This is a genomic window from Streptomyces sp. Wb2n-11, assembly GCF_001049855.1.
Taxonomy (GTDB): Bacteria; Actinomycetota; Actinomycetes; order Streptomycetales; family Streptomycetaceae; genus Streptomyces; species Streptomyces altiplanensis.
In genome coordinates, this window is record NZ_CVPB01000001.1 from 6332225 (window position 1) to 6388419 (window position 56195).

54 protein-coding genes and 4 pseudogenes (2 of these 58 running past the window's edge) are annotated in these 56195 nt (G+C 69.6%); 21 read left to right on the forward strand and 37 right to left on the reverse strand.

What is annotated here, in order from left to right; translation table 11 throughout:
* From BN1555_RS28965 to BN1555_RS40700, 5 genes are all read right to left on the reverse strand, one after another.
* Window positions 1-269: the 5' end (the start) of a Scr1 family TA system antitoxin-like transcriptional regulator gene (locus tag BN1555_RS28965; protein WP_176710155.1), read on the reverse strand. 655 nt of this gene lie to the left of the window's left edge; the window shows 269 of its 924 coding nt (coding positions 1-269); it begins with the start codon at window positions 267-269; the stop codon falls past the left edge of the window.
* Between the two features lie 183 nt (window positions 270-452).
* A complete protein-coding gene (locus tag BN1555_RS28970; RefSeq protein WP_093802112.1) occupies window positions 453-908 on the reverse strand; it encodes a hypothetical protein in 456 nt (151 codons plus the stop codon).
* A 178-nt stretch (window positions 909-1086) separates the two neighbouring features.
* Window positions 1087-1251: a hypothetical protein gene (locus tag BN1555_RS39170; RefSeq protein ID WP_176710156.1), complete on the reverse strand. Its 165-nt coding sequence runs from the start codon at window positions 1249-1251 to the stop codon at window positions 1087-1089.
* A gap of 82 nt (window positions 1252-1333) precedes the next feature.
* Window positions 1334-1549, reverse strand: coding sequence for a DUF5999 family protein (locus BN1555_RS28975; protein WP_093802113.1), 216 nt, complete (start codon window positions 1547-1549; stop codon window positions 1334-1336).
* 1170 nt (window positions 1550-2719) lie between these two features.
* On the reverse strand, window positions 2720-2857 hold the full coding sequence (locus tag BN1555_RS40700; RefSeq protein WP_255306488.1) for a hypothetical protein: 138 nt from the start codon (window positions 2855-2857) through the stop codon (window positions 2720-2722).
* Here BN1555_RS40700 and BN1555_RS28980 point away from each other — a divergent pair.
* Entirely contained in the window at window positions 2813-3100 is a 288-nt protein-coding gene (locus BN1555_RS28980) for an ATP-binding protein (protein ID WP_255306462.1), read from the forward strand. The genes BN1555_RS40700 and BN1555_RS28980 overlap by 45 nt on opposite strands.
* Complete coding sequence (locus BN1555_RS28985) at window positions 3100-4164, forward strand: aldo/keto reductase (RefSeq protein ID WP_093802114.1); 1065 nt, start codon at window positions 3100-3102, stop codon at window positions 4162-4164. The genes BN1555_RS28980 and BN1555_RS28985 overlap by 1 nt, the downstream gene beginning before the upstream one ends.
* On the opposite strand, the gene BN1555_RS28990 is transcribed toward BN1555_RS28985, so the two are convergent.
* From BN1555_RS28990 to BN1555_RS29010, 5 genes are read right to left on the reverse strand one after another with little or no spacing between them, the layout of a single operon-like run.
* Window positions 4137-4649: an NUDIX domain-containing protein gene (locus BN1555_RS28990; RefSeq protein ID WP_093802115.1), complete on the reverse strand. Its 513-nt coding sequence runs from the start codon at window positions 4647-4649 to the stop codon at window positions 4137-4139. The genes BN1555_RS28985 and BN1555_RS28990 overlap by 28 nt on opposite strands.
* Window positions 4646-5914, reverse strand: a complete 1269-nt coding sequence (locus BN1555_RS28995) for an NsdA family TPR-like regulatory protein (protein WP_093802116.1) — start codon at window positions 5912-5914, stop codon at window positions 4646-4648. Before BN1555_RS28995 ends, BN1555_RS28990 begins: the two co-directional genes overlap by 4 nt.
* Window positions 5915-5931: 17 nt before the next feature.
* On the reverse strand, window positions 5932-6411 hold the full coding sequence (locus tag BN1555_RS29000) for a PPC domain-containing DNA-binding protein (RefSeq protein ID WP_093802117.1): 480 nt from the start codon (window positions 6409-6411) through the stop codon (window positions 5932-5934).
* A gap of 35 nt (window positions 6412-6446) precedes the next feature.
* Window positions 6447-7448, reverse strand: coding sequence for an asparaginase (locus BN1555_RS29005; RefSeq protein ID WP_255306224.1), 1002 nt, complete (start codon window positions 7446-7448; stop codon window positions 6447-6449).
* Between the two features lie 38 nt (window positions 7449-7486).
* Window positions 7487-8983, reverse strand: a complete 1497-nt coding sequence (locus BN1555_RS29010) for a hypothetical protein (protein WP_093803715.1) — start codon at window positions 8981-8983, stop codon at window positions 7487-7489.
* Window positions 8984-9175: 192 nt separating this feature from the next.
* Between BN1555_RS29010 and BN1555_RS29015 the strand changes: the two genes are divergently transcribed.
* The 4 genes from BN1555_RS29015 to BN1555_RS29035 all read left to right on the forward strand — a co-directional run bounded on the left by BN1555_RS29015 (window position 9176) and on the right by BN1555_RS29035 (window position 13253).
* Complete coding sequence (locus tag BN1555_RS29015) at window positions 9176-10081, forward strand: helix-turn-helix domain-containing protein (protein ID WP_093802119.1); 906 nt, start codon at window positions 9176-9178, stop codon at window positions 10079-10081.
* Entirely contained in the window at window positions 10078-10311 is a 234-nt protein-coding gene (locus BN1555_RS29020; RefSeq protein ID WP_093802120.1) for a DUF397 domain-containing protein, read from the forward strand. Before BN1555_RS29015 ends, BN1555_RS29020 begins: the two co-directional genes overlap by 4 nt.
* A gap of 594 nt (window positions 10312-10905) precedes the next feature.
* The gene (locus BN1555_RS29030) at window positions 10906-12522 is read left to right on the forward strand and encodes an IS4 family transposase (protein WP_255306225.1); all 1617 of its coding nucleotides are present in this window, start codon (window positions 10906-10908) and stop codon (window positions 12520-12522) included.
* 14 nt (window positions 12523-12536) lie between these two features.
* Window positions 12537-13253, forward strand: a complete 717-nt coding sequence (locus BN1555_RS29035; RefSeq protein ID WP_093802122.1) for an IS5 family transposase — start codon at window positions 12537-12539, stop codon at window positions 13251-13253.
* Here the strand turns inward: BN1555_RS29035 and BN1555_RS29040 are convergent.
* The 6 genes and pseudogenes from BN1555_RS29040 to BN1555_RS29065 form a co-directional block, all read right to left on the reverse strand.
* Window positions 13225-13683: a hypothetical protein gene (locus tag BN1555_RS29040; protein ID WP_093802123.1), complete on the reverse strand. Its 459-nt coding sequence runs from the start codon at window positions 13681-13683 to the stop codon at window positions 13225-13227. The two genes, BN1555_RS29035 and BN1555_RS29040, sit on opposite strands and share 29 nt — an antisense overlap.
* Window positions 13684-13876: 193 nt before the next feature.
* Window positions 13877-14710, reverse strand: coding sequence for a glycosyltransferase family 2 protein (locus BN1555_RS29045; protein ID WP_093802124.1), 834 nt, complete (start codon window positions 14708-14710; stop codon window positions 13877-13879).
* Window positions 14695-15756 (reverse strand): glycosyltransferase, encoded by a 1062-nt coding sequence (locus BN1555_RS29050; protein WP_093802125.1) that lies wholly within the window; start codon window positions 15754-15756, stop codon window positions 14695-14697. Before BN1555_RS29050 ends, BN1555_RS29045 begins: the two co-directional genes overlap by 16 nt.
* Window positions 15753-16823: a glycosyltransferase gene (locus BN1555_RS29055; protein WP_255306226.1), complete on the reverse strand. Its 1071-nt coding sequence runs from the start codon at window positions 16821-16823 to the stop codon at window positions 15753-15755. Before BN1555_RS29055 ends, BN1555_RS29050 begins: the two co-directional genes overlap by 4 nt.
* Entirely contained in the window at window positions 16820-17929 is a 1110-nt protein-coding gene (locus tag BN1555_RS39680; protein WP_093802127.1) for a glycosyltransferase family protein, read from the reverse strand. Before BN1555_RS39680 ends, BN1555_RS29055 begins: the two co-directional genes overlap by 4 nt.
* Before the next feature lie 104 nt (window positions 17930-18033).
* Window positions 18034-18312, reverse strand: a pseudogene (locus tag BN1555_RS29065) (SpoIIE family protein phosphatase); the annotation flags it as partial.
* Between the two features lie 390 nt (window positions 18313-18702).
* Here BN1555_RS29065 and BN1555_RS29070 point away from each other — a divergent pair.
* Window positions 18703-19782: a cytochrome P450 gene (locus tag BN1555_RS29070; RefSeq protein ID WP_093802128.1), complete on the forward strand. Its 1080-nt coding sequence runs from the start codon at window positions 18703-18705 to the stop codon at window positions 19780-19782.
* Here BN1555_RS29070 and BN1555_RS29075 read toward each other — a convergent pair.
* The gene (locus BN1555_RS29075) at window positions 19734-20186 is read right to left on the reverse strand and encodes a DUF6098 family protein (protein ID WP_093802129.1); all 453 of its coding nucleotides are present in this window, start codon (window positions 20184-20186) and stop codon (window positions 19734-19736) included. The genes BN1555_RS29070 and BN1555_RS29075 overlap by 49 nt on opposite strands.
* Before the next feature lie 117 nt (window positions 20187-20303).
* Window positions 20304-20720 carry a CBS domain-containing protein gene (locus BN1555_RS29080; RefSeq protein ID WP_093802130.1) on the reverse strand — a complete coding sequence of 139 codons (417 nt, stop codon included), beginning with the start codon at window positions 20718-20720 and terminating at the stop codon, window positions 20304-20306.
* Window positions 20721-20957: 237 nt separating this feature from the next.
* Between BN1555_RS29080 and BN1555_RS29085 the strand changes: the two genes are divergently transcribed.
* Complete coding sequence (locus tag BN1555_RS29085) at window positions 20958-21317, forward strand: hypothetical protein (protein ID WP_093802131.1); 360 nt, start codon at window positions 20958-20960, stop codon at window positions 21315-21317.
* Window positions 21318-21373: 56 nt separating this feature from the next.
* Here BN1555_RS29085 and BN1555_RS29090 read toward each other — a convergent pair whose 3' ends face one another.
* Entirely contained in the window at window positions 21374-22588 is a 1215-nt protein-coding gene (locus BN1555_RS29090) for a PP2C family protein-serine/threonine phosphatase (protein WP_255306227.1), read from the reverse strand.
* Between the two features lie 200 nt (window positions 22589-22788).
* Window positions 22789-23013, reverse strand: coding sequence for a hypothetical protein (locus BN1555_RS29095; RefSeq protein ID WP_093802133.1), 225 nt, complete (start codon window positions 23011-23013; stop codon window positions 22789-22791).
* Between the two features lie 266 nt (window positions 23014-23279).
* Between BN1555_RS29095 and BN1555_RS39175 the strand changes: the two genes are divergently transcribed.
* Both BN1555_RS39175 and BN1555_RS29100 read left to right on the forward strand, forming a co-directional pair.
* A complete protein-coding gene (locus BN1555_RS39175; protein WP_176710157.1) occupies window positions 23280-23441 on the forward strand; it encodes a hypothetical protein in 162 nt (53 codons plus the stop codon).
* 311 nt (window positions 23442-23752) lie between these two features.
* Entirely contained in the window at window positions 23753-24469 is a 717-nt protein-coding gene (locus BN1555_RS29100; RefSeq protein WP_093802134.1) for a GAF and ANTAR domain-containing protein, read from the forward strand.
* Window positions 24470-24536: 67 nt separating this feature from the next.
* Here BN1555_RS29100 and BN1555_RS29105 read toward each other — a convergent pair whose 3' ends face one another.
* The 8 genes and pseudogenes from BN1555_RS29105 to BN1555_RS29140 all read right to left on the reverse strand — a co-directional run bounded on the left by BN1555_RS29105 (window position 24537) and on the right by BN1555_RS29140 (window position 31103).
* A complete protein-coding gene (locus BN1555_RS29105) occupies window positions 24537-24932 on the reverse strand; it encodes a class F sortase (RefSeq protein WP_176710158.1) in 396 nt (131 codons plus the stop codon).
* A gap of 216 nt (window positions 24933-25148) precedes the next feature.
* Complete coding sequence (locus tag BN1555_RS29110) at window positions 25149-25829, reverse strand: DUF4142 domain-containing protein (protein ID WP_255306228.1); 681 nt, start codon at window positions 25827-25829, stop codon at window positions 25149-25151.
* Window positions 25830-26428: 599 nt separating this feature from the next.
* Window positions 26429-26641 carry a cold-shock protein gene (locus tag BN1555_RS29115; protein ID WP_093802136.1) on the reverse strand — a complete coding sequence of 71 codons (213 nt, stop codon included), beginning with the start codon at window positions 26639-26641 and terminating at the stop codon, window positions 26429-26431.
* 316 nt (window positions 26642-26957) lie between these two features.
* Complete coding sequence (locus BN1555_RS29120) at window positions 26958-28238, reverse strand: cytochrome P450 (protein ID WP_093802137.1); 1281 nt, start codon at window positions 28236-28238, stop codon at window positions 26958-26960.
* Between the two features lie 155 nt (window positions 28239-28393).
* On the reverse strand, window positions 28394-29203 hold the full coding sequence (locus BN1555_RS29125) for an SDR family NAD(P)-dependent oxidoreductase (protein ID WP_093802138.1): 810 nt from the start codon (window positions 29201-29203) through the stop codon (window positions 28394-28396).
* Window positions 29204-29293: 90 nt separating this feature from the next.
* Window positions 29294-29619, reverse strand: a pseudogene (locus BN1555_RS40705) (plasmid stabilization protein).
* A gap of 265 nt (window positions 29620-29884) precedes the next feature.
* Window positions 29885-30559: a DUF6766 family protein gene (locus BN1555_RS29135; protein ID WP_093803719.1), complete on the reverse strand. Its 675-nt coding sequence runs from the start codon at window positions 30557-30559 to the stop codon at window positions 29885-29887.
* Window positions 30560-30719: 160 nt separating this feature from the next.
* The gene (locus tag BN1555_RS29140; RefSeq protein ID WP_255306229.1) at window positions 30720-31103 is read right to left on the reverse strand and encodes a hypothetical protein; all 384 of its coding nucleotides are present in this window, start codon (window positions 31101-31103) and stop codon (window positions 30720-30722) included.
* Between the two features lie 346 nt (window positions 31104-31449).
* Here BN1555_RS29140 and BN1555_RS29145 point away from each other — a divergent pair, with 346 nt between their 5' ends.
* Window positions 31450-32367 (forward strand): SDR family oxidoreductase, encoded by a 918-nt coding sequence (locus BN1555_RS29145; RefSeq protein ID WP_093802139.1) that lies wholly within the window; start codon window positions 31450-31452, stop codon window positions 32365-32367.
* Window positions 32368-32483: 116 nt separating this feature from the next.
* On the opposite strand, the pseudogene BN1555_RS29150 reads toward BN1555_RS29145, so the two are convergent.
* Both BN1555_RS29150 and BN1555_RS41695 read right to left on the reverse strand, forming a co-directional pair.
* Window positions 32484-32834, reverse strand: a pseudogene (locus tag BN1555_RS29150) (transposase); the annotation flags it as partial.
* A gap of 111 nt (window positions 32835-32945) precedes the next feature.
* Window positions 32946-33293 (reverse strand): group II intron maturase-specific domain-containing protein, encoded by a 348-nt coding sequence (locus tag BN1555_RS41695; protein ID WP_093802140.1) that lies wholly within the window; start codon window positions 33291-33293, stop codon window positions 32946-32948.
* Between the two features lie 95 nt (window positions 33294-33388).
* On the opposite strand from BN1555_RS41695, the pseudogene BN1555_RS29160 reads away from it, so the two are divergent.
* Window positions 33389-33547 (forward strand): annotated as a pseudogene (locus BN1555_RS29160) (IS5/IS1182 family transposase); the annotation flags it as partial.
* A gap of 28 nt (window positions 33548-33575) precedes the next feature.
* Here the strand turns inward: BN1555_RS29160 and BN1555_RS29165 are convergent.
* Together BN1555_RS29165 and BN1555_RS29170 are read right to left on the reverse strand one after the other, a co-directional pair.
* A protein-coding gene (locus tag BN1555_RS29165; protein WP_093802141.1) for an IS3 family transposase occupies window positions 33576-34789 on the reverse strand; the annotation gives its coding sequence in 2 pieces (ribosomal slippage) (window positions 33576-34540 and window positions 34540-34789; 1215 coding nt in all).
* A 35-nt stretch (window positions 34790-34824) separates the two neighbouring features.
* Complete coding sequence (locus BN1555_RS29170; RefSeq protein ID WP_093802142.1) at window positions 34825-35826, reverse strand: IS481 family transposase; 1002 nt, start codon at window positions 35824-35826, stop codon at window positions 34825-34827.
* Window positions 35827-36368: 542 nt separating this feature from the next.
* Here BN1555_RS29170 and BN1555_RS29175 point away from each other — a divergent pair.
* The 5 genes from BN1555_RS29175 (at window position 36369) to BN1555_RS29200 (ending at window position 40714) form a co-directional block, all read left to right on the forward strand.
* Window positions 36369-36953 carry an ATP-binding protein gene (locus BN1555_RS29175; protein ID WP_255306230.1) on the forward strand — a complete coding sequence of 195 codons (585 nt, stop codon included), beginning with the start codon at window positions 36369-36371 and terminating at the stop codon, window positions 36951-36953.
* Window positions 36954-37049: 96 nt separating this feature from the next.
* On the forward strand, window positions 37050-37322 hold the full coding sequence (locus tag BN1555_RS29180; RefSeq protein WP_141662897.1) for a hypothetical protein: 273 nt from the start codon (window positions 37050-37052) through the stop codon (window positions 37320-37322).
* A gap of 82 nt (window positions 37323-37404) precedes the next feature.
* On the forward strand, window positions 37405-37629 hold the full coding sequence (locus tag BN1555_RS29185) for a hypothetical protein (RefSeq protein WP_093802144.1): 225 nt from the start codon (window positions 37405-37407) through the stop codon (window positions 37627-37629).
* Window positions 37630-38368: 739 nt separating this feature from the next.
* Window positions 38369-39955: a molybdopterin-dependent oxidoreductase gene (locus BN1555_RS29195; protein ID WP_093803723.1), complete on the forward strand. Its 1587-nt coding sequence runs from the start codon at window positions 38369-38371 to the stop codon at window positions 39953-39955.
* Window positions 39956-40051: 96 nt separating this feature from the next.
* Window positions 40052-40714, forward strand: a complete 663-nt coding sequence (locus tag BN1555_RS29200) for a fasciclin domain-containing protein (RefSeq protein ID WP_093802145.1) — start codon at window positions 40052-40054, stop codon at window positions 40712-40714.
* 695 nt (window positions 40715-41409) lie between these two features.
* Here BN1555_RS29200 and BN1555_RS29205 read toward each other — a convergent pair.
* The 4 genes from BN1555_RS29205 to BN1555_RS29220 form a co-directional block, all read right to left on the reverse strand.
* Window positions 41410-42174: an anti-sigma factor gene (locus tag BN1555_RS29205; RefSeq protein WP_093802146.1), complete on the reverse strand. Its 765-nt coding sequence runs from the start codon at window positions 42172-42174 to the stop codon at window positions 41410-41412.
* Window positions 42171-42698 carry a sigma-70 family RNA polymerase sigma factor gene (locus tag BN1555_RS29210; protein WP_093803724.1) on the reverse strand — a complete coding sequence of 176 codons (528 nt, stop codon included), beginning with the start codon at window positions 42696-42698 and terminating at the stop codon, window positions 42171-42173. Before BN1555_RS29210 ends, BN1555_RS29205 begins: the two co-directional genes overlap by 4 nt.
* Window positions 42699-43633: 935 nt before the next feature.
* Complete coding sequence (locus BN1555_RS29215) at window positions 43634-44191, reverse strand: sortase domain-containing protein (protein ID WP_093802147.1); 558 nt, start codon at window positions 44189-44191, stop codon at window positions 43634-43636.
* Between the two features lie 9 nt (window positions 44192-44200).
* Window positions 44201-44974: a CHRD domain-containing protein gene (locus BN1555_RS29220; RefSeq protein WP_093802148.1), complete on the reverse strand. Its 774-nt coding sequence runs from the start codon at window positions 44972-44974 to the stop codon at window positions 44201-44203.
* Window positions 44975-45672: 698 nt separating this feature from the next.
* Here BN1555_RS29220 and BN1555_RS29225 point away from each other — a divergent pair.
* The 3 genes from BN1555_RS29225 to BN1555_RS29235 all read left to right on the forward strand — a co-directional run bounded on the left by BN1555_RS29225 (window position 45673) and on the right by BN1555_RS29235 (window position 47360).
* Complete coding sequence (locus tag BN1555_RS29225; protein ID WP_093802149.1) at window positions 45673-45957, forward strand: hypothetical protein; 285 nt, start codon at window positions 45673-45675, stop codon at window positions 45955-45957.
* Between the two features lie 308 nt (window positions 45958-46265).
* The gene (locus BN1555_RS29230; protein ID WP_093802150.1) at window positions 46266-46871 is read left to right on the forward strand and encodes a flavodoxin family protein; all 606 of its coding nucleotides are present in this window, start codon (window positions 46266-46268) and stop codon (window positions 46869-46871) included.
* A 42-nt stretch (window positions 46872-46913) separates the two neighbouring features.
* Window positions 46914-47360 (forward strand): hypothetical protein, encoded by a 447-nt coding sequence (locus tag BN1555_RS29235; protein ID WP_093802151.1) that lies wholly within the window; start codon window positions 46914-46916, stop codon window positions 47358-47360.
* Between the two features lie 507 nt (window positions 47361-47867).
* Here BN1555_RS29235 and BN1555_RS29240 read toward each other — a convergent pair.
* Window positions 47868-48185, reverse strand: coding sequence for a hypothetical protein (locus tag BN1555_RS29240; protein WP_093802152.1), 318 nt, complete (start codon window positions 48183-48185; stop codon window positions 47868-47870).
* 330 nt (window positions 48186-48515) lie between these two features.
* Between BN1555_RS29240 and BN1555_RS29245 the strand changes: the two genes are divergently transcribed.
* Window positions 48516-56195, forward strand: the 5' portion of a protein-coding gene (locus BN1555_RS29245; protein WP_093802153.1) for a non-ribosomal peptide synthetase. Its footprint extends 2748 nt past the window's final position; 7680 of the gene's 10428 nt are visible here — the first part of the coding sequence; its start codon is at window positions 48516-48518; the stop codon falls past the right edge of the window.

Here is a 56195-nt window from a genome sequence, read left to right on the forward strand (position 1 = left end):
TGCGGCGGCAGGCTCCGGACGAGGTAGTCGACGTGCTGCTTTGCTACGCCGTAGTGGAGCAGCAGCCTCTGCACCGCGGCCGGGGAAATCGGGGACTCGGCGCGCTCCCACCGGCTGACGGCCGAGGCCGACTGGCCGGCGGCGCGGGCCGCCGCCTCCAGTGTTTCGCCTTTCGCCTGGCGCAGGCCACGCAGGTAGACGCCCAGCACGATCCGGGCAGGCGCCTGCGGCAGTTCCGTAGGCGGTGGTGGCGAGACGGCATGGAGCACGGTGGGGTTCCCATCAAGGGGCGGGGGCGGGGCGGGTTCACGACGGTTTCCGCGTCTCAGGCGGACTGGAGCGGTGGGGCCCGGTGGGCAGGAAAACGGCGGTGACCGCGGGAGGAAGGCGCAAGCTGTCGCCGGTGTGAGCGGCGACGGCGCCCGGTGCGGACAGCGGCCGGGACGAAGAAGTCAGGCATGACACACCTCCCGGGCAGGGGTGCCGGACGGCGGGCGCACTGCGGGCTGTCGCATCCGCGCCCGCATCAGGCTGAGGGCGTCGTAAAGCCCTGTCGGCGCGGTGATCGAGGCAGCCAGCGGCTCCGGTGGAGCGACCCACAAACGCGGTGGACAGGACCGCTGGTAGCCCTGCGTCACACACATCAGTCTCGAACCCGTGGTGCACGCGGAATGCGCGGCTCTCCACAGGTCGGCGGTTCCGGACTCGACCGGAACGAGCAGCATCCGATGAGTTGTGCAGCACAGCAGCGGCCCGACCGCCTGCTTCGTGTCGAGCATGGTGGTGAGCGCGGACATTCCAAGCCCCATGCCGACGTGGACGACGTCGAAGGCCCGCGGCAGCGCGGGCGGGAGGGGACTCTCGCTGAAGTGCAACTGCCAGGGGTGGGTGCTCAGGAGGGGAGTCATCAGCTCTCCGGTCAGGGCGAGGGGTCCGTCGGGCGGATTCGGTCAGTGCGGCAGGGTGATCATGGTCAGGGCAAAAGCGAAGGTGGCGATCCACAGAAGGGGCTCCGAGGCCACCGCCGGATGTCCGCAGATCGGCACAGCGGACCAGCAGGAGGCAGACAGCTCAGTGGCCGGCGGGTCACACGGGTCGCATCTCACCAGCGATGATCAAAATGGCCACGGCCACGGCGAATACGCCGATGCGGACCGCGTTGCGGGACGGTCGCCAGCCCCGCAAGCAGGACGGCTGAGCGGCCTGCGGCTCGCCAGCTGTGCCTGCTGGAATCGTCGGTTCGGTGCTCATGGCTCCTCGGAAGGACGGCTGCCGGTCGGAAGGAGCCGGATAGCCAAGGTTTTGGGCGCCGACAGGAGAGGCGTCCGCGTGATCACGCGCCGACCACCTTCGGAACGTCCCTGACCAGCGGAAGGGGACGGCGAGGCTCGACGGCCTCCCCGTTCGGCTTCAGGCATCCGGTGTCCTCGAAGGCGATGACGCCGTTGCACAGCATGCTGTAGCCAGGTTGCGAGCAGTGCGTCATGACGACCGAGGCTTCGCGGTCCGGGGCGTCGGCGGAAGGGCAGGCAGGCATGTGGGTGCACATGGCGATTCCTTGGGGGAAGCTGCGCGGATCGACAGGGGCAGGGGGACCGGCTGCCGCGGGGGAATTCCTCACCGCGGCAGCCGGGAGGCATGGGCGCCATGGCCGTATGCCTCACTCCGTCCTCGCGGGGGCAATAGTGCCGCAGTGGCACCAAGCACCTTCCGGTTGAGACCCGGAGCCCGAGGGCAGGGCACCTGCACACGGCGTGCACGGGGGTCCAGTGCCGTGCGCTGGTACCTGCCCCGTTCTTGGGGTGGTCGACAATCGCCTCCGTCGCGGCCAAGACCTTGATCGTGCGGCGTCTGGCGGGGCGTTCCATCAACTACTCCCTTCTGGGGGTGTAAGGCGGAGCGAGCCAGTGGCCTGCGCTGCGCCGTGCGAACAGTGCGCCACTGACCGCGGCGCACTCCCGGCGGCGGGGTTCACCGCTGTGAACTCGCCCGTCGGCCGGGGGCTGCGCAGTCGCATGCACGTTCCTGGTATCGCGTGAAGCTGTGAATAGCGTTGCCCCTTGGGGGCTGTGCCGGTAGCAAAAAGCCACCCCCACTTCTCCCCACTTCGATACCGGGAAGGGGCCTTGATTGCTGACTCTCCTTTGCCGACTCCGTCGACAAAGGAGGTTAATTCGGTCATTCGTCAGGGTGTCGAGACGTGCGTGGCGGGTCCGGCACCCGTCACCACCCGCGCCACCCCACTTCACCCCACTTCATCTGAGGCGCTTGACCAGGATTTTCTGATCGTGATAGGGCGCTCGCGTATCGGGGGCATGGGCAAGGGAATGACGCCATCCGCGTTCTGCCAGGTAGAGCCTGGTTTCAACGCCGCTTGTCGAGCGGTACGTGCGGCTGGGGCAGGTCTCCGGAGACGTCGCGCTGGTAATCCTCGTGCCGGTTCAACCACGCAAATCCCGATCCTCAGTGCGAATTCAGCCCTCCGTGGTCCGTGCCGGTACCGGGTAGTTCTCCTGCACCACGGTGAAGTGGGGAGAAGTGGGGTCTGCTTTCCCTGTTGCTAGCGCAGCGTCATGAGCGACCGTATTCACCAGGACTTGCCAGTCCGTCCCCCCGGGCACCGTGAATGCAGCGAGGAGTGACCCCCGTGCTTGGTCCCAGTACCGCCTTGCAAGACGACCAGGAATGCTGCGTCGGCCACCCCTTGATGCATGCCGCGCTAGACCTCCGTGGGCTTGACGCACCGCAAAGCGCTGCTCGCGGCATAGTCCGTCGTGCGCTCACGCAGGCCCCGGCGGAGTACATAGATGACGTGGTCCTGGTGGTCGACGAGCTGGTAGGCAACGCGGTAACGCATGCCGGAGAGGCCGTCGACGTCTCCCTCGACCTGTACCCATGGGGAACTGTGGTCCAGGTCCGCGACCGAGATGGGGACACGGCCGCGGTGCCCCGGAAGCTGGCACCCGCTGACGATGAGGACGTGAACGGGAGGGGCCTATTTCTGGTGAACGAATTGGCCAGTGCCTGGCGTGTTCAGAGTGACGAGGCGGGGAAACGAGTCGTCGCGGTCTTCCTCTGCCGAGCGGGTGGCACGCACTGATGCTGCCTCACGATCTTCCCCGCCGTCCCGTGGCTCCGGGCTTGCTCCTGAATCCCCTGTGTGTCGGAACCGGCACCTCCCGGTGGTCCGCGAGCACCAACCGGCCCGACGACGAGAAGTTGCTCGACGGCCTGCGTTGCGCCGTGGAGTCAGGCGTGGAACTCGTCGACACGGCGGACAGCCACCTCTACGGTCACGCCGAGCGGCTCGTCGGCAAGGTCCTCAAGGAGAACCGGGGCCACAGGGTGCAGGTGTCCAGCACCGTCGGCCGTGTCCTGGGTTCGGCTCCGCACCCGTACGCCGGCCCGCGTGTGCGCCATCAGCTCGAACAGACGCTGGAGAACCTCTACCTCGCCGAACTCGCGGTTTACACACTGGAGTCGTACGACTTCGGCAACGGTGATCGCTACCTCGCCCCCGTTGTCGAGCAGATGCGGACGCTTCGGGATCTCGGCCAGATACGCGCTATCGGCCTGCGAGGTCCGGACGGCTGCTCCTCCCCCCGCTACGTCCGCCGCTTTCTGCAACTCTTCGACGAGATCCGCCCCGATGTCGTCTGGACGCGGGCGAGCGGCTTGCTCCCCCTGCCAGACGTCGGCGGCGGCGAGAACCTTGACACCTTCACAGACCGCCACGGCGTGGGGCTGATGATCGCCTCTCCGTTGGCCAACGGCATCCTCGCTGGCAGGCGCCTGCGCATGGGGGCCGGGACGGCGGACCAGACGGAGAAGCAGACCGTGGCAATCGACCGCGGTCTGACCGTCCTGGCCAACCGGTTCGGCTCGGCCGATGCCCTGCTGCGAGTCGCCCTACGGTCCATCCTCCAACAGGCGCAGAACGCAGTGGTGGCCGTCGGCGTGGGCGACCGGGCAGAGGTCAGCCGGTACTTCGGCTGTCTCGGCGGGCCGCTGTGCGCCACGGACCTGGCGGTGATCGAGGAGGTCTTCCAGCTCATCCGGAACGCGGTGCGCCTTCCCCATGCTCGCACGATGATCGTAGAGGCGGCCGATCTGGGTGGACGCGAAGCGGTTCCAGCTCAGCCGGGCACGCCGTTGCGGAGGTAGCGCGGGATCCCGTCGTTCAGCGCCTGCAGGGCCTGTTTCACCCGGGCTCGCTGCCGGGCTGGCAGTAGTTGCAGCGCCTTGGGCACGTCGAAGAAGCCGTGCTCGGAGATCTCATCGTCGCAGGGCTGCAGCTCGGCGGCCTGTGAGGGCGCCAGTACCCCGGCATCGAAGACGAAGCCAAGGTAGTCGTCCCACGGGCCATGAGGTTCGACCCAGTCGACGCACAGGAACTGCAGGCTGGTGGTGCTGAGGCCGAGCTCTTCACGGAGCTCGCGGCGAAGTGCTGCATCTGGGGGTTCGTTCGCCTCAGCCATGCCCCCGGGAAGGTCCCAGCCGTCCTTATAGGTCGGGTTTACCAAGAGCAGCCGACCGTCCTCGTCGCGCACCAGGGCATCGGCGGCCGCCCGCTTCCGGGCCTGCTTGGCGTTTCCTTCGGCCAGGTAGGCGTCGCGGCCCGGGTCTCCTGGCCTGGGTACATCGTTCACTGCGGACCTTCCGGGAGCGCGAGACTGCCGAGCAGTAATCTACGGTGCCGAGCAGCTGCGGCCATGCGCAAGAGCAGGTCGCGGACTTCCGGTACCTGGCGATGGCGGTCGAATTCGCCTTGCAGAAGCACGAGTTGGTTATTCAGTCGCAGCGACGTCACGGCTTGGCCGGCGGTCAGCAACTCCCCGCCGACCTGGCAAGCCGCGTCGACGTGCTCTTGCGCCAGCAAAACTCGTGCCAGCGTGACCTGCCCGAACGCCCGGCTCCGTACCCGGCTTGCGTCACGCAGGGTCAGTGCCCGTGCCGCCTCCTCAGTTGCGGAGTCAAGCGCGCCGAGATCCAGCAATGCGGAGGCCGCCTCACTGGCCAGGGCCGCTTCGTCGAACGGGGCCACCCACGGCGACATCGGAACGGAGGCCGCGAGGGTTAAGGCGTCGCGTGCGGAGTCGAGAGCCTGACGAGCCTCGCGTCCTTCGTTGCGCAGGGCGAGAGCACGGGCCTCCATGGCGTGGAGGCGTGCCGAGAGGGCCGGGACCCGTGGGCCAGCGGCAAGCCGCGCCAAGCCGCTGCGGGCCAGTTCGACGGCGACGTCCACCTGCTGGGTCTGCAAGGCTAGGTGGCTCATACCTGCCAGTACGTTCGCGCCCGCGGTCACGTCGGTCAGGCTGTGAGCTAGCCGGAGTGCGCGGTCGAAGTGCCGGGAGGCCAAGTCGTCCCGACCCGCATCGTGAGCCATCCACGCCGCCATCTCCGTGAGCACGACCGCGGCCCCGAAGACTGCCTCGCCGTCCTCGCCAGATTCCGTCGCGCCGAAGAGGCCCGGGGCGACGACGGTGGTGAGGTAGTGCACCACGGACCGGTAGACGTGGCCTCCACCGAGCTGACGGTCCGCAAGCCGGAACGACTGCAGAGCGGCGACGTGCGGCGTCCCTTCGAGACTTCCCTCTGGGCGTTCGCCGCTAGCGGCCGATTCGGGTCTGGTCTGACCGCTGGCGTTCGGTTCGGCCGGCCCGAACAGCCGCTCGGCCGTTTCGTTGAGCAGGTGCTCCAGGACCCGGCAGGTTGGGTGGCGAGGCAGTCCTTTGATGTCCCCGACCATCCACCGGTCCCAGGTGGACCGGGATACGTACACCGAGGCGAGAGAAGGGTCGCCGTCCAGCTGAGCCACCTCCTTGGCAGCCCGCTGGAAGTGCACCGTGAACGTTTCGTAGACGCGCATGCGCTGCGCCGCGACCGCCTTCGGGAAGAGGATCGCCCTGCGCATCGCCGTCTCCTCGCTCTCTAGAGGACTGGGCCGAAGCCGAGGAGCGGGACGTCGTACAAGGACGGGTTCCGGCGCCGTGTCAGGGCCGGGCCTGCCGCATCGCTGACCACTTCGATGATGGGGATCTCGGAGATGAACTGCACGGTCGCGCCGAGCAGGTGAGATACCCGGCCGTCGGCCCCCGCGCCCTTGATGCCGGCCGCGACGTGAATGTGGGGCGCCAAGCAGTCCTGCTCCGGGTCCCAGGCGAGCGTCCCGCCGCCGAGCGCCTCGAGCGTCTCGACCGTGATCTCCTCCCACAGGGGGGCCTCGGGGTCGGCGAGGGGCTCGCAGGAACCCACGAGCCGCGCCGAGCGGAACCCGCCGACGAAGATGGGGATGTATCCGGACCGAATGCCCTGGTCCTCGCAGAATCTCGTGAGCTCGTCGAGGAAGTCCTCTCCGTGGTCGAGGGCGAGTACGAACTGCCGGCCGGAACGGACCTGGGCGAAGCGCATGGGCAGGGGCGTCCTTCGTGATCGTTGCTGTGGGATCAGGCGTAGTCGAGGAAGGCCTTCGCGATCGCCTCGCGGGGTGTGCCCGCGGCCAGGTGAGCGGCCAGGACCAGGCGGGCCTTGTACGGGTCGAGTGGGCCTGCGGCGATAAGGCCGCGGGCCAGCAAGTCGCTTTCGGAGCCGGGGAAGGCGTAGGTCGAGGTGAGTACGGGCCCCGTACCGATGCGCGATGCGAGGACGACGGGCATGACCTCGGCCAGGGAAGCCAGCCGGGTAACCCACGTCTGGGGTACGTGGCCGACACCGAAGGCGGCCACGACCAAGCCGGAAACCCTGCCCTCCAGCCCCTCCAGCAGGAGCCCGCTGCTGCCCAAGGACGCGGTGACCACCTCCACCTCGGCCGGGACGGGCGCGGTGGTGAGGGGCAGCGTCACGGGTGCGGTGCGCTTCAGCGGGTGCCGGAGCCGGACCGTTCCCTCCACCAGGTGACCGACAGGGCCCGTTGCGGGCGAGGCGAAGGCAGCCGGGCTAGTTGTGTGCATCTTCCGGACGTACCGGGTGGCATGGATCTCATCGCCCATGACGACGAAGACGCCGGCTTCACGCATCTCAGCCCTGGTGGCGGTCTGCACAGCGGCAAGGATGTTCGCCGGCCCGTCAGCGCCCGCTGCCGTGGCGCTTCGCATGGCCCCGGTGAAGACCACCGGTGCGCTGCCCCGGTAGTAGAGGTCGGTCAAGAACGCGGTCTCTTCCAGGGTGTCGGTGCCCTGGGTGACCACAATCCCGTCAATGCCTTCACGATCGGCCTGCTCCAGCCTGCTCACCAGGTCGACGATGTCGCTGGTCGACAGGGACGCACCGGGCAGTTTGCGGAAGTCCTCCGTGCTGACCGCGGTGCCCTGGAGACTGGGTACGGCGGCCACCAGGTCCGAACCGGTCAGCGTGGGCGCGACGCCCGATGCCGAGTTGGTGGGGGTCATGGCGATGGTGCCGCCGAGGGCCAGTACGAGAACGGAGCGGTGCTGCTCAGCGGGGGACACAAAGGGCCTTTCATCTCTGGGGACAGCGTGGACAGGTCTCATTGGTCGGACGTGAGCTTGCCGAGGAAGAGCAGGGTCTCATCCAGGGCGTGCACTGTCAGCAGGCGACTGCGCGGGCGGACGAGGCCTGCGACACCGTACTCACCGAGCGAGCGGCATCGGGAGGTCAACCAGCCCCAGTCCAGGCCCAGGTAGCCGGAGAGGATCCGCAGCCGGCCCGCCGGGTCCGAGGCGCGCGCGAGGACATCGTTGCTCTGAGCGTCGGCGAATGCCGAGGCGTATGTACGCAGGTCACCCCGGGCCGATGTGCTGCCGGCGGCCCAGAGCGCACCGCCGGGAGCCCGCACCCAGTTCGCCACGACGGCTCGGTGACCGGGGACGAGGGCCACGCCGTCCACCTCCGCATACTCCGGCTTCGGTATCACCCGTACCCGGATGCCGAGGCGCTCCATGAGAGCGACCGCCAACACCAGAAGGACCCTCTCGTACCGTTCTGATCGGGCAATTTCGGTCTCAGGCAGGCAGAAGACTCGCACGGTCTGCGTTGAGCTGCTGTGGAAGCGCGTGAGTGTCTGGAGATAGTCGATCTTGTGCTTGAAGAACAGCCAAGGGGCCGCTTCCTCTCCGCTCTGCTCGCGCGTCCAGAACGTCGGCACCTCTGAAGCGTCGGCCAGTTCCTGCTCGATGTGCTGGGCGCAGAACGCAGACCCCATCCAACTGCTGCCCGCTGCGCTCAGGTCGACGAGAAGTTGGCTGGGGGCCGATCTCGGCAAGGAGAGGTAGGTGCTGATGATGTGACGCTCGCTGTCGAGGACCTGGTCGTCGGCCAGCAGACCGTCGTCGAGTTGAGCGAGCGCCCAGAGGATGCCGTACGTGAGGTCGTCCAGGAGGTAGGCCGAGGGAATCGACAGGGGTCCGATTGACTGCGACCCTGGGCGGCTCGCCCGGCGGGCGGATGCAGCCTCGCGGACGTACAGATCCAAGTCGCCGAGACGCTCCTCCACACCTACGAGGAACCCGCGTCGCGCCGGACGTAAGAACCCCTCGAGGTCGCGCTGGGCATCCTGGTCCAGTTGCTCAGGGTTCACTTCTTCGCCCTGCTTGGTGACGGGGAGAAGGTGCACTGCGGCACTCGTCCCGTCCAAACGATGGCGCCCTGTGATCTCCCAGGTCCCGGCCGGGCCGCCGGCAGGGATCAGCAGGCTGGAAGTGGGCCAGCGAGAGCCGATCTGTGTCGCCACTGAACCCATGGCCACCGGAGGCTCGTTCGCGTCGACCGCAGGGGCAAACAGCACGTCAACAGGACGCCCGAACATCCGCTCCAGGATCTGTGCCGCCTCATCGCGGGGCCGGCCGAACCAGGTGCCGGAGGACCACCGGTCGAAGGTGGTGCGCCCAAGGCCAACCGTGGCGAGACGACGGTTGTTGGTCTCCTGGGCGAGCTTGCGCCCGGTTGCGGTGTAGGGCACGCAGAATACTTCCCAGGTGGTGAGGTTCTGTTCCTTCAGCAGGAGGCTGAACAGCGTCGGACTCATCGCGACAGCCCTTCCCCTGGGCGTGTACGGGCAGCAGAGCAGCGACCCGATCTCCACGCATGGCGACAGGGGCTGCACACTTCGTGACCCTGGCAAGGATGGACCCAAAGGCAAGCCGTTAGCAATATGGCTGAGCAAATTGCTCGGCCATATTGCTTGTAGGCGGCGTGGCGAGCCGTCAGACTGACCACCATGCCAGAAGCGAAGACGCCGTGGTCGCTGACCCTCAGTGAAGTCGGCCTGCGGCTCGAAGAGTTGCGTGAACGCCGCGGCCTCACGCAAGGCGACGTCGCCCGCCACGAGGTGCTGCGCCAACGCGGCGTCAAGATCGACACGAGCGGCATCAGCCGTCTTGAGCGCGGCCAGCGTCGACGCGTGGCCCGCGATCTCGTCGCGGCGCTACTCGAGGTCTACAGGGCCAGCGAGTCCGAGAGCTCAGAAATCCTGGCACTGCTGGGGGCCGACACCACTCCGGCCGGCCGCCCGCGTCCCGCCCTGTGGCGGCGCAACGCGTACCTGCTCGGACCCATGCAGTTCGAGGGCTTCCTGTTGATGGAGCGCCGGGCCGCCGGGCTGCGGAACTACGAAGGCGAGCTCTGGCCAGGTCTCTGTCAGACCGAGGACTACGCCTACATCGTCATCGCCCGGATGCGGCCCGATCTGCGGCACTCCGAGGTCAAAGCACTCGTCGACGTTCGCATGGACCGCCAGCAGCAGGTACGAGCGGGCGCGCTCACCGATTTTCGCGCCCTCGTGGACGAGCGCGCGCTCCGCGTCGTCGGCGACGACCCGGCCGTGTCGAGGCGACAGCTGGAGCGAGTCCTGGAGGAGTCCGAGGACCCTCGCAACACCATCCGCATCCTGCCGGACACCGTTGGACTGCACCCTGGGTCTGCGGGCCCGTTCGTCCTCATGGCCTTCCCCGAGGCCGCACGCCAAGTCGTGTGGGTCGAGACGATGGTCAGCTCGTTGTACTTCGACGGGAACGATGACGTGCAGCGCTATACCGCGACTTTCACCAATCTGTGGGAGCGAGCGCTGGACCCCGACGAGACGCGCTTGCGTCTCAAGAAGAGAATCAAGGAGCTAGAACAGTGACAGCGAAGCCGGACCCGTCCTCGTTCGACCTAACGTCGGTCGACTGGAAGGTGTCCAAGTACAGCGGTGGTGGCGGCAACTGTGTTCGGGTCGCCGCACAGGATGGCTATGTCCTGATCGGTGACTCGCAGAATCCCGATCGGCCGCCCCATGTGTACACGCCGGGTGAGGCCAAGGCGTGGCTGCTGGGCGTCAAGGACGGCGAGTTCGACTTCCTGCTGGACTTGTAGCCCTGCTCAACTGCGTGGGTGCTCGGATCAACCGGTAATACGGCAGCGTCTCTCCTCGTTCATGCCGAGGGGAGACGCTTCGTCGTTCAATCTCCTGGCCTGGCCTGAGACGCCATCCGCTTATCGATCACGGAGCTGGCCTGCTCGAACAGGGTTCCTGATCGGGTGATCGCGCGAGAGTCGGCGCATGACAGCAGGGCCTCTTGGTAGCTCGGGGGTGCGAACCAAACCAAGCACCAGGAGGCCCTGTTGCCGCAGTCTTTCGCGCTCGCGTGCGTGGAGTCCAACTCGCCTTCCCTGTCGTGTGACTGCCTCGCGCACACGTTCGGCAACGCGGCAGACCGGCCGGACCGCACGGCGTGTTACGCCTCCGACATGACGGAGGCGGAGTGGCAGGTCATCCGGGCAGTGCTGCCGGTTCCGGCCTGGCTGGAGGGCCGGGGCGGGCGGCCGGAGGGCTTCTGCCACCGGCAGATGATCGACCAATGCCGCGAAGTTAAGGCCCAGTTGACGTTGTCAAGCGCGAGTGCGTACGAGACGGGCCTCTGCTATCCAGGGGATCGACCAAGATCTTCCTGAGAAAGCAGAGGCCCGGTGGCTCAGTTTGTCATGCGTGCAACCGACGTGTTCGCGCCTGGTCACATCGGTGAGTTGACGCAGGTCATCCCACCCGAGTTAGTGGATGCGGTGCTGGACGAGACCGGGACTCGCGAACGGCGGCTGCGAAGCCTCCCCTCGCGCGTCGGGGTGTACTTCGTGCTCGCACTCGGGTTGTTCGAGCATCTGGGCGCCAGGTTGGTGTGGGGCAAGCTCGTGGCCGGACTGACCGCTGTGGTGCCGCAGACGTCGGAGAAGGCCCTTCGCGATCTGCGACGGAGGATCGGTGTTGCCCCGTTCCAGCGGCTGTTCGAGGTGCTGGCGGGCCCGTTGGCCCAACCGTCCACCCCTGGCGTGAGCTATCGCCTCTGGCGGACGGTCGCCTTCGACGGCTGTGGGAGCCTGAACGTCCCCGACCACGAGCGCAACCGGTCCTGGCTCGGCCGTACGGAGCGTCGCCACGGCCCTTCCGGTTACCCCCGGCTGATGCTGATGACCTTGTGCGAAACCGGCACCCGCGGCCTGATCGCCGCCGTCTTCGGAACCGCCTCGAAGGGCGAAACCGATTACGCACACGACTTGGTCAAGCATCTGACCTCGGACATGCTCCTCCTGGCGGACCGCGCCTTCGACAGCAACAGACTGCTCGCAGACATCGCGGCTCAGGGGGCACAGTTCCTGATCCGTGCCACCAGCACTCGGCGTCCGCCGGTGTTGACGCTGCTGCCCGACGGGTCCTACCTCACCCGGATCGGCAGCGTTCGGCTGCGGGTGATCGAGGCCGAGGTCCGCTCCCGCACGGCCCGTGGCGACGACTTCGGCGGTACCTACCGCCTGCTCACGACGCTGAGCGACCACCGCACCGACCCAGCAGACCGCCTGGTCGGTCTGTACCACGAGCGCTGGGAGATCGAGACCGCGTACCTGGCGCTACGTCATACCCTGCTCAAAGGCCGCGTTCTACGGTCGAAGGACCCGGCGGGTCTCACCCAGGAAATGTGGGGAATCCTCGTCATCTACCAGGCCCTGCGCTCGATGATGGTGACCGCGGTGGAGACAGTGCCCGGCTGCGATCCCGACCGGGCCGGCTTCACCGTCGCTCTGGAGGCCGCGCGCGACACGGTCGTCAGCGTCGCCGGAACGTCCGAAGCCGCAGGTGCGAGCGGACGCCTCGACCTGGTCGGACCTATCGGCACCCGTGTCCTGCGGGCGTTGCTGCCCAAGCGCCGGATGCGGCTGTCCGCTCGCATCGTCAAGTGCGGAACGTCCCGCTATGCCATCTGGAACCGCGACGAACGACCTCGAGACAGCACACCAATCACAGCCGTTGTGATCACCGTGCATCCACCGGCTCTTCCCACCGCGCATGCCCCAGACCGGGCCGCCACCGGCCGCTGGGGGCAGGTCTGCCGGATCCTGGCGGAGAACTCCAACCAGGCCATGCATGCCCGTGACATCGCAGGAAACCTCGGCCTCACCGTCACCGGACGCGTGCTCAGCGGCTTCAACGCGCAGCTCTGCTACTGGGCACGCAACGGCCGACTCATCCGCACGGCGCCGAGTACGTACAAGATCCCTCTTCCGGAAACCTTGACAACGTCAACTGGGCCTTAACTTCGCGGCATTGGATGATCGACGCGGTCCGCTATGTGGCCGACAACGGCGTCAAGTGGGTCAACCTGCCTGCGGACTTCCCGCCGTATCGGCGGGTGCATGCTTTCGCCCGCCGCTGGCAGATCACGGGTCTGCTCGCCGAGCTCCACGACCGGCTGCGCGACAAGGTCCGCCAGAAGGAAGGCCGCACGGTGGATCCGACTGCTGCCATCGTGGACTCACAGTCGGTGCGGGCAGCGGCGAACATCCCGCGCTCCACCTCCGGCTGGGACGGCGGGAAGAAGGTGGGCGGCCGCAAGCGGCACCTGGTGGTGGACTGCCTCGGCATGGTCCTGGCCGTGGCTGTGACCGCGGCGAGCGTGCAGGACCGCGACGCCGCCGTCCCCCTGCTCGAGCGGCTTCGGAAAATGTACTTCTCCATCCGCCTGGTGTGGGCGGACGGCGGCTATGCCGGGCGCCTGGTCGACTGGGCAGCCGAGAAACTCCAGCTCACCCTCGACATCGTCAAACGCACCGACGACACCACCGGGTTCGTGGTGCTGCCCCGCAGGTGGGTGGTGGAAAGAACGCTGAGCTGGCTGATGCGCTCACGTCGTCTGGCGCGTGACTACGAGACGCTGCCCGTCATGCACGAGGCCATGGTGCTGTGGTCGATGACCATGCTTATGAGCGGCCGCCTGGCCGGACGCCGCCCAGGTGCTTTCAGCCGGCCGGCCCTTCGAGCGCGGTGAACACCCCCGGCCGCACCTGGAGGGCCCACCCTCGCTCCACCAGGCGTTTCGCCTTCGACCGCACCCCCTCGACCTTCGCCGGGACCGCCTGAAGGCCCAGGGCCGCGGCCAGCTGCTGGCACCGCATTCCTTCCCGGGCCGCATCCGACTCCAGCACGGACATGATCCGCTGGTAGTCGGCAGGCAGGACCGTCGCTGTCATCCCCTCGGCCCGTCTGGGCACCACCGCCCCCGCCACCGGCTCCACGACCGCACACGGCGGCTCGGCCAGCACCTCGGCCACCATCGCACGGGCATCTGCAAGGCGCTGAAGTGCACGTTCTGCCTCGCCGAGGGCGGCCTGCACCCGCTCGGCCTCCTCCCGCAACCGTGCCACCTCTTCCCGGACCTTCTTCTCCCGGGCCTCCAGCAGACCGAGCACCGACGGCACCAGCCACCTCCACAAGCGAGACGAACGGACAAACCATGCCCATCTCTCCCGCTGCCAGCCGGAGTTCATGCCCACCCAGCCCGAACCAAACGATCACGTTCGGAAAGCGGATGGCGTCTAAGAACACCCCCCAGAACACCACCACTGACTCTCCCTGCTGCCGACACCAAACCGAGAGATCACACGCTGCGGGTCACCGACCCGCTGCGGGCGTTTTCAGCCAGGAGCCGGTCCGGCGTTCGTACGCCACGAGACCCCGCTCCTCGAACTCGCGCAACCAGCCCTGCATCGGCCATGTCCCCCAGCGCCTCTTGAAGACGGCGCCGTTGCGCAGGATGTCGTCCAGATGCTCGACGGGCGGCCTGCTCACCGGATGGTGCTGGTGGTAGGCGGGGGCGCCGCCGACCCACCACAGGTCCACGCCCCGCGCGGCCGCCGTGAAGGCGAAGTCGGTGTCCTCGCCGCCGTATCCCGCGTACTCCTCGCAGAACCCTCCGACGTCGTGCCAGGTGCGGGCGGTCAGCGCGAACGACAGGGACCAGAAGAGCCGGTGGTCGCCTCCCCGGACGATCTCCGTGTCTTCGGGATTCGGCCGCCCCGGATGGGGTGGCGCGAGGGTGGGGAGAGTGGCGAGGCGGTACCCCTCGGGCGGTGGGGGCGGCAGGTAGGCGACCGTGCCGCACAGGAGCGCGCCGTCCGTGGCCGTGGCGGCGTACCGTGCCAGCAGGTTCTCACCGGGCACGCAGTCGACGTCGAGGAACACCAGCAGGTCGGCTCCGTCGGCCAGGGCCCGGTTCGCCCCGGCGTTGCGGGCGGCCGCGAGAGGCAGCCGTCCTTCGGCGCCGAGGGGAACGGCGACCGTCTGTGCGAGGGGCCGCCTGCCCCCGATCGCGTCGCGGGCAGCGCTGTCGGCCATGGTGACGGCCACGTAGCGGTCGGGCTGCCGTGTGCCCGCGGCCAGTGCGTCCTGCTGGAGCAGGAGGTGTCGGTGGCGGCCCGAGACCAGGGTGATCACCGCGAGGCGCATGCTGCCTCCCGTTTCCCCGGCGCCGTCGCCGTCAGCCGGTCGAGCAGACGGGCCGCTCGCCGGGCGCCGTCACCCGGAGCCCAGGTGGCCCAGCGGTCCCCGGGGCGGCTCGCCGTACGGTGCAGCAGTTCGTCCCATTCATGGGGTGCGGGCCAGCCGCGTCGTACGGTCGCCAGCCCGGCGGCCCGCAGTGCCCGGGCCGTGGCCAGTTGCTCGCCGTGGGGCCGGTCCTGCGGGATGACGACGGCGGGTGTACGGGCGGCGGCGCATTCGGCGACGGCGTTCTGACCGGCGTGGGTGACGACGACGTCGGCCCGGCAGAGCAGTGGCCACGGGTCGTTCACCCATCGGTCGCCGCGCGGGGCGCCCAGGAAGGTCCACGACCAGCCGGGTGTGGCTTCGGACGCGGTGGTGAGGTCGTCCGTCGTGATGTCGGCGCCGCCGGCGCCGAGCATGACGACGACCTCCCGGGAGCGCGAGCTCGGGCCCGGGGAAGGAGGCGCCTGGTCACGTGGCCGGTCGTCATAGCGCGAGAAGGCACCGGTGTACATCGTCTTGTCCAGCCAGTGGTGCGGCCAGTCCGGCTCCGGCGACGTCTGCGGCCAGGGCGCGAGCAGTGCGTCGGCCATGTCGTATGCCATGCGGTGGGCAGGGTCGAAGCGGTCGCCGCGCATCGCGGCGACGACCACGGGGATGCCCATGAGCCGTGCCAGCGTCGCCACTTCGACGGATACGTCGCTGACGAACAGGCGGGGTCCGGTGCGGGCTATCCAGTCGGCGACGATCCCCATGCGGTCCCTCAGGCCGGTGTGGTGCCGGGGAGCCCAGTGGAGCCTTCCGCCCGCCGTCGGGTCCAGGATCTCGGCCGGCCGGCTGCCCGGCCCGGCGCGGTCGGTGTCCATCGGCAGTCGGAACCACTCCCCCTGCCAGGCGGTGGGCCGGGGAAGGGAGGAGAAGCCGACGACGGGAGTGCGGAGGTGCCGGGCGACGCACATGGCGCGGTGCAGGTGGCCCCGTCCCTGGTGGTGCACGTAGTAGCCGATCATGCCGCGAGCTCCTGGTAGAGGGACGCGTAGCGGTCGGCCATGGCATCGAGTGAGCAGAACCGTCGCGCGCGCTCCCGCGCCGCGCGACGGTCGAGCCGCGTCGTGGCGTCGATGAGCTCGGCGAGGGCCCCGGCGTCCTCCGGCGGGGCGAGCAGGCCGCACTCGTCGGTGAGGATCTCACCGAGGGCGCCGCGGTCGAAGCCGCACACCGGTGTGCCGCAGGACAGGGCCTCGGCGACGACCAGCCCGTACGGTTCGTCCCAGCGCGGCGTCACGAGGGCGGCCGCCGCCCCGCCCACCAGACGGGCCAGGTCCCGGCGCGCGAGGTGACCGACGTAGGTGATGTCGTCGTCAAGCAGCGGGGCCACGTGGGTCGCGAAGTAGTCGGCGTCGCCGATGGGACCGGCCAGACGGAGGGGGCGCCCGGCTTTGCGGGCGGCTTCGGCCGCCAGGTGCGGTCCCTTCTCCGGCACGATCCGGCCGGACCACACGAGGTATCCGCCGCCCTCCCCCTCGGGCCACAGAGCGGTGTCGATGCCGTTGCGTATGACCCGGGAGGCGGCGACGAGGGGGCGCCAGGCCGACGCGGTGCGCTCGCTGACGGCGGTGAACGTCACGGAGCGGTCCCGGTGTGTCTGAATCGCGGACTCCAGCCATGGCGTCGGCGGCGTGTGCAAGGTCGTCACCACCGGAGCCGGTACGGCCGGAGCCATCGCGAGGGGCAGGTAGTGGAGGCTGTTGTTGTGGACGACGTCGAAGCGGCGCCCGCCGTCCTGCGCAAGGTCCAGCATGAGCCGCAGGTACGCGTGGTGCTCCTCCATCCAGGTGTCGTCCGGCATGCTGACGTCCGACCGGGCGGCCGTGCTCAGCTTCGGCCGGTGTACCGGCAGTTCCGTTACGTCGAGGTCCGGATCGGATCCGGGGGCGGCGAAGAGTTCGACCCGGTGTCCGCGCACGGTCAGGGCGCGGGCGAGCGACCAGGTGTGCGCTTCCAGTCCTCCGGCGAACGGCTCCCTGATGGGAAACCGGGCGGACGCGACGAGCGCGATGCGCAGCGGGCCGCTCACAGGAGCTCCCGGTAGATCGCGCGGTGGGCCGCGGCCACGGCGGCGCGCTCGGCGGCCCGCTGTGACGCGGGGGCGCGCCAGCGGGGGCGCGAGTGGTACGCCTCGCGCACGGCGGCGTGCAGGGACTGCTCGTCCAGGCCGTCTCGCACGGTGTGGCCGTAGGTCAGGCAGGGGCGCTGTTCGGCGTAGTAGCCGCAGGAGGGCGCGGCCACCGGGGTGCCGAGGTCGTGGCACGCCTCCAGCCATCCGGAATGGGTGCCGAACGTGTAGGGCAGTACGGACAGGTCCAGCCCGGTGAGGTAGTCCCACAGCTCGTCGTCGTCGAAGTAGTCGTGGACGTGGAGGCGCAGCCGCCCCGCGTCGGAGAGCGTCCGCAGTTCCGCGAGCACGGCGGGGTCGTGGGCGTGCGCGTGCGGGTCGGCGACTTCGCGGTGGATGTTCACGTGCAGCTCCGCGTCCGGCAGCACCGCCACGGCTGCCGTCAGTGCGCGCACGACCGGCAGCAGGGACATGTTCGGGCGCAGGCTCTTGGCATGGACGCCCACCCGGAAGCCGTCGCGGTGCGGGCGCGGGCGGGACAGGCGGGGCTGCTCGACGACGTGGGGATGGGGCAGGACCGTCGCGGTGCGGTTCCAGCGGCGCTCGATCTCGGCCGCTGCGCCGGGGGTCAGGGTGATGAGGTGATCGGCTGCCGGGATCAGGACGTCCAGTGCGGCGTCGTGCGGCGCGGGGTCGGGCTGGTGGGGGTTGCGCAGGTCGTGCACGGTGTACACGAAGGGCTTGCCGTGCTGCCGCAGGGCCCGCACGAGCGAAGACAGTTGCTCCGGCGTCTGGGCGTCGAAGCCGAAGTGCAGGTGGAACACGTCGAATTCGGTGTGGTGCGCGTGCACCCAGCCGGGGTCGAGCATGACCGGCGGCCACCATCGCTGGGAAGTGCTGGGCGCTCCGTTGGGACGCGGGTCCTTGAGCCGGACGATCCTGTCCGACGCCCCCTCGTCCGAACAGTGCCGTACGTACACGTGCCCGGCGGGCACCGAAGCCACCCGCACCACGTCGGCGACGGCCGCCCCTCCTTCGTACGTGGTGGCCGAGGTCTGATGGGTCATTGTCGTACTGCTCCTGCCTCACGCGACGGTAATTGCGATGCCGCAGGTACCCATGGGTCCCGAGGGCACGCGTGGTCGTGGAGCCAGATGTTGCTCGGCGTCCGTCAGCCGTCGCCGGTCGGCCTTTCCGGCACGGCGGCCCCGTCCTGGACGGGCGGGGCCGCCTCGGTTCCGCCGTGCCACTCGCACAGCAGGACGGTGGCGTCGTCGTTCAGGTGCCCGTCGTGATGTTCCAGTACGGCGCGCACCAGGCGGCGCAGCGTTTCGGGGGCGGCGAGGCCGTCGGCCTGGTGGCGGATCACGAAGTCGACGAACCGGTCGCGGCCGAACTCGTGTCCTCTGGCGTCGCGCGATTCGATGATGCCGTCGGTGTATAGCAGCAAGGGCAGCCCCTCGAGGAGATCAGCACTCCTGGGGAGTCTTGCTGCTGTCGGTGGAGAACCGCTCGCCTCGTATTCGGCTACCTGGGGGTAATCGGGCAGTACGTGCGCGGGGTCCTCGGCATGGCCTTGTGGACCAACCGGTACCTGTACCAGCGACGGGCAGGCCGGAGCCCGGATATTCGAACCCGGCGGCTGGCGAGAGACTCCCCGCGAGGACGGGCCGCTGCCCCTGGCGTCCATCGCCTGGTGGTGGCAGTACGACCCCCGACAACGACCGGCCTGAGCACGCCCCTACGCGAGCGGCCGTTGACCGTCCATGTCACGAAGCGAGGCAATTGATGGGCCCTACCTTCCAGACCACCACCCAACCGGCACCCAGCCAGGTCCAGCGTGCCGCTGGCACCGGGCGCGGCAACGCGCCTGGGCCACCTGGTGCCGCTGCTCCGTGACCCCCTCGGCTTCCTCACCTCGCTGGCCGCAGTGGCCCCACTGGTACGAGTGCGTCTCGCGCACCGCGAACTCCACGTCGTCACCGCTCCCGACCTCGTCCACGAACTGCTGACCACCCAGTCCGGTGCCTGCCCGCGCAGCGGTGCCCAGGACATCGCCCGCCGACTGTTCGGCCCCGGGATCCTGCTGACCGACGGCGACGAACGCCGCGCCCAGCGCCGGACCCTGCAGTCCTGCTTCACCCCCGGGGCAGTCGCCCCCTACATCCCCGTCATGTGCAGGGTCGTCAACGAGCGGATCGCCCGCTGGCACCCGGACCGGCCGGTGTCGATGGAACACGAAATGCGCGCCCTGGCCCTGGACACCGTCACCGAATCCTTCTTCGGCACCCGCCTGGACCCCACCAGCCAGCGCACGTTCCTGACCGCCTTGCCCGACATGGTCACCGGCCTGATCGTCAAAGCCCTCTGCCCCCACCCCGCCCTCGGCCACCTGCCGCGCCCCGTCAACCGCTGCTTCACAGCCTCCGTACGCGCGCTGCGCGGCACCACCGAACAGATCATCCGCACCGCCGCCCCCGACCCGAACGGCATGATCACCCCTGCTGCGCGCAGCCTTCCCCGAAAGGGCCGTGCGCCGTCCTCGCATGGCAGGACCCGAACCTCACGCCCTGTGACTACGAGCAGATCGCCCTCCAGCCGACCAGGAAGGCCCGCGCGGTCACCGCCACCCTCCGGCGCCACGCCGCCATCCTGTCGAAGAGCGCAGCGCAGGCGCAGCGGTTCCGCCGGACCGCAGGCGCTCGCGTCCAGGGGCCGGCCGCCGCCTGCGGCCGGCCCCTGGACGCGTGCAGCCCACGAGCGGTGCCAAGACGCGCAAAGGATACGAATGTGGAACCCCGGCGACGGCTACCCGGCTGATGGCATGCGCCGCTGCCCTGGCCCTTTCCTCCACGCCTACTGCTGCATGAGTCAGGCCGTTTCGTCACGCCGTAGGGGGCCCCACGGTCCCGGCTGGTGATTGATCTCGTCGTGTGCCTCGGTGATGACTGATGTGCCGATCCATCCCAGCGGTTCGACCCCTTGGACGAGGGGCTCGTTGTCCGGCCCTCGTCCTGCCTCGGTGCCGTGGAGCACCCACGGCCGTGTCCGTGAGTCCTTGATGCGCGGAAGGTGGGAGTAGTCGTACAACCGCCGCGCCACCCACGTGCGCACGGGCCGCTCCCCCCACCAGTCCTCCACGTCAAGCGAACTGGCGGACAGTCCCGGAAGAGGAACGCCGGTGAGGTCGTCTCTGCTGCAGACGGTGCGAAGATCTGGTTCCGGCCCCCGCGACCAGCGCACGTACAGGCCGTTTCGGCTCGTCACCAGATCGGCAAGCGAGTCCAGGGTCTCGAAGACAGGCATCAGTTCTGCGTTGCTCATCGTTCCTCGGCCACGGGCCGTCTCCAGGCGCCTGCAAGAAGCGGCTTCTTCGTCTCGCGCATGGGTCCTGGCCCTGGTGCCGGTCTCCACCGGCACCAGGGCGTGCGCACTCGGGTGTCAGTCGGTGGACAGCGCCTGGAGCAGGTCACCCACCTGCGGCTCGGGCAGGGAGCGGGCGACGTCGGCCTGGGCGACCATGCCGACCAGGTCGTGGCCGTCGATGACCGGCAGCCGGCGCACCTTGTGCTCGGTCATGGTGCGCAGAATCTCCTGAGCGTCGTCGTCGGCGCCGATGGTCACCGCCTCGCCCTGCGCGAGCTCGCCCGCCGTACACGTGGCGGGGTCCTTGCCCGCGCCGAGGACCTTCACCACGATGTCCCGGTCGGTGAGCATGCCCTTGAGCTTGTTGTCGGTTCCGCAGATCGGCAGAGCGCCCACGCCCAGGTCCTTCATCTTGCGCGCGGCGTCCAGCACGGTTTCGTCCGCGCCGATGCATTCGGTCCCGCCGGTCATGATGTCCCGCGCCTTTGTCATCGCAGAGTGCTCCTTCGTCTGTCGCCGGCCGGTGTCGCGGTCGCGTGGGCGACACCGGCGTGCTGAGAATGACGTGGCACGTGTTCCCGACTTCCGGGGCCGGTAACACCGCAAGCCATGAGCCACTCCGACAGCCGTGCACGTGCGTGCAAGGCGGTACGCATGGCGATTGCTGTACGGGGCACTTCATGTACGGCCAAGCGAAGCTCACCGGCGGCGGAAAAACAGGAGAGTGTGATGCTGTCCCACACGATCGAGCAGGGCGTCCTTGTCATCACGGTGCGCCGCGATCCGGGCGTCAGCGGACGGGCCCGGATGTCCGAGACGATCAGCGACCTCGTCCACGCTCACCGGCCGACGCCGGTAGTCATCGTCCTCGACGAGGCGGCCGCCGGCCCCGCCGCGGTCAGCACGGTGCTCCGTGCCCACCGCATGTGCAGCCACCTGGGAATCCTGATGTCCATCGCCACCCACAGCCCAGCCGCCCGCCGCCTGCTCGAGACCAACACATACAGCGACGGCCACCGACCGGTCATCCATGCCCGCACGAACACCGCGATTGCGACGGCCCTCTCCACAGCCACCGCAGCCGCCTGACAGCGCTCGCCCCCACCCGGCAGCTGCAGCCCTCGGAGCATTGGCCCCCATTCCGCTTACTGCACGGGCGAGGCCGGGTGGGTGTCGCCGTGCCATTCGCAGAGCAGGACGGTCGCGTCGTCGTTCAGGCGTCCGTCGTGATGCTCGAGGACGGCGCGGACAAGTCGGCGCAGGGTTTCGGGGGCGGGTAGGCCGTCGGCCTGGTGGCGGATGACGAAGTCGACGAAGCGGTCGCGGCCGAACTCATGTCCCTTCGCGTCGCGGGCCTCAACGATGCCGTCGGTGTACAGCAGCAGCTGATCGCCCGGCTCCAATTGCTCACGGCACAAGGTCACCGGAAGCCCGAGGCTGGTGCCCATGGGGTGGGTGGGCGTGCAGGTGAGGTGGGTGGTCCAGCGCCGGCCCCGGATCAGAACCGGTGGGTGATGGCCGCAGTTGATCCAGGTCAATACGCCACTGGTGAGATCGAGGTCGGCCAGGACCGCGGTCGCGTAGCGGCTCTGGGCGAACTGCTCGATCAAGGTGGCTTCGATGGCGTCGCGGGCTTCGGCAAGCCCGTTGCCCTGGCGGCGCTGGTTGCGGCAGGTGGCCATGGCGAGGTTGGCGGTCAGTCCGGCCGAGGTGTCGTGGCCCATGGCGTCGAAGATCGCCAGGTGGGCTGTGTCGCCGGCCTGGGCGTAGTCGAACGCGTCGCCCGCGGTGGCGTACGCGGGCTCCATCGCAGCGGCGATCGTCATCCGCCGGTTCGAGAACGTGCGCGGCGGCATGAGCGTCCACTGCATCTCCGCGGACACCGACATCGGGCTGATGCGGGTCAGCCGGGCGTAGGAGTCGCTGTGGTGGCGTTTGGAGACCAGCAGCACGCCCAGGAGGGACGCCAGATCCTGCATCGCCGCCCGGGTCTGCTCGTCCGGGTCGGGACCGGTCTCGACGCCCAGGACACCGAGGCGTTCCGTGCCGTCGAGGACCGGCAGCCAGTGCCGCGTGCGACCGTCGGCAGACGCGTGGTGCGGTTGTCCGCTGGTGAAGACCCGGCCCGGCAAGGTGGCGTCGATGCGCAGTTCCTGGCCATCCTGGCCGGCGTCGATGCCTCTCCCGGTGGCTTCCCGCAGTACTACTTCCTGCATGTCCACCACGTAGAACCGTGCCCGGTGCAGGCCCGCCTCCATGCCATGTTGGGCGATCAAGGCGGGGAGCTCCTCGAAGGCGGACAGATGGCTGGCCCGCAGCAGAGCACGGAGCATACGGGCCGAATCTTCGAGCGAAGTCATGCGGGTCAGCCTGTCGGACAGGGACGGCCCGCGTCCGCCCGTCGGCCTCGGCAATACGGGGGCCACGGGTCCTGATGCTCGGCAGACGAAAACGAGAAGCCCGAACGAATGTCACCCCCAGCGTATGGCCCGGTTGCCGGGGATGTGGCCTGATGCAGCAGCTGCGTCTGGGCTGTTACGGGTCGCGAATGAGGCTGCCTCTATGCCGCGTCCCACTGGTGGGCGTCTGCGCCCCGCCACTCCACCCACAGGGGGTTGTCCATGAGCTCGTCCGGGTCCAGCACACCGGCGGCTTCGAGAAACACCGCCAGATCATGGTCGGAGTAAGCCAGGCCCAGGATTTCGTCGCGGCCGTGGCGGTGCAGGGTGACCCGTCGGCCGCCCGACGCAGACGGCCGGTGCACGACAATCGGAGCACCGCCCATGACACCAGCCTGCCCCGATCAGGCCCGGGGTTCCAGTGCAGGAAACCATGGTGCCAAGGGCGCGGACCCCTCATGGAGAGGAGAGAAACCCGGCGGCCTTCTCTCCGCAGGTCGTAAGGGTTTGCGCCTCCCGCGAGCGGTTACCTGGGACGCGTGCCGCGGCGCCGTCTCCTTGTCGTGAGGGAGCCCGGGGAAAGACCGTCCCGCCAGGGCCGCGTCTCGAACGCTGCGGCACACCAAGCACTGAACACAGGAAGGACTCCCCCATGACCGTGCCCGAGGAGAACCGGCCCAAGACCACGTCCACCGACGAGGTCATCAACGACACCGAAGAGCCCCAAGCAGAACAGGCTGGCGGGACCGGCCGCACCCTGCGAGAAGCGATGGAAGAGGCCGGCGTGAACCGCGAGGACTTCAAGGACCAGTAGCCCGCCCTTCCTCCCGGCACCGAGGCGGTATGCCGCCAGGCTCACCGCGGTGCCGACGACCCGGGCGGCAAGGTAAGAAAGCACCCGGTGGCCCCTGCATCCGCTTGGGGCCAGCCGCCCGCCTCTTCGAATGCATCGACGAGCGCACAGGTCCGTGCGAGGCTGGGGGTGTGGTCGTCCCTCTCGGTCTCCGTACAGGGCCAGGGCGGCCGTGACGCCGGGAGACTTCCGTTCGGGCCTGGACTTCCGTAGCCCCGGGCGGCGCCGCGCCGACGCCTACAGCAGGCAAGGCCTGCACAAGGGACGCTCCCATGACATACGACGGCCCTCACGTGACCGAGCTCCTCTTGGAGAGCGACTCCCTGGACGGGTTTCTCGACGGGCTCACCGAGCTCGCCCTGGCCCGCGTCCCCGTGGCGAACGGCTGCGGACTCACCCTCAGCCGCGAAGGCCGGCACCTGACCGTGGCCAGCGCAGGCACCAGCGCCCGCGACCTGGACGAGAAGCAGTACGGCCTGGACGACGGGCCCTGCCTGCAAGCGCTGCGCCAAGGTGAGGAGGTCGTGGTGACAGACATGCTCGGCGAGCAGCGCTGGGGCCCCTACCCCGCCCACGCCATGGCCAGCGGCACCCGCTCCTCGCTCTCCATGCCCATCGCCCCCCACACCCACACCGCCGGCGCGCTCAACCTCTACTCCCCCAAGCCCGACGGCTTCGCCGACGAGGACCGCCAGCTGCTGCGCTCGCTGGCCGCACAGGCCACCGGCGCCATCGCCCTGGCCCAGCGCATCGCCGACGCCCAGGAATTCGCAAACGATCTCGAAACCGCCCTGCGCTCACGCACCGTGATCGACCAGGCCATCGGGATCATCATGGGCCAACGGCGCTGCGACGCCGAACAGGCCTTCACCATCCTGCGCACCGCCTCACAGCACCGCAACATCAAACTCCGCGACCTGTGCGCCGAACTGGTCGCCAGCATCGGCGGCCGGCCGCCGAAGGAAGACCGGCTACGTCCACGACCGTGACCCGGCCCAGGCCCGACCCCTGCCGGACCCCGGGCCGACCGCCGAAGTGAGGCGGGCATGCCGCTGCTCATGACGAGGTGGGTTTGCCGTACAGGACGAGGTTCTCCAGGTACCGGCCGGCGGCGTGGTCGTAGCGTCCTGCGCAGGTGATCAGGGCCAGTCTCGCGGTGCCCGCACGGGTGAACAGGTCGCCGGGAAGGGCGCCTTGGGGGTAGATGCGGCGCGCCGTGATGTGGTAGGCGTAAACCCGGCCGTCCGCGCCGGTCAGTACGACGCGGGCGCCGAGCGGAAGGCTGTGCAGCAGGGCGAACGTTCCCGGTCCGCTGTGGCGGGTGTCGAGGTGCCCGGCGATCAATACGGTTCCGCGTGGGGCGCCGAGGGCTGAGCCCAGGACCCACCATCCGCCGACGCGGGGCGCTTCGGGCACGGCCATCGCCCCGTCGACCGTTGCCCCTACCGGCACGATCCGAGCGCGAAACCGCCCTGGCCCGCGAATGCTCTGGGGTGGTGAGGTCGGCGCACGGCCACTCGCCACTGCGCCCTGAACGGGAGGCAGCGGGCCCGCGTCCCCGGGTGGGGGCTGCGGGCCGCTGATCATCACCCATCCGGCTGCCATGGCGCCCAGACCGCTCGCCGCCAGCACCCGGGCAGCGAACCGGCGTCCGGCCACGGCCACGGGCTACGGCAGGTCGGCGGAGCGGCGGCGGTTGCGCAGGAACCACAGCGCCCCGCAGGTGGCCAGGAGTCCACCACCGGCCAGGGTGACGACGCCCGCCAAGGCCAGTGAGTTGTCGTCGGTGGCCAGTTGTCCACCGGTGCCGGCATGGACCTTGCCCGCGTTCTTGCCCGCGTGGCAGACACCTCCGCGGACCATGTCGAGGTGCATCGCCACTACGGGTCGCGCACTGCGGGCAGCGGCCTTGACCTCGGCGTTCCTCCCCACTGACAGCTCGCGGTCGATGAGCGCCAGAGTCGCTGTGTGCGCCGCTTCTTGGGTCTTCAGCCACGCCGCGTCGTAGGCGGGCGTACCCGCCTTGGCCTGCACAGCGGCCAGCTGTTTCTGCTGCTCGGCCGTGGGGGAATTGGGCAGCGTTACGTGCAGCTTGCTCGCCAGCATCTTCACATCCGAGTCCAGCTTGGTGTGGTCGCGCACCAGCACCCGGCCGACCTCCTCCACGCACTCGGTGGTCGCGTGCTTCTGAGCGTCTTCGCCTGCGGCGATCTCGGCGAGATTGCCCTGATGGGCGGCCTTGAGGAACATCGTGTCCTCGGTGCTCACCGTCGCAGCGAGCGCGGGCGTCACGCCTATGCCCGACAACACCATCACGGTCGCGGCGACAGACGCCAGTGGTATGCGCATGGAAACTGCTCCCTTCCCTGCGGCAGGCAGCCGCGTCAACAGCCGCCGGACCGCTTCATGGATGGGCGCGCTGAATACAACGCCCGGCAGCATCCCTCCCGCAGACACGCCGCACATGCACAGGTGCGGCGTCGATTTCACCCCGATGGCCGATGTGGAGGACCTACGGGCTGCCCGGTGTCCCCGCGACCGGACATGGTCACCGGTATTGCCTCAGTCGACGCGCACTGGGCGAGTCCGGTCCCGTCGCAGTGGAAGCACCGGCCGCCCCCTGGTGTGCTGCGGGCGCCGATGGTGCCAGAGGCGTTCCGGAAGAGCCGGCTGAGGCCGGTGGTGTGCGCCGCGTGCATCGGGAGCTCGTGCCTTCTGCCGAGCGTGACCTCCAGCGCGACGCCGGGGCATGGATGTTGCCGGTCATCGAGCGGAGCGTCTCGTTCACTTCGTGCATCGTCTCCGCACCGGTCAGCTGCTGATCGGTCGGTTCGGCGGGCTGCTGCTGGCGGTACATCATCGCCATTGCCCGTTGAGCGCGCCGACTGCGAGGCCGGGTACGCCGTGTGGCAGGCGGTGCGGTGGCGAGCCGGTCCCCCTGGTCAGGCTCAGCCCTGCACGATGACCTCGTCGGCTTGCATGCCCTTTTGGCCCTGCACCGCAATGAAGGTCACCGCCTGGCCTTCCACAAGACTCCTGAAACCGTCGCCCTGAATGGCCCGGTAGTGGACGAAGAGGTCGGGGCCGCTTTGCGGGGTGATGAAGCCGAACCCCTTCGCGTCGTTGAACCACTTCACCGTGCCGGACTGCCGCTCCGCCATGTCCACTCCCTCGACTTGCAAGTTCGGTTAGGCGTGCACGACGCCCGATGAGGTGATCATCCCTGGAGGCGGGCCGAATGTTGCTGAGCTGAAGGGCTCTGGTCGGGAAGTGTCGGGACCAGCTCAGCGGCCGGAGCACCGGTCAGGCGCTGGGTGGGGGGTAGATGCGCAGGTTGCGTTGCGTGGTCGGAACGGGGTCCGTGGTGGTTGACAGGTCGCGGCCCGGCGAGCCGTCCCTTGGGAGTCGGATGATTACGGCGGTACCTCCGTGCGGTGGGATTCGTGTGACCGGCACGCGGGAGTGCTCTGCGGGGGATCAGCCGGTGGGGCCGGGTGGGGCGTCCGCGTGGTCGCGCCGTACCGCTGCTGTGATGCGGAAGCCGCTGCGTGGCCGGGTGGGGACGCGGCCGAGCGGGATGGTGAGGTCTTGGTCCGGGACCTTGTAATCGAGGCGGGCGAGGCGGAGGCTGAGGGCTTCGAGCAGGGCGAGGGTGATGGCTTCGCCGGGGCACCGGTGTCCGGTCGTCGGGTCGCCGCCGCCCTGGGGGATGAGTTCGTCGCGTTCGACGGGGTGGGCGAGGAAGCGATCGGGCCGGAAGGTGTAGGGGTCGCCCCATAGCTGGGCGTCGTGGTTCTGCCCGTAGAGATCGAGCAGGACAAGTCCGCCTTCGGGGATGTGTTCGCCGTGCCAGGACAGGTCAGTGGCTGCCCGGCCTCCGGTGAACGGTGCGAAGGGGTAGAAGCGTCGCACCTCGTGGACGAAGGCTGCCGCGAAGGCCGTGTCGTCGGCCTGGAGCCGCTTTCGGCACTCCGGCCAGCGGTGCTGGGCGTGCCCGGCGAAAGCAACGAACCAGGCGACGGCGACGGTCGGGCGGATGATGTTGAGCAGCTCCACCGCGGCCGTACGGGCGTCCAGAAGCCGTCCGTCGGCGTCGCGGTGCTGCGCCACTACGGCGAGGACCGAGTCACCGGGAACGGCGGCTGTTTCGGCGCGCACGTCGTCGATCAGGCTTGCCAGCCATGCCTCGCACCGGCCGCGTGCCTTGCGGGCACGCCAGTGGCGGGGCCCCGGCGTGGCGAAACCGTCCACCAAAGCCACCAGATCCCGGGACACCGCTTCCACCCGGGAGGTCTCCAGCGGCACACCGGCCCAACGGCACACCCCCGCGGTGAGGACCTTCGCCGCCTCGTCGAACAGGACGACGTCGTCCGATTCCGCCGCCCATGAGTCGACTGCTTCGTCCCACGCGGCGGTGACGTTCTCCGCGAGGTCGGCGACACGGGCGGGCGGGGTGAGGAGGGACAGGAACATCGCCTTGCGTACGCGGTGGATCTCGCCGTCCAGGGTGTGGATCGCACCGTGTCCGAACAGGGTGCTGAGCACCGGCTCAGGCACGGCCTTGTGGCGGACGACGTGCCGTTCGTCGTAGAAGAAGCGCACCGCCTCCGGGCCCCGAAGGGCCACTGCGTGCCGGCCGAACACACGGGCGCGGACCACCGGTCCCGCGGCGCGCCGCATGCGGTCCGGAAGCCACGCGTACCCGTGCAGCAGCAACGATGCGGTGCGGTCCACAAGAGGAAAACGCTGGAAATCCATGGACGCCCAGTGCCCATAAGCGCGAGAGGAAAACCACCGGCTCCGCCACTCGGCCGAGCCAAAGCTGAAGCCCGGTCAGCGAGTCGCCAGGAGCTCCGCTGGCATGGGGACTGGCTCTGACGGCTCTCGCTGAGGGGCGGCTGCGCAGGGGGATTTCAGTCGCTGTTTTTGTGCTCACCGGATCCCGGCTCAGCCATCTGCCGGTGCGCCTGGGCCTTCGCCGTGTCGGGCAGCACCTTGTTGGCCAGCCCTTGCGCCTTGGTCTTGAGGGAACCGGCGACGACTTTGTCCTTGCCCGCGAAGAGGGCGTCCAGGCCCTGCCGCGCGACCTGGGCAGGATCGTCCTTGTCCTGTCTGCCGACCTTCGTGTCGTCCATGTCGGCGCGATGGAAGAAGTCGGTCTCGGTCGGCCCGGGCATCAGGCAGGTCAACGTAATCCCGGTGTCCTTCAACTCGTTCTGCAATGCTTCGGTGAAGGACTGCAGGAACGACTTCGAGGCGTTGTAGACCGCCTGGAAAGAGCCGGGCATCGTCGAGGCGATCGAGGAGGTGACGAGAATGCGGCCCTCTCCGCGTACGACCATGTCGCGTACGACGCGCTTGGCCAGGTGCACCGTCGAACGGATATTGAGATCGATGATCTCCAGTTCGTCTGCCAGGTCGGTGTCCGCGAACGCTCCACCCCTGCCCACTCCGGCGTTCAGAACGACGACATCGAGCGGGCGGCCCAGAGTGGTGGCCGTGGCGAAGAGCATGCCGGTCTCCTGGTGAACGCGCAGATCCGCTCGAACCGCTGTGACCTGCGCGCCCTCCGCGCCGATCTGCTCAGCCACCTGCTGGAGCCGCGCTTCGTCCTCGGCATTGACGACCAGGTCGAAGCCCCGCTCGGCCAACTGTTTGGCCAGCTCGAATCCGATGCCGCTGGAGGCGCCCGTGACCAGGGCGAGAGGCTTGTCGTCGCTCATACGAGGTCTCTTTCCGGTATGCGTCAGGACGGCGGGGCAGCCCCCGCGACGCGGTACGGCCCCGCCGGCCAGCGCGACCGGGGCTCCTGGTCAGCGCCCCAGTGCCTTGCTGAGCTGCTCCTTGGTCATCGAGGACCGGCCTTCGACGTTCTTCTTCTTCGCCTCCTCGTACAGCTGGTCCCTGGTCGGCCCTCCAGAGCCGCTGTGTGAACGCTGTCCGCCCCGCTGGGAAGCGGATTTCGGGTCACGCGTGGACGTCTTGCTCGCGGACTTCGACTCCCCGGAGCGGGCCCGTTCCTTGTTGACCGTACGGGCGGCGATCTCCTTCGCCCGCTTCTCACCGGTACCGCGCTTCTCGGCGCCTTCCTTGATGTGCTCGTACTGGCGCTCACGCTTGGGCTGGATCCTGCGGGCATCGCACTCTCCTCTTCTCGACGTCGAGTGTTCGACAGGCCTCCCGGCCTAGCCACATACACGGCTACCCCTAGCTCACTGGCAAAACCAGCCGCTCGCGATTCGAGAGCACCGACCGGGCACAATCCACCCCGCGCATCCGCTGCCCGCTACCGCTCCGGTGGACGCGGACGAGGACGCCATGACGGCACGCCTTCCCAGCACTACTGGCACCGGAGGCGCTGAGGGTACGAGAAGGCATTGCGGTCATGAAGCCGCGGTGGGCCGTCAGCCCTCGATGCCGGTGTCGTCGTGGGACGCGCCGACGGGCTTGGACTCGGGGGATCCGCGCTGGCGGAGGTAGACGGACAGGATGGCCATGGAGGCCACGGCCAGGAGCTCGGACTGCCAGTTCTGCAGGGTGCGGCTCCAGAAGTCCGCGGAGGACAGGTACTGCGCCCATCCCATCGGCGCCTGCAACTGGCGCAGTTGCTGCTCGTTGTAGGCGGCCGTGCCGGTGATGGACTGGGCGAGCCAGGACAGCAGGAACAGTGAGCCCATCACCAGTCCGAGGGAGCGGGAGAACACCGTTCCGCGCCAGCCGGTGCCTGCGGCCCAGCGAGGGGATGCGGCGGTGGCGTGTTTACCGACCTTCTGGTCCTCATCGGATTCGGTGCCTGCCTGCTGCGGTTCCTTGGACTCCGGTGATCCGCGTTGCAGCAGCCATACGGTGGCGAAGATGTAGAGGAAGAACTGCAGGTATTCGGACTGCCAGTTCTCCGTCACGTCGACGGCGAAGTCCGAGGACGCCAGATAGGCGGCGAAGCTCACCTGCTCCAGGTCGTCGGTGGCCAGCTGGTTGTTGAACTCGGCGTGTCCGGCTACCGCCTGCCCTACCAGGGCCAGGAGGAACGCGATGCCGAAGGCCAGGGTCAGACTGTTGTCACGCAGGAAGCGGCGCATCATCCGCCTACCCCTTTCTCCCGTCGCCTTCGCCCAGGTGGGGCCGGCGGGCGGATCACCACGCAGGCGTTCATCGCTGCATCAGTCCGATCGCGCCGAAGTAGGCGAGTCCGCCGAGTACGACGGCCAGGCACAGCAGGAACATCGTCCGCATCGCCGCTCACCCGCCCTTGACCGTGCACTGGTAGGGCTGGCCCGGTTCGGGCAGGCATCCGGCCGCGACAACCTTCCAGCCTGTCCCGAACTGGGAGAGGAACAGCGTGTCGCCCTCGGCCACCACGCGGGCCTGGCGCCCGTAGACGTCGATCGAACGCGGTTCACCCGCTTCGGGAAGATCCTGGTCCGTGATGACCTCGAGGCAGGGCCGCTCCTGCGAGTCTTCGAGCTCACTGCGCGTCCCGGGCGCCAGCGCCTCGCACAACGCGTGCGCGTCCTTGCTGCTCAGAGCGGTCTCGAAGCGCTGTGCAGCAGCTGCGGCATCGCTCTCGCGGGCGTCTGCGGTCCCACCGCAGCCGGCGAGAGCCCCAACCAGTGATGTGGTCACCAATCCCAAAAGCCATCGGCGTCCAGGTGTCAGCTGGACGCCGAGCGTTGCCGGAGCTGGTGAACCACGACCCTGGGATGCCATGGGCCACGGATACCCCACAGTTCGCGATCACACGCCTGGACTCGCCCAGCAGGACGCAGCTGCCTGCTCCGACGGGTTGCGACTGCGCTCTTCGGCCAGCGCCCCGACGCAGTGGGCTGAGTTGGGCGGAACGTGGGAGGAGTCCGCACCGGGTGCGGGAGCGTCCGCGTGACGTTTTGCGGCTCCGCTCACGGGAACCCGCCGACGCGTCAAAGATCGTCGTGGGCCGTTGTCTCGAAAGGCGGGCCCGCAAGGAGGCGTCATGCAGGACCGGAACAGTCCCCAGCCCACCGGCACAACTCCCCAGGTCACCTCGGAGCCCCACCCTCCGTTTCCCGAGCAGAAGCAAGACCCTCCGGGCCTTGAGGCGGACATGGACCCGAGCCCCCGTTACCTGGGCGAACACTACAAGGCGGCCGGCAAGCTGGAGGGAAAAGTCGCGTTGATCACCGGCGGCGACTCCGGGATCGGCCGCGCCGTCGCGGTGCTCTATGCCAGGGAAGGCGCCGACGTCGCCATCGTCCATCTGCCGTCCGAACAGCGCGACGCCGAGGAGACCCGGCGTGTCGTCGAGGAGCACGGCCGCAGGTGCCTGCTCCTGGCCGGTGACCTGTGCGACCCGCAGTTCTGCCGGGACGTCGTCGAGCACACGGCCGGCGAACTCGGGCGGCTTAACATCCTGGTGAGCAATGCCGCGTACCTGAACAGCAAGCTGGAGCTCGAGCAGCTGACGGCCGAGGACTGGGACCGTACGTTCAAAACGAACGTGTACGCCTACTTCCATCTGGTCATGGCGGCGCTGCCGCACCTGAACCAGGGCGACGCGATCATCGCCACGGCGACGGAGGAGGCCCTCAAGGGCAGCACCACCATGATCGACTACGCCGCCGCCAAGGCTGCCCTGATCACTTTCACCAAGTCGATAGCCCCCCACTTGGCCAAGAGGGGCGTACGGGCCAACGTTGTCGCGCCCGGCCCCACCTGGACCGTCCTCAACGTCGCCGACCAGCACATGCCACTGGACGGGCTCGCGCAGGTCGGCAGCGAAACACCCCTGGGCCGGCCAGCCCAGCCGGAAGAGATCGCGCCCACGTATGTCTACCTCGCCTCCGATGCCGACTCCAGCTTCACCGTGGGGGAAGTCATCGCCGTGACCGGGGGGGAAACCGACACCCGCTGACACGATAAGCGTGGCAGCCCTGTGCCCAAGGGCAGCGGAGCCCCTGCATGCGGAAGCGAATTGATACTTGTCCGCTCAAGCCCGGTTCGTCACAACTAATGAGGGCCTGGGGGACACACGGGGCGAGCGCCCAGCGCCATGCGCAGGCGTTCCGCGACGGGCTGGTGCCGCTGGACGAAGCCGGGGTCTGACTTCTTGCGGCTGACTCCGTGTCGGTCGCGGTAGCGGGAAGCGGCCATGGGGTTGACGGCGTAGATCTTCCGGGGGCCCTCTCGCAGGGTGGCGACCAGCAGGCCGCGGCTGGTCTCGATGGCCATCGGGATGGGTGTCTCTGCGGTGTCGCCGTGTTCCGCCAGCAGGTCGAGCAGCGGCCGGTAGCCGTCCGGGTCGCCGTTGATCCGGCACTTGGCCAGCAGCTTGCCGGTGTCATCGATGATCGCGACGTCGTGGTGGGGTCGGCGCTGAGCGCGGTGCCGGGATTCCTCCCGGTCCGTTTCTCCGCGCCGCCCTCCCGAACCGGACGTGCGAGTTGGCCCAGCATCCGGCTCTCCACAAGCCCCGTTGAGCCGTTGTTCTCCTCAGCTCGTTGCGCTGGGCCAGGGGGACGGGATGGTCGTCCCTCGAGGGCGGTATCGCGTGGTGGCTACCGATCCCGGGTTGAACAGGACGGCGTGCCCGTCTCGCGGCCACCATCCACCGTCGCAGAAGCGGCGGCGGAGTTCCTTCCACCCTGCCTTTGGGTGCTTGCGCCGGAGCCATCCGAAGACCTGACGCCAGACGATCATGCGTAGGTATTGGAAGGCCCGGGCGGACACCCCGGGGCGGAAGTAGGCGGTCCAGCCCCGCAGCACCTGGTTGAGCCGATGCAGCAGGACTGCCAGCGGCAGGCTGACATTCATCCGACAGAGAACCTCTTCCAACCTCATGGGTGGTTGGGCTGGCAGCCCCGGCGGCGGGCATGAAGAAAGCTCCTGGTAGACGGGTTCACGACCAAGATCACCAGTCCGCCAGGAGCTTTCGCGTGCTTGTCTACCCGTCCGGCATCGATCTGTCCAGCCGCACTCTGGGGCATCTCTCCGGTCTTCTTGCAGGTCACCGCCGCCGGATCGGCTCCCGGTGGCGTCGCCTGACCTCCGGTCGGCAGGCCCTGCTCGTCCTGGCCCACCTGCGCTGCGGTGAGGTGTCCCCCGGAGTGTGGACACAGGGGTTCATGCTGCGAGTGTGAGTCTACGTTCCTTCTGGTGCTGCTGTTCGAACTCGGCTGGCGAGAGGTAGTTGAGGGCGCTGTGGCGTCTGCGCGCGTTGTAGTAGGTGAGCCACTGGAAGATCTCCAGCCGTGACTGACGCACCGTCGAGAAGACCCTCTGGTGCATCGTTTCCCTCTTGAGTCCCTGCCGGAACGACTCGGCGAGGGCGTTGTCATAACTCGAACCGACCCGGCCCATGCTCCTGCGGATCCCGAAAGCGGCACAGACCTGCGCGAACGCGGCCGACGTGTACTGGGCGCCCCTGTCCGCGTGGAAGATCATCCCGGTGACGCTGCCGCCCCGGGCCGCCACGGCCATCTTCAAGGCGTCGATGACCAGTTCTGCGCGCATGTGCGAGGCCATCGACCAGCCCAGCACCCGGCGTGAACAGATGTCGATCACGCAGGCGAGATACAACCACGAGCCGCCGACCTGGACGTATGTGATGTCACCGCACCATTTCTCATCCAGCTCACGAGCGGAGAAGGCGCGCTGAACCAGGTCCGGGGCGGGTGGCGCGAGCCGGTCGGGGACCGTGGTGCGCTTACGTCGCCGCAGGTGCCGGCCCTCGATTCCGTTCCGCCGCATGAGCCGCTCGACGCGTTTGCGGTTGACGGTGTGGCCGAATCCCCGCAGTTCGGCATGGACGCGGCGGACCCCGTACGTTCCTTTGTGCGCGGCGTGGACCTCACGGATCTCCGCGAGCAGGAGATCCTCGGCGGCCTGCCGCTCTGCGCGGGCCGGCGCCGCGGCCAGCCACCGGTAGAAGCCCGAGCGGGAGACCTGAAGAATCCGGCATGTCCGCTGGGTGCCGAACTCGGCACGGTGTGTGGAGATGAAGTTCCAGCGGCGGGTCATGTCTTCATCTCCGCAGCGAAATAGGCCGCTGCCCGGCGCAGGATCTCGCGCTCCAGCTGCCACTCCTTCTCCGCCTTGCGCAGTCGGCTGAGATCGGCCCGCAGCCGGATCAGTTCCTCGTCCCGGTTCTCCCCGGGCACCTCACCGCGGGCGCGGCCCGCATGCTCGTCCGCCTGGCGCACCCAGCTCCGCAGGGTCTCGCCGGTCACTCCCACGTCCGCCGCGACCGCAGCGTACGTGCGCTTGCCGTCCGCCGCGCGATACAACGCCACGGCATCGTTCCTGAACTTCTCCGGATACGGAGATCTACGTCCCACCAGGACACCTTCCCTTGGAGCTGCAAGATCCATTGTCAGAGTGTCCACACCACAGGGGTCACCTCAAGGCCCCTGCGGTGCTGCCCGGTGTATTGCCCTGTGAGGTTGGGGACGCGGCTGGTGGGTGGTTGGCCTTTGAGCGCGGTGTGTCCGCGGTGGTGATTGTAGGTGTGCAGCCAGGCGGGGAAGGCGTCGCGTCGTTCCTGTTCTGAGCGGTAGGGCTTTGCGTAGGCCCACTCGTCGAGCAGGGTGCGGTTGAAGCGTTCGACCTTGCCGTTGGTCTGCGGCCGGTAGGGCCGGGTTCGCTTGTGGGCGATCCCGGCTGCCGCGAGAGCATCGCGCCAGTCGCGTGAGCGGTAGCAGGAGCCGTTGTCGGTCAGCACCCGCTCGACGGTGATTCCGGCCTGTGTGAAGAATGCCTGGGCACGGGTCCAGAAGCCGGTGGCGGTCTCTTTCTTCTCGTCGGTGAGGATCTCGCTGTAGGCGAGGCGGGAGTGGTCGTCGACGGCGGTGTGCAGGTAGCTGTAGCCGGCGTTCTTGCGGGTCTTGCGGCCTGCTTGGCGGCCCAGGACCTTGTGTCCGCCGCCGTCGGGGATGTTGCCGAGCTTCTTGATGTCGACGTGGACCAGTTCGCCGGGCTTCTCGCGTTCGTAGCGGCGTATGACGCGGCCGGTGGCCCGGTCCAGGTGCGTGAGGCGGGCCAGGCCGTAGCGGGTCAGCACACGGTGCACGGTCGAGGGCACCAGCCGCAGCAAGTGTGCGATGCGGGCCGGCCCCCAGCGGCGCAGGACACGGACCTTGATGATGCGCCGCTCGGTGCGGGTCGGGGTCCTGCGCGGGCTGGTGCGCGGGCGACTGGAGCGGTCACTCATGCCTGCTTCGCCGAACGTCCGGTAGCGGTCGGCCCAGCGCTGAGCGGTGGTCGGTGAGGCCTGGAAGCGCTCGGCGGCCCGGCGCAGGGGCCAGCCGTCCTCGACCACGCAGCGGGCCAGGCGCAGTCGTCCGGTCTCGGTCAGGGGTGCATTACGGTGGGGCATGAGGGCCTTTCGTCGTTCGGTGGAGATGTCGCAATCCACACCGAACCCGGAAGGCCCTCACTCGTTCAAGTTCACTCTTCAGTGATCGCTGTCACCAACCTCCGTGGACAGAACACCTAGGGCGCCGTACCCACCAGCCGGGGCGGGGTGTGAGTGGGGCCCCGAGCCAGGCGCGGTTATCGGGGCCCGGGCGCGCAATCCGGCATTCGTGGGGTTGCACGCGCCGCCCGGTTCAACCGGGCCGGCCGGTTTCGAGTCACGGACCTGGTGGGGTGACGCGCGGCGCCACCGGGTTCACCTCCGCGGGCGGTGCGGGCGACCGGGTCCAGATGTTTGCCAGGGCGCGGCGGTCGCCAGCCGGGGCACAGGGACGTACGGCCGGGGCGCTGTCCACCTCGCAGCCGGCGTTGTCCGCGAACCGCGCGGGAGTTGTCCCGCGTCCGGTTCTCCGATTTTCGGGTGACTGCACGAAGGCGTGGTGGGTACTCAGACGGGCTCTCCTGCTTTGGTTGACGGGCGGCGGCCGGGGCACGTGCTCAGGTATGAACGGCGACCAGAACCTCCACCGTCCGCAGGCCCGGCCAGCTGACAGCAACCAGGCAGTGGAGGAGCCGGTGGGGACCGGGCCCGGGTCCGGCGTTTCGCCGGCTCGCCAGGACTTCCCGGGCTCCGTGGGCGGTACGGACGGTGCGGTGCCGGGCCGGCCGGTGCTCGCGGGCCGGTGCGTGTGGGCCGGTGAGGCGTATGACGTGACGCCCGGGGTGATCGGGGACGCCCGGCGGTTCGTCACCGGTTTCCTGGCCCAGCTGCAGGAGGACGGCTGGATCGAGGTCTCGCCCCGGCTGACGGAGATCGCCCAGCTGGTCGTCAGCGAGCTGGTGACCAACGCGCGCAAGTACGCGCCGGGGCCCTGTGCCGTCGAGGTGGAGCTGTCCGGTCCGGTCCTGGAGATCACGGTGTCCGACACCAGCCCGGTCCTGCCGCTGGTCCTGCCCGCCGATCCGGCCCGGGTCGGCGGGCACGGTCTGGAGATCGTCACCGCGCTGTGCGAGGACTTCGCGGCACAGCGCGATCCCTCCGGCAAGCGGATCAAGGTCCGAGTCTCCGTCGGCCCTGCGGCCGGTTAGGGCCTCACCCCCGCCCCTCGTCGGCGCTGTTGCCTCGACTGGATGGAACAGACGAATCACCCGGGATCACCCGCGGCAAGAGAGCAGGATAGGGGGATGAGTTGTGGTCCTGTGGATGATGCGGCCGGGCGTTCGGCCAAGGGATTGTGGCGTCGGGTGCTGTCCGCGCTGAACAGTCCGGAGCTCAGCGACGCCAGGCGGCAGGAGCTTCTCGCGCTGGGCGCGGCGGAACTGGCCTGGACCCGCACCGAACGCCGCCCGGCCACCGCCACCGATGTGCAGCGCATCGCGTTCGAGGAGTTCTCCCTCCTGCTCGATGCCCGGCAGGCACGCGCCGCACTGCAAGAGCGCCGCAGCGCCTGGCAGTAAAAAAGGGCGACATCTGCAGCCGCTCCCGTCGGCCCGGATACCTGGGCTGGCCCTGGGCCCGATGGCGGGGCAGGCTGGTGCAATGAGCGGTGCTCCGTTCGTGGTGCACCGGCCGTCTGCCTCGGGCGGCCGGCGCGTGAGTGTGCGCCGAGACGGCCGCGACAAGGCCCTGGGGCTGGCCCATCCCGACCATGATCTGGTGGTGTTCCTCGAGGCCGCCGGCGTGCCCGATCCGGAAGCGGCGATGGATGATCCCCGGCGGGTGGAGTGGCGCGGCGGCCACCCACATCAGTGGGACACGGCATAGCACGCCGCAGCGGCCTGGAGGAGGGGGTGAGGGTCCTGGTGTGTGCAGGGCCTTCACCACGCGGGTCCGTGGGGACGGATATCCACTCGCGTCAGCAAAACAACGACCATCAGGCACCGCGGTCACTGCCCGCGCGAAGAGCCCGTAGGCGACACGGAGCAGACAACGCGGCGCGTGCAGGGAAAAGTCCCACGGCCAGCGGCAAGGTGGGAGTGGCCAGCAGTCGCCCCCGGCTGCGGTGGCGGGCACCTTCCGGTCCGCATCTTGTCCGGTCTCCCTCCCCCCTCAGGGAGGCCGGGCAAGCAGGGCCGGGGAGTCTTCGGCCAGGGACAGCCGACCGGTCACCGGCCATCGGTTACCGGTCAGCTGACCAACCTGTGGAACCCGTGACCGGTCACCCGAAAGGCCGTCCTCGCGTGGACGGGCCCGGACACGCTCACGACATGCGACTGCGAGCAGATTGCCCTTCAGCTGACCAGGCACATTCGCACGGTCGTCGTTGACGTCCGCTCTGATGAGCGGGCAGCCCCAGGCTGTTCTGCGGCGGGCTGAGCGGCGCACGGGCCGGTCTGCAGATCACTGTTTGGTTACGGCAGCTCTTGGAACCGGCAGCCATCACCTGCTGTTGGTGCAGGTCAGAAGGGCAGGGCTCTTTCAGGAGTGGTGACGGGGCAGCTGGACCGTGGAAGTTGTTCACATTGTTGGACGAGCGACCAATCCGTTCCGTGGCTGGTGCCGAATAGTGGGCGTGAGGATCTCCGGTACGACCCTGGCCCGTGGTGGGCTTGCCGCGCTCAGCGGCTTGCTCTCCGGCTTCGCGGCGCTCGCCGTTGCCGAGCTTGTTTCGGCGGCGGTGCGGCCCGAGGCCGGACCTGTCACCGCGGTGGGCGGTGCAGCGATCGACCGCACTCCGGCGCCCGTGAAGGACTGGGCGATCCGTAACTTCGGCGAGGACGACAAGCTGGTTCTGCAGCTGGGCATTCTGGCCACCCTCGCCGCCCTGGGGCTTGTGCTCGGTGTGGTGGCGCTGCGGTATCGGCGCACCGGCTCCGCCGGTGTGCTGATCTTCGGTGTGGTGGGGGCGGCCGCGGCCGTGAGCCGCCCGGACTCGACCGGATTCGTGGACGGGCTGCCGTCCCTGGTCGGCGCCGTGGGCGGCGCCGCTGTGCTCTATCTGCTGATCGGCAGGCTCACCGCCCGCCGCCGCGCGGATACTGCGCCGGGTGCCGGCAACGGGTGGGACCGCCGGGGATTCCTGCTGGCCGCCTCGGCGGCGGCCGCCGTCTCCGGCGGTGCCGGTGTGCTGGGCCGCACCCTCAACGGCCGGCGCGGCCAGGACGCGGCCGCCTCGCGCGCCCAGATCGTCCTCCCGCCACCCGCCTCACCCGCCCCACCCATCCCCGCCGGGGCGCAGCTGCGGGTCGCGGGCGTCAGTTCCTTCACCACGCCGAGCAAGTCCTTCTACCGCGTCGACACCGCTCTGGTGGTGCCCAAGGTCGATGCCACCAGCTGGCGGCTGCGCATCCACGGCAAAGGCGTCAAGCGCCCGACGACCGTCACCTTCCAGGACCTGCTGGACCGGGAGCTGATCGAGCGGGACATCACCTTGACCTGTGTCTCCAACGAGGTCGGCGGCCCGTATGTGGGCAACGCCCGCTGGATCGGGGTGCGGCTGGCGGACCTGCTGCGCGAGGCCGGGGTCAAACCGCCCTCCCGGGGCGGCCCCGCCGACCAGCTGGTGGCCCGCTCGGTGGACGGCATGACACTGGGCACGCCGGTCGAGGACGTCATGGACGGCCGCGACGCGATGCTCGCCGTCGGCATGAACGGTGAGCCGCTGTCCTTCGTGCACGGCTTCCCCGTCCGGATGCTCGTGCCGGGCCTGTACGGATACGTCTCCGCCTGCAAATGGATCGAAGACATCGAACTGACCACGTTCGACGACTACGACCCGTACTGGGTCAAGCGCAAGTGGGCCCGCAAGGCCCCGATCAAGACCCAGTCGCGCATCGACACCCCCAAGCCCTTCGCCCGGCCCAGGGCGGGCACCGTCATGGTCGCCGGCGTGGCATGGGCCCAGCACCGCGGCATCGACAAGGTCGAAATCCGTATCGACGACGGCCCCTGGCGCCCCGCCGACCTCGCCGCGCAGGACACCGTCGACACCTGGCGGCAGTGGTCTTATCCCTGGAAGGCCACCCCCGGCGGCCACACCCTCACCGTCCGCGCCACCGACCGCACCGGCCAGGTCCAGACCGAAAAACGCACCCGGACCATCCCCGACGGCGCCAGCGGCTGGCACTCGGTGGTCGTCACCGTCGACTGACCAGGCCGGGCCCCTTCGGTGGCCAGATTCGCCCGACCGCCCCACCTTTTCTTCCCTTAAGCACAGTAACTTTTCGTACTCTCAAGGAGAAACACCATGAACGCCTTCCGTTTCCGCCGTGCCGCCATTGCCGTCGCCGCCGCCGTAACTCTGCCGCTGGCTCTGAGTGCGTGCTCCGACGACAGCTCCGACTCCGCGTCCGAGAAGTCCTCCAGCTCCGAGGCCCCCGCCGCGGAGAACACGGACAAGTCGCAGGAGCCCACCGCCGAGGACACCGCGATGACGGACAAGCCGTTCGGCCCCGGCTGCGCCTCGGTTCCCAAGGGCGGCGCGGGCAGCTTCGACGGCATGGCCAAGGACTCGGTGGCGACGGCCGCGTCGAACAACCCGGCGCTGTCGACGCTGGTGACCGCGGTCAAGAAGGCCGGTCTGGTCGACACGCTCAACAACGCCGAGAACATCACGGTGTTCGCGCCGACCAACGACGCCTTCGCGAAGATCCCGAAGGCCGACCTCGACAAGGTCCTGGCCGACAAGGCCATGCTCACCAAGATCCTGACCTACCACGTCGTGGGCGAGAAGCTCACCCCCAAGCAGCTCGAGAACGGCTCCTACGACACCCTGCAGAAGAGCAAGCTGACCACCGCGGGCTCCGGTGAGTCCTACAAGGTCAACGACACCTCCAGCGTTGTCTGCGGGAATGTCCAGACCGCCAACGCCACCGTCTACATCGTCGACACCGTCCTGATGCCCAAGTAAGCAAGAGAGTGGGGGCCGGCACGGACACCTGCCGGCCCCCGGCACCACCACCTCGTATCGCTGATCGCACGACGGGACCGCCGCACAGCCCCAGCCCGGGCTGTCCGGCGGTCCCGTCGTGCGATCAGCGCAAGGAAAGGCGGGAGAACCACCGCGCCGCCCAGCAACGCAGGCTTTGCGATCCTTCGTGGAACGGACGTGGCCACAAGGCATCCTGGGGGAGTGTCCGTGTTCCGTGGAGAACCTTGTCCTTCAGTGACTTCGGTGCAGCCGCTGTCATGGCCAGCCCCAGTCGGGCCGCCGTTGCCTGGAGTTCCCTGAGTTCCTGGGCGCAGGGCAGGCAGACGGCACAGTGGGTCTCCAGTGTTCTGCGTTCCTCGTCCGGCAGCGCGTTCAGGACGTAGGCGCCGGTCAGTGCATGCGCGTCGGGCACCACGTGGCCCTCCAAGCGGCTCGTTGTTCCAGTTCTTGAGGGGCGTTCATCGGGCGGAAGCGCTTTACGCACGCAGCAGGGCGCGATGTGTTACTTACTATTCGTTCGCCGCTGGCCAGCGGATTGGTCCCCAACACGACGGCCTTTTCGACGAGAGGCCGTTGCTCTGCAGATGGCCGCTGGGCAACAGCCTCTGCTCAGTACGTGCGCTGCTTGGCGTTGCCACCCAAGCAAGACACAGGCGCCTCTGACCGGGGTGGGGTCAGGCGGGGAGCGTCATGAGGGCCAGGGGTGTGGTGGTGGGCTGGGGCGAGCCGCCGGCGGGTTCTACGGTGACGCCCATGCCGGTGGCCTTTCCTACCTTCCCTTCCATCACCAGGCCGCCGTCGTGCCGGAGGAGGCCGGCCGGTCTCATCGTGCCGTTGTCGGCGAACCACAGCTGGTAGGTCCGGCCGTCGGCCAGATCGGGCAGACCGGACGCGAGGAAGACGGCGCTGTCCTGGCTGCGGGAGACGATCACGGTGGCCCGCGCACCGCCCTTGATGCTGCCGGCGGCCCTGCGGGCGTCGGAGGCAGCCAGCACCCGCGCCATGTCCGCGCTCCGCTGGGAGGCTTGCACGGCACGCTGCTCGGCTTGCCGTGCTTCCTGGTACTGCCAGGCCGCTGTCCCTCCGAACGCCGCGGCCGCTACGACACAGGCGGCCAGAACCAGGCGGGACATGTTCCCGGTGCGGGCGGTGCGGGCGCTCACCACCTGGTGCGGGGCGTCGACGGCCGCCGCCTGCGGGGGCAGCTGGGACAGTTGGGGTACTGCCTGGATGCGGGCCATGACCTGGTCCTTCATGCCAGGAAGCGCAGTGACGGTCACGTCCGTTCCCAGCCGGGCCGCAGTGGCGGTCAACTCCCGTATCTCCTGGTCGCACGGCGAGCACTGGCGCAGGTGTCGCTCGATGCTCTTTCGCTCCTCGTCCGGCACCGCGTTGAGGGCGTAGGCACCGGTGGAGAGGTGTATGTGTTCCTCGCTCATGCGGTTACCATTCCCATGCAGTCCCGCAGCCGGATCAGACCGTCGCGCATACGTGTCTTCACTGTCCCCAGGGGCGCCGACAGTGCGGCGGCGACCTCGGGGTAGGTATAGCCCTGGTAGTAGGCAAGCGTCACGGCCTGGCGCTGGAGCTCGGTCAGCGTCCGCATGCACCGCCGCACCTGTTCGCTCTCCAGCCGGACCGTGACCTCTTCACTGACCTGGTCGTAGTCAGGCATACACTCACGATGCGCGTTGCGCTGCTCGCGGTCGGTGGCCGCCTGCTCGGAGCGGACCCGGTCCACCGCACGACGGTGGGCCACCGTCATCACCCACGTCATGACGCTGCCCCGGCCGGGAGAAAAACGCGCAGCGGTACGCCACACCTCAACCATGACTTCCTGCGTCACTTCCTCCGACTGGGACGGATCACGCAAGACCTTGAGCACCAGTCCGTAGACCGGCCCGGCGATCGCGTCGTAGAGGGCGGCAAAGGCTTCCTGGTCACCGTCGGCGACGCGAGCCATGACATCGGTCAGGTCCGGCCCGTGCTGCTCAGCGCCTGTGACGCGCGTGATCCTCTTCAACGCGTACCTTCCCGTCGGGCGGAGGCCGCACGGACAGGCGCGGTGGGGTGGTCGCTTATGTGCAGCCGTTCCCAGCAGTACGGAGGAGTAAAAGCCACTTTTGTCAGTCTTCTTCCTAGCATGGGTGTGTAATCACGGACGGTCGTGGAGGCGTTTCGCCGTCGACTTCGGTGCCCTGAGGCAGGGCGAGCGACCCATGTTTCACCCTCCGGCCCGATCAGGCGAGGGGCATGGGGATGCTGCCTCGCAGGCCACCGTACGGTGTGCGAGAGACTGGCACACGCCCGCCGGGAAGGAACGCCCGAACGCACTCTTCCTCGCCTGCCCGCGCACCCAGGGCCTCACCTTGCTGACCGGAGGAACAGTTGCACTGTCTTCTGCGAGTGGGAAACCACTGCGGCGCTCGCCATCGGCGTAGTGAGGGGCATCGCGTATGCCGGCATGCGACCTGAGGCAGCCACCTCCGGTCCGTACCGACGATCGGAGGTGGCTTCATTCTCTGTGTCGGGGCTTGAGTGCAGCAAAAGGAGGATGCTGTGAGCGGTGACCGCTTGCGACCTCGGTGCCCTACGACCGGTCATCCTGTCGAGCAGGGCTTGTGCGGTGGGGCTTGTTGTGTTACCGGGGCGCGAGGAAGCGTTCCTCGTACCAGTCCAGCGCCATGACGAGGGCGAGGAAGGCGGCGGGCAAAAGCACGGCGATTATCACCACGTGGGGCCTTCCTGGCCGCGTGCCATAAGGCAAGCGGCCAGCAGGAGTGCGCGGCGGGCAGACGCATCCCGGTTCAGGCAGCGGTGGCTACGGGTGGGCGGTGATGACGAGGTTCGACCGGTAGTCGTTGGCGTTCTTGTCCCAGTTGGCGCAGGTGATCAGTGTCAGTTGCGGTTCCGGGGTGGGGCGTAGACGCGTTCGGAGGGGAAGTTGTCCTTGGGCCAGACGGTCATGCTGGTGACGGTGAACGTCGCGGTGCTCCGGTCTCGGCGCGTGACCGTGATGCGGTCGCCGTTGCGCAGGGCGCCCAGGCCGTAGAAAGCCGCGGGGCCGCTGGTGGAGTCCAGATGGGCGACCAGGATCGCGTTGCCTCTTTCGCCCGGTGTGACAGAGCCGGTGTACCAGCCGGCCCTGTCGGCATCCGCCGGCAGTGCCACCGAGCCGTCCTTTGCGGTACCGACCGCTTCCACGGGTGCGGCCAGACTGATGTGCTTGGCGGTGATCCGGACCGGTTCGGAGGCAGGCAGCACCGGTGCCTGCCGGCCGGGGGTGGGGATGGCCGGGCGGGGCTGGGCGTGGGTGCGGGACGACCGCGGCGGGTCAGGCGGCGGCGGCTGGTAGGGCAGGAACGCGGCGGCCAGCAGGCCCAGCCCGACAGCGGCGCATGCGGTGGCCGCCGCGGTGCATGCACCGCGGCGGCCCCTGAGACGGTGAAACGCCATACCAGCAGGTCAGCTCTGGCGAGCGCTGCGGCGGCGCAGCCCGTAGACGGCCCCCGCTCCGGCGAGGAGGGTGGCGCCGGCGGCGGCTGCGGCGGTGTTCACGGGGGTCTGGGTGCCGCCCTGGCCGCCGTGGACGGCGCCCTTGGCGGCCATCTTCAGCGGGCCGCACAGGGCGGGGTTGGTGGCCTCGGAGGGCAGCTTGGGGTCGAGGTCGCTGGGCCCGAGGTTGTTGTCGTACGTGCCGTTGCCGTTGAAGTCGATGCCGTGCACGACCACGACGCCGGTTCCCTCGCGCAGGCTCTTGGCGGCCTCGTCGCTGAGGGTGATGGTGCGCTCGTAGTGGACCTTGTCACCGACAGGGAAGCGGTCCACGGCCAGCCCGGAGCTGGGACTGGTGTCTCCGGTGGTGGTCAGCGAGGTGCCGATACCGCCGTAGAAGGGTGCGCCGTCGGTGGTGTTCAGGAACACCTTGCCGTTGCGCTCCTTGGCGACCGACTCGGGCGGGCACACGCCCTTGGCGCCGATGTGGAAGTGCTGGGCGTGCGGGGCGCCGGCCAGCAGGCCGCTGTGCTTGACCGTCACGTGGGCCGTGTTGCCCTCGAGGTGCACCATGGCGGTGCCCGACCCGGTCACCTTGTTGACCTTGAACGGGTTCAGCGTCGCGTGCAGGGTTATGGCCTTGTGGCGGCCGGAGGTGTCGTCGGCGGCTGCCGAGGGGGCGAGCGCCACCATGGGCGCGAGGGTGGCCAGCGCGGCAAGCGCACAGGCGGTCGTCTTCGTCATTCGAGGTCTCCACTGCAGAGAAGGGGCGCGGTTCACCCGGCCGCACGGGCACAGACCCGGCTGCCTGCGGGCGACCGCTGCTGCCAAGCACCGAACCTGCACCCTCACCCGGCGGGCCGCCACTGGATCAAGGAGCCCGCAGCGCCGCCAAGGGCCGCCACCGCCAAAGGGCGGCCGGCGGCCGGTGGCTGTCACAGCCCTTGCCAACTGCGGCAACACCACGATGCGGCGGATGGGATGCGGCCGTCCGACGACGCAGTGACGGCTATCCGGCAAACGGGTGTCTGCAGCTGTTGCCCGCCACGGATTCCGCACGCCTCGACTCTCGCCTGTCATTCAGCACCCGGGGAGGCCCGCCCGCACACACCGGTCACCGGTCGGGAGTGACCCCCGCATGCCGAGTCACCCCAGCGGCCCCGTGCTCATACCTTCTGACCCTCTTCCGCCGGGCGAAGAGCGGAAGGCGGAGCCTGTGCCCCTTTTCAGCTCGCACACTTTGATCAGTCACAAAGGGCGGCCGAGCCTTGGAAAGACCTGGTGGTGGCAGCGCCCGCCTGGACGATAGGGGGTACTACAGCTGCAGCAGCACGGGGGAGTTGGCCCCACCTTGTCGGACTTGGGTGGCGGGATGCCACGCCACGTCCTACCGTCCGAAAAACGGGAAATGCCCGCTCATGGACCAGTGAGGTGCACAACTCATGGCAAAGCCCATCCGCCGTCTGCTGGCGATCGCCGCTCTGGCCGCCGGCGCCATCGTGCCGATGACCGCAACGGCACATGCCGCTCCGGCGACCGCTTACACCAGCGACGACGGCCGCGGTCACTACGACCGCTGGAAGCACCACGACAAGGACGGCAAGCACAACGGTCGCTGGGGCCACGGCTGCGGTTGCGACTACGACAAGGACGACTACGGGAAGGGCGGCTACGGAAACAAGGGACGCTGCCACGGTGGCGGACTGCTCGGCGGCTTCCTCTTCTGACCTCCGGTGCGTCACAGCTGCGGCAGGCAGACTCAGCACGCCTGCCGCATCCGTGGCGCCAGAAGGCGGACCGTTCCGGGCGCGAGGAGGCCGCGATGGCGTGGCCGGCAGTCGTCCGGGACCCGCGGAAGCACTGGGCGCCCGTGCCTGCGCACCGGTTGGAGCTTTGCCGCCGTATGCCGCATCGCAGAGGGAACACATCAGTGTCGGCAGGCGGGATGCGGTGTGCCGTAACGGAGGGCGGATTCTGTGTGGTTACCGTGCTACGGGGCTGTCCGGCCTGTTTCCCTGAGCTCGTCTGGAGTGCTGTGCGTGCGCTGGTGCTGAACTGCACATTGAAGGCTTCGCCGGAGCCGTCGAACACCGACCGCCTCGCCGGCGTCGTGGTTCAGGCGCTGCGGGAGCGGGAGGTGGAGGTCACCACGCTGCGCCTGGCCGATCTCAACATTCCGCCCGGCGTGGCAACGGACATGGACGCGGGCGATGACTGGCCGCGCGTGCACGAGCAGCTCCTGACCTCACAGATCCTCGTCGTGGCCACCCCTACGTGGGTGGGGCATCCGTCCTCGATCGCGCAGCGGATGCTGGAGCGCATGGACGCGATGCTCAGCGAGACCGACGCGGACGGCCGCCCCGTCGCCTACAACCGGGTCGCCGGCGTGGTGGTGACCGGCAACGAGGACGGCGCCCATCACGTGATCTCGGAGATCGCCGGCGGGCTGATGGACTTCGGCTACACCATCCCCGGGCAGGCGTGGACCTACTGGAACCGGGGCCCGGGCCCGGGTCCGAGTTACAGCGAGACCGAAGAAGGCCACGAGTGGTCGGCCAAGACCGGGCGCGCGATGGCGGCGAACCTGCATACGGTCGCCCGGGCGCTGGCCACCACACCGATGGGCCCACCGCCGCCCTGACCGATCAGGTTCACCGTCCCCGTTCCGAGGAAGCAGGCCCGCATGAATGTCGCACTCGCGCTCAGGCTCGGGCTCGCCGCCGGCGCGGTCGGCACCGTGGTGCTCACCCTTTCCGAGACCATCGAGCAGCGCCTGACCGGCCGGGAGGACAGCAGGGTCCCCGGCCAGGTCGGAGCGGCGCTGACCGGCAGGAAGGGCGACGAGGCCGCCGCCGGGAAACTCAACACCCCGGTGCACTGGATGCACGGCACCACCATGGGCGCGGCCCGCGGGGCCCTGGCATTGACCGGGCTGGGCCCGGTGGCGGCAACCGCAGCGCACTACGCCGTGGTCTGGGGCGGCGACGTGACGCTCTACCGCGGCCTGGGCATCGCCCCCTGGCCCTGGAAGTGGCAGAAGCAGGAACTGGCCACCGACCTGTTCCACAAGGGCGTCTACGCGATCGCCACCGGCGTCGCCTTCAAGATCCTGCGCAACGCCGCCACCTGACCCGTCGGGGCACCCGCGGACGCGGCGGGCGGCGACTCGGAACGATCGTGCGAGGGCTGCTCCGGGTGGCGAGGGCCGCGGCGGTGGTCACGCACAGGACCAGAACTCTGCCGGCGCCGGTGAGGGTGAGCATGCGCATGCACTGCTCCGACGCGCGGGCCGGCGCCAGGACGCCGCCAACGGCCCCTCACAAACGGGTTGTCGGCAGTGAACGCAGGTCAGTCGGGCACGGCTTCGCAGGCCTGAAGAACTGGCGGATTCTCCCTCGCCAAGGCATGCATGAACGCGCGCCATGCCACCGCCCTGCCGCGGGCCCCGCTCGTTCTCACGCGCGCGGAGGTCTCCCGCTGACCGGTGATCACTCATAAACGATCTCGCTCACGATCGACGCGAGCATCACGTCATCGGCTTACGCCAGACCCATGATCTGGAACTTCAGGAGGGAACGGGCGCACTGTTCCGGAGACCGCTCGTCGGTCTCCGGAACAGTGCTGTGCGGGGCTGGTGTCAGGGGCGGACGCCGCAGACCGCCAGCAGGCAGAGGTTGAATCCCTGGGTGTTGCTCGGTCCGGCGTTGCCTCCGGAGGCGGGGCCGCCGACCGAACAGCGCGAGAGCAGGCACAGGTTGCCGCCCTGGACCCCCCGGTAGGCGTAGGTGGTGGCCGAAGGCGTCTCGCGCGGCTGGTCCGCCCGTATCGACTGCGCCTTCGGCGCGGCCGGCTCACGGGCCTCGGCGGCTCCGGCGGCGGTCGCGGTCGACATCAGCAGTGCACCGGCGGCCGCGGTCGCGGCGCCCCAACGCAGCACGGTGGCGGGGAGATTCATGGACGCTCCAGTGGTCTCGTAGGTCTCATTACGGCTGAACTCCGACGAGGGATATTCGGAGTCACCCGTCGCGCAGATTGGCTAATGGCTCAAAACAAACGCCTTTTGACTTGTATGCACCTGTGAAGTTCGAAACCCGCTTGCGTGGATGTGCCGTGCGTCACACCGCCAATCCGGTGGCTTTGCGACTCCGAATGACTGATGTGACAAGCCCATTAGGGGCAACGGCGACTATCTGGAGCCCACGACCGTGCACACGTGCGCCGTGGCGCAGATTCGCAACCGCGATGCCGACCGGCTTCCGGTGGTCTTCTACCGAGGTGAGAACGCGTGACCGACGCACCGTACGACGGGACTCCGCTCCACACGCTCGCGCTGACCGCGGCTCAGCGCGGTCTCTGGTTCGCCCAGCGGATGGACGCGCGGAATCCGTCGTACAACGTGGCGGAGTACGCGGACATTCGGGGCCGGATGGACCCCGCGCTCCTGCTGGCCGCCGTGCGGAGGGTCGCGGACGAGCAGGAAGCGCTGCGTCTGACTTTCGGCGAGCGCGACGGCATTCCCTTCCAGCGCGTCCACGAGAGTGCGGACATCGACGTTCCGCTGGTCGATCTGTCGCGGTACGACGACCCGCGCGCCGAGGCGCTGCGGCGCATGGAGGAGTGCCTGGGCCGGCCGACGGACATCGCCACCGGGCCGCTCGTGCGCATGACGCTCTACCGCCTGGCCGAGGAACGCCATCTGTTCCACCAGCAGGTGCACCACCTGGCGCTGGACGGATACGGCGCCGCGCTCGCCCTCGCCCGGATCGCCGAGGTCTACACCGATTCCCCCACCCCGGCCGCGGCCGGCCAAGGTCCCCGGCCGGAGCCCGCCCTGGGGGCGCTGATCGAGGAGGAGGAGAGGTACCGGACCTCCGGAAAGCACCGCGCGGACGGCGAGTTCTGGACGGACTACCTGACCGGCGCCCCCACCCCCACCGGCCTGGCCGAGGAGCGGCGTTCCCCCGGGCACGGGGCGTTGCGCGTACGCCGGGAGTTCGCGGCCCCGGCCGCCGAGCGGCTGCGCGCGGCGGCCAGGCGGGCGGGCGCCGGGTGGCCGACGCTGTTCATGACGGCCATGGCGGTCTACCTGCACCGCAGCCGGGGGCTCGGGGAGGTCGTACTGGGACTGCCGGTGACCGGACGGCGCACCCCGCTGGCCCGTGCGACGCCGAGCATGCTCAGCAGCATCCTGCCGATGCGGCTGCGCATATCCCCGTCCGACCGGGTCGCGGACGTGGCCAAGCAGGCGTCCGCCCAGGCCCGCAAGGTCCTGGCGCACCAGCGCTACCCGTCGGAGAATCTGCGCCACGACCTCGGCCTCACCGGTACGGACATCCCGCTGACCGGGCCCTCGGTCAACGTCCTGGCGTTCGACGACCGGCTCAGTTTCGGTCCGCACCGGGCGACGCTGCACAACCTGTCCGTCGGCCCGGTGGAGGACATGGCCCTCGCCGTGCACGCCTCGTACGCCGACGGCGGGATCCATGTCGACCTGCTCGGCAACCCCGGCCTCTACACTCCGCAGGAGCTGGCCGCCCACCACGAGCGTCTGTGCCGTCTGATCGAGGCCTTCGCGGACGACCCGGAGCGGACGATCGGCAGCCTGCATGTCGTCGGCGACGACGAACGGCTCCAGGTCCTCGGACTGGGCGCCCCTGCTCCTGCCGTCGCCGTAGCCGGAGGACGGAACCCGGCCACCCTCCCCGAGCAACTCGCCGAACAGGCACGGTCCACGCCCGCGGACAGCGCCGTGGTCTGCGGCGGCAACCGGCTCACCTTCGGGGAGCTCGACGCCCAGGTCGACGCCCTCGCCCGGGTGCTGGCCGCCAGGGGCGCCGGGCCCGGCACCCGCGTGGCCGTCGGTCTGCCCCGGTCCACGGACCTGGTGGTGGCGATGCTCGCGGTGATGCGCACGGGCGCCGCGTATCTGCCGCTCGACCCCTCGTACCCCGCCGACCGGCTCGTCTTCATGGTCGAGGACTCGCAGCCGATCGCGCTCGTCGCCACGGCGGAGACCGCCCGCACCATGGACCCGCAGGGCGCGCTTCCCCTGGTGGACCCGGCCCTGGTGGACCCGGCACCGGTTGACCCGGCCCCGGCGGGCCTGGAGCCGTTCGTGGCCGGACCGGGCCGGCCCGGCCACCGGGACGCCGCGTACGTCATCTACACGTCCGGTTCCACCGGCAGGCCCAAGGGCGTCGTCGTGGAGCACCGCTCGCTGAGCAATCTCCTCGAACACCACCGGCAGGAAACCCACGCGCTGGCCGAGCGGACGCTCGGCCGCCGACTGAGGGTCGCCCTGACCGCGGCCACCTCCTTCGACGCCTCGTGGGACCCGGTGCTGTGGATGGTCGCGGGCCATGAACTGCACATCGTCGACGACGACACCCGCCGCGACCCCGAAGCGCTGGTGGACTTCCTCGTCGAGCAGCGCATCGACGCCATCGAGACCACCCCCACGTACCTGCGGCAGATGCTCACCGCCGGGCTGCTCACCGCCCCGCAGCACCGGCCCCTGGTGATCGCCCTCGGCGGGGAAGCCGTCGACGACGCGCTGTGGGACGAACTCGCCGCCCAGTCCGGCCTGCTGGTCTTCAACTTCTACGGCCCCACCGAGACCACCGTCGACGCGGTGACCACCCGGATCACGGGCGGCACCCCGGTCATCGGCCGCCCGGTCGCCGGCGCCGGGGCCTACGTGCTCGACCCCTCACTGCATCCGCTGCCGCTGGGCGCGGCCGGTGAGCTGTACCTGTCCGGCGAGGGCGTGGCGCGCGGCTACTCCGGGCGCCCGGGGCTGACCTCGGAGCGGTTCCTGCCGGACCCGTTCGGCCCGCCGGGCGGCCGGATGTACCGTACGGGCGACCTCGCCCGCTGGAGCGGGAACGGCACCCTGGAGTTCCTGGGCCGCAGCGACCGCCAGGTCAAGGTGCGCGGCTACCGCGTGGAGACCGGCGAGGTCGAGTCCGCGCTGCGGAGCCTGCCGGGCGTCACCGAGGCGGCGGTCGCCCTGACCGGCTCCCCGGACGAGGTGGAACGGCTCGCCGCGTACCTGGTGACCGACGGCCCCGACGGCGCCGCCGGCCTCGCGGACGTACGGGACGCCCTCGCCGGTCTGCTTCCCGAGCACATGGTGCCGACCGCGTGGGCGACCGTGCCGCAGCTGCCGCTCACCCCGAACGGCAAGCTCGACACCGGCCGCCTGCCGCAGGCCACGCCGATTGCGGCCAGGGGCGGCGCACCGCGCACCCCCGACGAGGAACGGATGTGCGCGGTCTTCGCCGAGTGCCTGGGCCTGCCCCGGGCCGGCCGGGACGACAACTTCTTCCTGCTGGGCGGGCACTCGCTGCTGGCGACCCGCCTGGTCAGCCGGATACGCGGCGCCTTCGGCGTCGAACTGCCGATCAGAGCCCTCTTCGAGTCGCCGACCCCGGCCGGCCTCGTCGCCGGACTGGACACGGCCCCGACGGCGCGGCCGCCGGTCGAGGCCGCCTCGCCGCGCCCCGAGCGGCTGCCGCTGTCCTTCGGACAGCAGCGGCTGTGGCTGCTGGAGGAGCTGGGCGAAGCCGGCGCCGCCTATCACCTGCCGGTCGCGCTCAGGCTGTCGGGCCCGCTGGACCGCGAAGCGCTCACCGACGCGCTCGCCGACCTGGCGGCGCGCCACGAGAGTCTGCGCACCCTCTTCGCCGTCGACGAGGAAGGCCCCCACCAGCGCGTCCTCGGCTCCAAGGACGCCCGCCCGGCGCTCGTGGTGATGCCGGAGGGCTGCGCACCCGTCGAACCCGACCGCACGCCCTTCGCCCTGGGCCGTGAACTGCCGTTGCGCGCCCAGTTGTTCCCCACCGGTCCGGACGAGCACGTGTTCGTAATGACGTTGCATCACATCGCGGCGGACGGCTGGTCCATGGGTCCGCTCATGCGCGACCTGGCCACCGCCTACGCGGCGCGCACCGCCGGTGAGGCTCCGTCGTGGCACACCCTTCCCGTGCAGTACGCCGACTACGCCCTGTGGCAGCGCGATCTGCTCGGCGACCCGCGGTGCGGCGAAAGCCTCGCGGGACGCCAGCTCGTCCGCTGGGCGCAGCTCCTCGAAGGGCTCCCGGAGGAGCTGACCTTCCCCGCCGACCGTGCGCGCCCGGCGCGGGCGTCCGGCCGGGGAGGGGCCGTTCCCGTCCGGCTCGACGCCGCCACGCACCGCGCGCTGGCGCGGCTGGCGGCCGACTGCGGGGCCAGCACGTTCATGGTGCTGCACGCGGCGCTGGCCGCCCTGATGACGCGGCTGGGCGCCGGTGACGACATTGCGATCGGTACGCCGGTGGCGGGCCGCGGCGACGAGTCCCTCGCCGACATGGTGGGCTTCTTCGTCAACACACTGGTGCTCAGGACCGACACGTCCGGCGCGCCGAACCTGCGCGAACTCGTGGAGCGGGTCCGGCGCGCCGACCTCGCGGCGTACGCCCTCCAGGACATTCCCTTCGAGCGCGTCGTGGAGGAGACGGCGCCGGCGCGCTCGCTCTCCCGCCACCCCCTTTTCCAGGTCATGCTCAGCCTCAACAACACCCCGGCGCCCCGCCCCGCACTGGCGGGCCTCGGCGTGAGCCACGAGCCCTCCATCGGCCGCTCCGGGGCCAAGTTCGACCTCACCTGGGACCTGACCGAACAGCACGACGGTGACGGCGCGCCGGCCGGCGTCGTCGGTGAGCTGGAGTTCAGCGAGGACCTCTTCGACCGCGGTACGGCCGAGCGCTTCGCCGAGCACTTCACCCGCCTGCTGCGGGCGGCGCTCGCCGACCCCGGCCGCCCCGTGGCCGATGCCGGCTTTCTGACGCCCCACCAGCACGACGCGGCCCTGGACGAACTGCCCCGCGCCTCCCGCCTCCCGGTGGCCGGGCCGTTCCCCGTCCACCAGGAGGCGGCGGGCGAGGGCTGGACGGTGGTGGACGCGCTCACCACCCGCGCCGCCGCCCAGCCGGGCCGTACCGCCGTGGTCGCCTCCGACGGCCGCCTCAGCTTCGGTGACCTGCTGGCCCGCAGCGAGCAACTGGCCTGTGTACTGCGGGACTCGGGAGTCGGTGGCGGCGACCGGGTGGCGGTGGCCCTGCCCCGCACGTCGCTGCACATCGTGGCGCTGTTCGGGGTACTGCGCGCCGGAGCCGTGTACGTACCGGTCGACCCCTCGCACCCCCGTGCCCGCAACCAGCTGATCCTCGACACCGCCGCGCCCCGGCTGCTGCTGACCACGGCCGCCACACGGGACGCGCTGCCACCGGCGCCGGAGAGTCTGCTCCTGGACGATCCGGCGGTGTGGCGCCCGGCCGGAGGAACCCCGCCCGGGGCGCCGCGCGCCCAGGACGCCGCGTACGTGCTCTACACCTCGGGATCCACGGGCCTTCCCAAGGGCGTCGTCGTCGAGCACCGGTCCCTGGCGAACCTCTTCGCCAGTCACCGCGAGAAGCTGATGGAGCCGGCCGAGGCGGAGAACAACGGCCTCCCGCTGCGGGTCGCGCTCACGGCGGCCATGACCTTCGACGCCTCCTGGGACCCGCTCCTGTGGATGGTCGCCGGACACGAACTGCACCTGGTGGACGACGCGACGCGCCGCGACCCCGAGGCACTCACCGCTCTCGTGCACCGCAGCGCGATCGATGTCGTCGAGACCACTCCGTCCTTCGTCGAACAGCTGCGGGCCTGCGGCCTGTTCGCCCCCGGACAGCCCCGCCCGCGCGTTCTCGCGCTCGGCGGCGAAGCCGTGAACGACTCGCTGTGGCAGGAGCTGTCGACGCTCCAGGACATCGCGGTGTGGAACCTGTACGGGCCCACCGAGACCACCGTGGACAGTGTGATGGGCCGCGTCACCACCGGCACCCGCCCCCACCTCGGCCACCCCGTCACGGGCACCCGTGCCCGCGTACTCGACGAGCGGCTGCGCCCGGTCGCCCCCGGAGCCACGGGTGAGCTCTACCTCTCGGGCGCCGGCTTGGCCCGCGGGTACGAGAACCGCCCCTCCGCCACGGCGGCCCGTTTCCTGCCCGACCCGTACGGCGTCCCGGGGACCCGGATGTACCGCACGGGAGACCTCGTGCGGCGCAGGGAGGGCCGCCTCGAATACGTGGGGCGCGCCGACGGGCAGGTCAAGGTACGCGGCTTTCGCGTCGAGACCGGCGAGATCGGGACGGTGCTCACCGCACACCCCGACGTGGCGCACTCGGCGGTCGCCGTACAGCCGGACACGCGGGGCGAGGGGCGGCTCGTGTGCTGGGTCGTCCCCTGCGACGGACAGGAACTGTCCACCCGCGCCCTGCGCGCCTACCTGGCCGACCGGCTTCCGGCGTACATGGTGCCGACGGCGGTCATACCCGTGGCCGCGCTGCCGCTGACCGCCCACGGCAAAGTGGACTTCGCCGCGCTGCCCACGGCCGGGGACGCCTCCCCGGGCGCGGCCGACGCCGACCCGCCCCGGACCGCACCGGAGGAGATCCTGTGCGCCCTGTTCGCGGAAAGCCTCGGGCACGAACAGGTCGGCCGCGACGACGACTTCTTCGAACTGGGCGGGCACTCACTGCTGGCCACCCGCCTCGTCGGCCGGATCCGTTCGTCGTTCGGCGTCGAGCTGCCGGTCCGTACCCTCTTCGAGTCCACCACCCCGGCGGCGCTCGCCGAGCGGCTGGACGAAGCGGGTACGGCGCGCCCCGCGCTGCGCAGGGTCCCCAGGCCCGCCCTGCCCCCGCTGTCCCCCGCGCAGCAACGGCTCTGGTTCCTGCACCAGCTGGACCCGGAGACCGCCGCGTACCACATATCCGTCGCGGTGCGGCTGGACGGCGCCCTGGACCGTACGGCGCTGCACCGGGCGCTCGCCGACGTGGTGGCCCGGCACGAGAGCCTGCGCACCCTCGTCAAGGTCAGCGGCGGCGAACCCTTCCAGGCCGTGCTCGCCCCCGGTGACGCGCGCCCCGGCATGCCGGTGACGGCCCTGAAGGAACCGGCCCTCGCGCGGGCCCTGCGGGAGGCGAGCGGGCGGCCGTTCGACCTGGCGCAGGAGATACCGCTGCGCGCCGAGTTGTTCCGGCTCGCCGAGGACCGGCACACCCTGCTGATCACGGTGCACCACATCGCGGCCGACGGCTGGTCGATGGGCCCGCTGGCCCAGGACCTGGCCGGGGCGTACGCGGCGCGGACGGCCGGACGCTCGCCCAGCTGGACGGCGCTGCCGGTCCAGTACACGGACTACACCCTGTGGCAACGCGGACTGCTCGGCAGCGCCGCCGACCCGGCCTCGCTGTCCGCCAGCCAGCTGGCGTACTGGACGGCGCAGATGACCGGGGCGCCGGACGAGACACCGCTGCCCGCCGACCGGCCCAGGCCCACCGTCTCCAGCGGAAACGGCGGCACAGTGACGTTCCAGGTGCCGGCGGACACCACCGCGGCCCTCGGCCGGCTGGCCAGGACATCCGCGACCAGCACGTTCATGGTCCTGCACGCCGCACTGGCGGCCCTCCTGCACCGCACGGGGGCCGGGGAGGACATCACCATCGGCACCCCGGTGGCCGGGCGGACGGACGAGGCCCTCGACCCGCTCGTCGGCTTCTTCGTCAACACGCTCGCCCTGCGCACCGGCGTGCGCCCGGAGACGACGTTCAGGGAGCTGCTGGCCCGGGTACGGGAGATCGACCTGGCCGCCTACGCCCACCAGGAGCTGCCGTTCGAGCGCCTCGTGGAGGCCGTTCAGCCCACGCGCTCCCTCGCCCGGCACCCCCTCTTCCAGGTGATGCTCACCCTCAACAACACCCGGCCGCCCCGCCTGGACCTGCCGGGCCTGCGGGCGCGGATGGAGGGAGTCGACACCGGAGGAGCCAAGTTCGACCTCTCCTTCGGCTTCACCGAGCGGCCCGGAGCGGCGCCCGGCGAGGAAACCCTCGACGCGACCCTGGAGTTCGGCCGGGACCTCTTCGACGAGGACACGGCGCAC

Bases quoted from the DNA above. Each gene is read 5' to 3' on its own strand.
- BN1555_RS29075 (WP_093802129.1), bottom strand. From the start codon at position 20,186: ATGAGCAACGCAGAACTGATGCCTGTCTTCGAGACCCTGGACTCGCTT.
- BN1555_RS29035 (WP_093802122.1), top strand. From the start codon at position 12,537: ATGATCGACGCGGTCCGCTATGTGGCCGACAACGGCGTCAAGTGGGTC.
- BN1555_RS29220 (WP_093802148.1), bottom strand. From the start codon at position 44,974: ATGACGAAGACGACCGCCTGTGCGCTTGCCGCGCTGGCCACCCTCGCG.
- BN1555_RS29210 (WP_093803724.1), bottom strand. From the start codon at position 42,698: ATGGCTCGCGTCGCCGACGGTGACCAGGAAGCCTTTGCCGCCCTCTAC.
- BN1555_RS29225 (WP_093802149.1), top strand. From the start codon at position 45,673: ATGGCAAAGCCCATCCGCCGTCTGCTGGCGATCGCCGCTCTGGCCGCC.
- BN1555_RS29200 (WP_093802145.1), top strand. From the start codon at position 40,052: ATGAACGCCTTCCGTTTCCGCCGTGCCGCCATTGCCGTCGCCGCCGCC.
- BN1555_RS29080 (WP_093802130.1), bottom strand. From the start codon at position 20,720: ATGACAAAGGCGCGGGACATCATGACCGGCGGGACCGAATGCATCGGC.
- BN1555_RS29145 (WP_093802139.1), top strand. From the start codon at position 31,450: ATGCAGGACCGGAACAGTCCCCAGCCCACCGGCACAACTCCCCAGGTC.
- BN1555_RS29050 (WP_093802125.1), bottom strand. From the start codon at position 15,756: ATGATCGGCTACTACGTGCACCACCAGGGACGGGGCCACCTGCACCGC.
- BN1555_RS28975 (WP_093802113.1), bottom strand. From the start codon at position 1,549: ATGTGCACCCACATGCCTGCCTGCCCTTCCGCCGACGCCCCGGACCGC.
- BN1555_RS29170 (WP_093802142.1), bottom strand. From the start codon at position 35,826: ATGCCCCACCGTAATGCACCCCTGACCGAGACCGGACGACTGCGCCTG.
- BN1555_RS29010 (WP_093803715.1), bottom strand. From the start codon at position 8,983: ATGAGTCCGACGCTGTTCAGCCTCCTGCTGAAGGAACAGAACCTCACC.
- BN1555_RS29095 (WP_093802133.1), bottom strand. From the start codon at position 23,013: ATGGGCGGTGCTCCGATTGTCGTGCACCGGCCGTCTGCGTCGGGCGGC.
- BN1555_RS29085 (WP_093802131.1), top strand. From the start codon at position 20,958: ATGCTGTCCCACACGATCGAGCAGGGCGTCCTTGTCATCACGGTGCGC.
- BN1555_RS29015 (WP_093802119.1), top strand. From the start codon at position 9,176: ATGCCAGAAGCGAAGACGCCGTGGTCGCTGACCCTCAGTGAAGTCGGC.
- BN1555_RS29045 (WP_093802124.1), bottom strand. From the start codon at position 14,710: ATGCGCCTCGCGGTGATCACCCTGGTCTCGGGCCGCCACCGACACCTC.
- BN1555_RS29235 (WP_093802151.1), top strand. From the start codon at position 46,914: ATGAATGTCGCACTCGCGCTCAGGCTCGGGCTCGCCGCCGGCGCGGTC.
- BN1555_RS29180 (WP_141662897.1), top strand. From the start codon at position 37,050: ATGAGTTGTGGTCCTGTGGATGATGCGGCCGGGCGTTCGGCCAAGGGA.
- BN1555_RS29110 (WP_255306228.1), bottom strand. From the start codon at position 25,829: ATGCGCATACCACTGGCGTCTGTCGCCGCGACCGTGATGGTGTTGTCG.
- BN1555_RS29120 (WP_093802137.1), bottom strand. From the start codon at position 28,238: ATGGATTTCCAGCGTTTTCCTCTTGTGGACCGCACCGCATCGTTGCTG.
- BN1555_RS28985 (WP_093802114.1), top strand. From the start codon at position 3,100: ATGCTGCCTCACGATCTTCCCCGCCGTCCCGTGGCTCCGGGCTTGCTC.
- BN1555_RS29205 (WP_093802146.1), bottom strand. From the start codon at position 42,174: ATGAGCGAGGAACACATACACCTCTCCACCGGTGCCTACGCCCTCAAC.
- BN1555_RS29115 (WP_093802136.1), bottom strand. From the start codon at position 26,641: ATGGCGGAGCGGCAGTCCGGCACGGTGAAGTGGTTCAACGACGCGAAG.
- BN1555_RS29240 (WP_093802152.1), bottom strand. From the start codon at position 48,185: ATGAATCTCCCCGCCACCGTGCTGCGTTGGGGCGCCGCGACCGCGGCC.
- BN1555_RS29000 (WP_093802117.1), bottom strand. From the start codon at position 6,411: ATGCGCTTCGCCCAGGTCCGTTCCGGCCGGCAGTTCGTACTCGCCCTC.
- BN1555_RS29090 (WP_255306227.1), bottom strand. From the start codon at position 22,588: ATGACTTCGCTCGAAGATTCGGCCCGTATGCTCCGTGCTCTGCTGCGG.
- BN1555_RS39680 (WP_093802127.1), bottom strand. From the start codon at position 17,929: ATGACCCATCAGACCTCGGCCACCACGTACGAAGGAGGGGCGGCCGTC.
- BN1555_RS29175 (WP_255306230.1), top strand. From the start codon at position 36,369: ATGAACGGCGACCAGAACCTCCACCGTCCGCAGGCCCGGCCAGCTGAC.
- BN1555_RS29185 (WP_093802144.1), top strand. From the start codon at position 37,405: ATGAGCGGTGCTCCGTTCGTGGTGCACCGGCCGTCTGCCTCGGGCGGC.
- BN1555_RS39175 (WP_176710157.1), top strand. From the start codon at position 23,280: ATGACCGTGCCCGAGGAGAACCGGCCCAAGACCACGTCCACCGACGAG.
- BN1555_RS28970 (WP_093802112.1), bottom strand. From the start codon at position 908: ATGACTCCCCTCCTGAGCACCCACCCCTGGCAGTTGCACTTCAGCGAG.
- BN1555_RS39170 (WP_176710156.1), bottom strand. From the start codon at position 1,251: ATGAGCACCGAACCGACGATTCCAGCAGGCACAGCTGGCGAGCCGCAG.
- BN1555_RS29125 (WP_093802138.1), bottom strand. From the start codon at position 29,203: ATGAGCGACGACAAGCCTCTCGCCCTGGTCACGGGCGCCTCCAGCGGC.
- BN1555_RS29100 (WP_093802134.1), top strand. From the start codon at position 23,753: ATGACATACGACGGCCCTCACGTGACCGAGCTCCTCTTGGAGAGCGAC.
- BN1555_RS28995 (WP_093802116.1), bottom strand. From the start codon at position 5,914: ATGCGCAGGGCGATCCTCTTCCCGAAGGCGGTCGCGGCGCAGCGCATG.
- BN1555_RS41695 (WP_093802140.1), bottom strand. From the start codon at position 33,293: ATGAGGTTGGAAGAGGTTCTCTGTCGGATGAATGTCAGCCTGCCGCTG.
- BN1555_RS29215 (WP_093802147.1), bottom strand. From the start codon at position 44,191: ATGGCGTTTCACCGTCTCAGGGGCCGCCGCGGTGCATGCACCGCGGCG.
- BN1555_RS29135 (WP_093803719.1), bottom strand. From the start codon at position 30,559: ATGCGCCGCTTCCTGCGTGACAACAGTCTGACCCTGGCCTTCGGCATC.
- BN1555_RS40700 (WP_255306488.1), bottom strand. From the start codon at position 2,857: ATGCGTTACCGCGTTGCCTACCAGCTCGTCGACCACCAGGACCACGTC.